At 61.0% G+C, this 56,561-nt stretch carries 55 protein-coding genes, 1 tRNA gene and 2 pseudogenes (2 of these 58 running past the window's edge); 32 read left to right on the top strand and 26 right to left on the bottom strand.

The window, feature by feature from the left end; genetic code table 11:
• Together AC1DW9_RS02875 and AC1DW9_RS02880 are read left to right on the top strand one after the other, a co-directional pair.
• On the top strand, window positions 1–726 hold the 3' portion of the coding sequence (locus AC1DW9_RS02875) for an NfeD family protein (RefSeq protein WP_476855030.1). The gene continues 675 nt to the left of window position 1, outside the view; 726 of the gene's 1,401 nt are visible here — the last part of the coding sequence; its start codon lies beyond the left edge, outside the window; its stop codon occupies window positions 724–726.
• On the top strand, window positions 723–1,487 hold the full coding sequence (locus AC1DW9_RS02880; protein WP_441504461.1) for a slipin family protein: 765 nt from the start codon (window positions 723–725) through the stop codon (window positions 1,485–1,487). Before AC1DW9_RS02875 ends, AC1DW9_RS02880 begins: the two co-directional genes overlap by 4 nt.
• Before the next feature lie 772 nt (window positions 1,488–2,259).
• On the opposite strand, the gene AC1DW9_RS02885 is transcribed toward AC1DW9_RS02880, so the two are convergent.
• The 6 genes from AC1DW9_RS02885 to AC1DW9_RS02910 form a co-directional block, all read right to left on the bottom strand.
• Window positions 2,260–3,072 (bottom strand): acid phosphatase, encoded by an 813-nt coding sequence (locus tag AC1DW9_RS02885; RefSeq protein ID WP_441504460.1) that lies wholly within the window; start codon window positions 3,070–3,072, stop codon window positions 2,260–2,262.
• A gap of 112 nt (window positions 3,073–3,184) precedes the next feature.
• Window positions 3,185–3,532, bottom strand: a complete 348-nt coding sequence (locus AC1DW9_RS02890) for an HdeA/HdeB family chaperone (protein ID WP_441504459.1) — start codon at window positions 3,530–3,532, stop codon at window positions 3,185–3,187.
• A 139-nt stretch (window positions 3,533–3,671) separates the two neighbouring features.
• Window positions 3,672–6,056, bottom strand: a complete 2,385-nt coding sequence (locus AC1DW9_RS02895; protein ID WP_476775626.1) for an arylsulfatase — start codon at window positions 6,054–6,056, stop codon at window positions 3,672–3,674.
• A gap of 530 nt (window positions 6,057–6,586) precedes the next feature.
• Window positions 6,587–6,964, bottom strand: coding sequence for a pyridoxal-phosphate dependent enzyme (locus AC1DW9_RS02900; RefSeq protein WP_476770725.1), 378 nt, complete (start codon window positions 6,962–6,964; stop codon window positions 6,587–6,589).
• Between the two features lie 367 nt (window positions 6,965–7,331).
• Window positions 7,332–8,354, bottom strand: a complete 1,023-nt coding sequence (locus tag AC1DW9_RS02905) for a helix-turn-helix domain-containing protein (protein WP_441504457.1) — start codon at window positions 8,352–8,354, stop codon at window positions 7,332–7,334.
• Between the two features lie 1,133 nt (window positions 8,355–9,487).
• Window positions 9,488–10,345, bottom strand: a complete 858-nt coding sequence (locus tag AC1DW9_RS02910; protein ID WP_476775625.1) for a hypothetical protein — start codon at window positions 10,343–10,345, stop codon at window positions 9,488–9,490.
• Window positions 10,346–10,567: 222 nt separating this feature from the next.
• Here AC1DW9_RS02910 and AC1DW9_RS02915 point away from each other — a divergent pair, with 222 nt between their 5' ends.
• From AC1DW9_RS02915 to AC1DW9_RS02930, 4 genes are all read left to right on the top strand, one after another.
• Window positions 10,568–10,756: a hypothetical protein gene (locus tag AC1DW9_RS02915; RefSeq protein WP_476775624.1), complete on the top strand. Its 189-nt coding sequence runs from the start codon at window positions 10,568–10,570 to the stop codon at window positions 10,754–10,756.
• Window positions 10,753–11,256 (top strand): hypothetical protein, encoded by a 504-nt coding sequence (locus tag AC1DW9_RS02920; protein WP_476775623.1) that lies wholly within the window; start codon window positions 10,753–10,755, stop codon window positions 11,254–11,256. Before AC1DW9_RS02915 ends, AC1DW9_RS02920 begins: the two co-directional genes overlap by 4 nt.
• 129 nt (window positions 11,257–11,385) lie before the next feature.
• On the top strand, window positions 11,386–11,700 hold the full coding sequence (locus AC1DW9_RS02925) for a hypothetical protein (RefSeq protein WP_476775622.1): 315 nt from the start codon (window positions 11,386–11,388) through the stop codon (window positions 11,698–11,700).
• 244 nt (window positions 11,701–11,944) lie between these two features.
• Window positions 11,945–12,421, top strand: coding sequence for a hypothetical protein (locus AC1DW9_RS02930; protein ID WP_476775621.1), 477 nt, complete (start codon window positions 11,945–11,947; stop codon window positions 12,419–12,421).
• 199 nt (window positions 12,422–12,620) lie between these two features.
• Here AC1DW9_RS02930 and AC1DW9_RS02935 read toward each other — a convergent pair whose 3' ends face one another.
• A complete protein-coding gene (locus AC1DW9_RS02935) occupies window positions 12,621–13,358 on the bottom strand; it encodes a hypothetical protein (RefSeq protein ID WP_476775620.1) in 738 nt (245 codons plus the stop codon).
• Window positions 13,359–13,645: 287 nt separating this feature from the next.
• On the opposite strand from AC1DW9_RS02935, the gene AC1DW9_RS02940 reads away from it, so the two are divergent.
• A complete protein-coding gene (locus AC1DW9_RS02940; protein ID WP_476775619.1) occupies window positions 13,646–14,320 on the top strand; it encodes a recombinase family protein in 675 nt (224 codons plus the stop codon).
• A gap of 452 nt (window positions 14,321–14,772) precedes the next feature.
• Here AC1DW9_RS02940 and AC1DW9_RS02945 read toward each other — a convergent pair whose 3' ends face one another.
• Window positions 14,773–15,255, bottom strand: coding sequence for a hypothetical protein (locus tag AC1DW9_RS02945; protein ID WP_476775618.1), 483 nt, complete (start codon window positions 15,253–15,255; stop codon window positions 14,773–14,775).
• Window positions 15,256–15,505: 250 nt separating this feature from the next.
• On the opposite strand from AC1DW9_RS02945, the gene AC1DW9_RS02950 reads away from it, so the two are divergent.
• Window positions 15,506–16,534, top strand: coding sequence for an AraC family transcriptional regulator (locus tag AC1DW9_RS02950; protein WP_476775617.1), 1,029 nt, complete (start codon window positions 15,506–15,508; stop codon window positions 16,532–16,534).
• Between the two features lie 73 nt (window positions 16,535–16,607).
• Here AC1DW9_RS02950 and AC1DW9_RS02955 read toward each other — a convergent pair whose 3' ends face one another.
• The 3 genes and pseudogenes from AC1DW9_RS02955 to AC1DW9_RS02965 form a co-directional block, all read right to left on the bottom strand.
• Complete coding sequence (locus AC1DW9_RS02955) at window positions 16,608–17,252, bottom strand: KTSC domain-containing protein (protein WP_476855022.1); 645 nt, start codon at window positions 17,250–17,252, stop codon at window positions 16,608–16,610.
• Between the two features lie 1,051 nt (window positions 17,253–18,303).
• Window positions 18,304–18,498 (bottom strand): annotated as a pseudogene (locus AC1DW9_RS02960) (transposase); the annotation flags it as partial.
• Complete coding sequence (locus AC1DW9_RS02965; protein WP_476775647.1) at window positions 18,446–18,706, bottom strand: hypothetical protein; 261 nt, start codon at window positions 18,704–18,706, stop codon at window positions 18,446–18,448. The pseudogene AC1DW9_RS02960 and the gene AC1DW9_RS02965, both read right to left, overlap by 53 nt.
• A 128-nt stretch (window positions 18,707–18,834) precedes the next feature.
• Here AC1DW9_RS02965 and AC1DW9_RS02970 point away from each other — a divergent pair, with 128 nt between their 5' ends.
• The 4 genes from AC1DW9_RS02970 to AC1DW9_RS02985 all read left to right on the top strand — a co-directional run bounded on the left by AC1DW9_RS02970 (window position 18,835) and on the right by AC1DW9_RS02985 (window position 22,492).
• The gene (locus AC1DW9_RS02970; RefSeq protein ID WP_476775645.1) at window positions 18,835–19,308 is read left to right on the top strand and encodes a helix-turn-helix domain-containing protein; all 474 of its coding nucleotides are present in this window, start codon (window positions 18,835–18,837) and stop codon (window positions 19,306–19,308) included.
• 163 nt (window positions 19,309–19,471) lie between these two features.
• Entirely contained in the window at window positions 19,472–20,653 is a 1,182-nt protein-coding gene (gene dcm / locus AC1DW9_RS02975; RefSeq protein WP_476855031.1) for a DNA (cytosine-5-)-methyltransferase, read from the top strand.
• Window positions 20,640–21,101, top strand: a complete 462-nt coding sequence (locus AC1DW9_RS02980) for a very short patch repair endonuclease (protein WP_476775614.1) — start codon at window positions 20,640–20,642, stop codon at window positions 21,099–21,101. Before dcm ends, AC1DW9_RS02980 begins: the two co-directional genes overlap by 14 nt.
• Complete coding sequence (locus AC1DW9_RS02985) at window positions 21,101–22,492, top strand: type II restriction endonuclease (protein WP_476775613.1); 1,392 nt, start codon at window positions 21,101–21,103, stop codon at window positions 22,490–22,492. The genes AC1DW9_RS02980 and AC1DW9_RS02985 overlap by 1 nt, the downstream gene beginning before the upstream one ends.
• Here AC1DW9_RS02985 and AC1DW9_RS02990 read toward each other — a convergent pair.
• Window positions 22,461–23,492, bottom strand: coding sequence for an HNH endonuclease (locus AC1DW9_RS02990; RefSeq protein WP_476775612.1), 1,032 nt, complete (start codon window positions 23,490–23,492; stop codon window positions 22,461–22,463). The two genes, AC1DW9_RS02985 and AC1DW9_RS02990, sit on opposite strands and share 32 nt — an antisense overlap.
• Before the next feature lie 110 nt (window positions 23,493–23,602).
• Here AC1DW9_RS02990 and AC1DW9_RS02995 point away from each other — a divergent pair, with 110 nt between their 5' ends.
• From AC1DW9_RS02995 to AC1DW9_RS03040, 10 genes and pseudogenes are all read left to right on the top strand, one after another.
• The gene (locus AC1DW9_RS02995) at window positions 23,603–23,830 is read left to right on the top strand and encodes a hypothetical protein (protein ID WP_476775611.1); all 228 of its coding nucleotides are present in this window, start codon (window positions 23,603–23,605) and stop codon (window positions 23,828–23,830) included.
• A complete protein-coding gene (locus AC1DW9_RS03000; protein ID WP_476775610.1) occupies window positions 23,830–25,644 on the top strand; it encodes a hypothetical protein in 1,815 nt (604 codons plus the stop codon). Before AC1DW9_RS02995 ends, AC1DW9_RS03000 begins: the two co-directional genes overlap by 1 nt.
• Window positions 25,644–26,417 (top strand): hypothetical protein, encoded by a 774-nt coding sequence (locus AC1DW9_RS03005; RefSeq protein ID WP_476775609.1) that lies wholly within the window; start codon window positions 25,644–25,646, stop codon window positions 26,415–26,417. The genes AC1DW9_RS03000 and AC1DW9_RS03005 overlap by 1 nt, the downstream gene beginning before the upstream one ends.
• Window positions 26,410–27,192: a hypothetical protein gene (locus AC1DW9_RS03010; RefSeq protein WP_476775608.1), complete on the top strand. Its 783-nt coding sequence runs from the start codon at window positions 26,410–26,412 to the stop codon at window positions 27,190–27,192. Before AC1DW9_RS03005 ends, AC1DW9_RS03010 begins: the two co-directional genes overlap by 8 nt.
• Window positions 27,193–27,421: 229 nt before the next feature.
• Window positions 27,422–28,591, top strand: a complete 1,170-nt coding sequence (locus AC1DW9_RS03015; RefSeq protein ID WP_476775607.1) for a hypothetical protein — start codon at window positions 27,422–27,424, stop codon at window positions 28,589–28,591.
• Between the two features lie 98 nt (window positions 28,592–28,689).
• Window positions 28,690–28,896: pseudogene (locus AC1DW9_RS03020) on the top strand (helix-turn-helix domain-containing protein); the annotation flags it as partial.
• A gap of 311 nt (window positions 28,897–29,207) precedes the next feature.
• Window positions 29,208–31,526: an NACHT domain-containing protein gene (locus AC1DW9_RS03025; protein WP_476855023.1), complete on the top strand. Its 2,319-nt coding sequence runs from the start codon at window positions 29,208–29,210 to the stop codon at window positions 31,524–31,526.
• 499 nt (window positions 31,527–32,025) lie between these two features.
• On the top strand, window positions 32,026–32,874 hold the full coding sequence (locus AC1DW9_RS03030; RefSeq protein ID WP_476775605.1) for an HNH endonuclease: 849 nt from the start codon (window positions 32,026–32,028) through the stop codon (window positions 32,872–32,874).
• Between the two features lie 79 nt (window positions 32,875–32,953).
• Window positions 32,954–33,397, top strand: coding sequence for a hypothetical protein (locus AC1DW9_RS03035; protein ID WP_476775604.1), 444 nt, complete (start codon window positions 32,954–32,956; stop codon window positions 33,395–33,397).
• Between the two features lie 31 nt (window positions 33,398–33,428).
• Window positions 33,429–33,626, top strand: a complete 198-nt coding sequence (locus AC1DW9_RS03040) for a hypothetical protein (protein WP_476775603.1) — start codon at window positions 33,429–33,431, stop codon at window positions 33,624–33,626.
• Window positions 33,627–34,124: 498 nt separating this feature from the next.
• Here AC1DW9_RS03040 and AC1DW9_RS03045 read toward each other — a convergent pair whose 3' ends face one another.
• The 3 genes from AC1DW9_RS03045 to AC1DW9_RS03055 form a co-directional block, all read right to left on the bottom strand.
• Window positions 34,125–35,939 carry a DUF6538 domain-containing protein gene (locus AC1DW9_RS03045; protein WP_476775602.1) on the bottom strand — a complete coding sequence of 605 codons (1,815 nt, stop codon included), beginning with the start codon at window positions 35,937–35,939 and terminating at the stop codon, window positions 34,125–34,127.
• Window positions 35,940–36,023: 84 nt separating this feature from the next.
• A tRNA-Glu gene (locus tag AC1DW9_RS03050) sits at window positions 36,024–36,099 on the bottom strand.
• 135 nt (window positions 36,100–36,234) lie between these two features.
• Window positions 36,235–37,344, bottom strand: a complete 1,110-nt coding sequence (locus AC1DW9_RS03055) for an alkene reductase (RefSeq protein WP_441504456.1) — start codon at window positions 37,342–37,344, stop codon at window positions 36,235–36,237.
• A 290-nt stretch (window positions 37,345–37,634) separates the two neighbouring features.
• Here AC1DW9_RS03055 and AC1DW9_RS03060 point away from each other — a divergent pair, with 290 nt between their 5' ends.
• The 5 genes from AC1DW9_RS03060 to AC1DW9_RS03080 all read left to right on the top strand — a co-directional run bounded on the left by AC1DW9_RS03060 (window position 37,635) and on the right by AC1DW9_RS03080 (window position 41,175).
• The gene (locus AC1DW9_RS03060) at window positions 37,635–38,348 is read left to right on the top strand and encodes a ComF family protein (RefSeq protein WP_441504455.1); all 714 of its coding nucleotides are present in this window, start codon (window positions 37,635–37,637) and stop codon (window positions 38,346–38,348) included.
• A gap of 44 nt (window positions 38,349–38,392) precedes the next feature.
• Window positions 38,393–38,650 (top strand): glutaredoxin 3, encoded by a 258-nt coding sequence (gene grxC / locus AC1DW9_RS03065; RefSeq protein ID WP_476775644.1) that lies wholly within the window; start codon window positions 38,393–38,395, stop codon window positions 38,648–38,650.
• Between the two features lie 101 nt (window positions 38,651–38,751).
• Window positions 38,752–39,231 (top strand): DUF1178 family protein, encoded by a 480-nt coding sequence (locus AC1DW9_RS03070; protein ID WP_441488067.1) that lies wholly within the window; start codon window positions 38,752–38,754, stop codon window positions 39,229–39,231.
• Window positions 39,232–39,459: 228 nt separating this feature from the next.
• Entirely contained in the window at window positions 39,460–39,810 is a 351-nt protein-coding gene (locus tag AC1DW9_RS03075; protein ID WP_441504454.1) for a MarR family winged helix-turn-helix transcriptional regulator, read from the top strand.
• A gap of 45 nt (window positions 39,811–39,855) precedes the next feature.
• Window positions 39,856–41,175, top strand: coding sequence for an MFS transporter (locus AC1DW9_RS03080; RefSeq protein ID WP_441504453.1), 1,320 nt, complete (start codon window positions 39,856–39,858; stop codon window positions 41,173–41,175).
• 191 nt (window positions 41,176–41,366) lie between these two features.
• Here AC1DW9_RS03080 and AC1DW9_RS03085 read toward each other — a convergent pair whose 3' ends face one another.
• Together AC1DW9_RS03085 and AC1DW9_RS03090 are read right to left on the bottom strand one after the other, a co-directional pair.
• Window positions 41,367–42,080, bottom strand: coding sequence for an RraA family protein (locus AC1DW9_RS03085; protein ID WP_476775601.1), 714 nt, complete (start codon window positions 42,078–42,080; stop codon window positions 41,367–41,369).
• A gap of 120 nt (window positions 42,081–42,200) precedes the next feature.
• Window positions 42,201–43,445 (bottom strand): aminotransferase-like domain-containing protein, encoded by a 1,245-nt coding sequence (locus AC1DW9_RS03090; protein ID WP_476775600.1) that lies wholly within the window; start codon window positions 43,443–43,445, stop codon window positions 42,201–42,203.
• A 153-nt stretch (window positions 43,446–43,598) separates the two neighbouring features.
• Here AC1DW9_RS03090 and AC1DW9_RS03095 point away from each other — a divergent pair, with 153 nt between their 5' ends.
• Both AC1DW9_RS03095 and AC1DW9_RS03100 read left to right on the top strand, forming a co-directional pair.
• Window positions 43,599–44,123 (top strand): Lrp/AsnC family transcriptional regulator, encoded by a 525-nt coding sequence (locus AC1DW9_RS03095; RefSeq protein ID WP_441504450.1) that lies wholly within the window; start codon window positions 43,599–43,601, stop codon window positions 44,121–44,123.
• Between the two features lie 113 nt (window positions 44,124–44,236).
• Entirely contained in the window at window positions 44,237–46,228 is a 1,992-nt protein-coding gene (locus AC1DW9_RS03100) for a methylmalonyl-CoA mutase family protein (RefSeq protein WP_441504449.1), read from the top strand.
• A gap of 111 nt (window positions 46,229–46,339) precedes the next feature.
• Here the strand turns inward: AC1DW9_RS03100 and AC1DW9_RS03105 are convergent, their stop codons facing one another.
• Both AC1DW9_RS03105 and AC1DW9_RS03110 read right to left on the bottom strand, forming a co-directional pair.
• Window positions 46,340–46,960: a DnaJ domain-containing protein gene (locus AC1DW9_RS03105; protein ID WP_113512968.1), complete on the bottom strand. Its 621-nt coding sequence runs from the start codon at window positions 46,958–46,960 to the stop codon at window positions 46,340–46,342.
• A 176-nt stretch (window positions 46,961–47,136) separates the two neighbouring features.
• Window positions 47,137–48,774, bottom strand: coding sequence for a M14 family metallopeptidase (locus tag AC1DW9_RS03110; RefSeq protein WP_476775599.1), 1,638 nt, complete (start codon window positions 48,772–48,774; stop codon window positions 47,137–47,139).
• A 116-nt stretch (window positions 48,775–48,890) separates the two neighbouring features.
• Between AC1DW9_RS03110 and AC1DW9_RS03115 the strand changes: the two genes are divergently transcribed.
• Window positions 48,891–49,163, top strand: a complete 273-nt coding sequence (locus tag AC1DW9_RS03115; protein ID WP_441488059.1) for a BolA family protein — start codon at window positions 48,891–48,893, stop codon at window positions 49,161–49,163.
• Between the two features lie 20 nt (window positions 49,164–49,183).
• On the opposite strand, the gene AC1DW9_RS03120 is transcribed toward AC1DW9_RS03115, so the two are convergent.
• The 7 genes from AC1DW9_RS03120 to AC1DW9_RS03150 all read right to left on the bottom strand — a co-directional run bounded on the left by AC1DW9_RS03120 (window position 49,184) and on the right by AC1DW9_RS03150 (window position 54,474).
• On the bottom strand, window positions 49,184–50,380 hold the full coding sequence (locus AC1DW9_RS03120) for an MFS transporter (RefSeq protein ID WP_441488058.1): 1,197 nt from the start codon (window positions 50,378–50,380) through the stop codon (window positions 49,184–49,186).
• 9 nt (window positions 50,381–50,389) lie between these two features.
• Window positions 50,390–51,559, bottom strand: a complete 1,170-nt coding sequence (locus AC1DW9_RS03125; RefSeq protein WP_441488057.1) for an acetyl-CoA acetyltransferase — start codon at window positions 51,557–51,559, stop codon at window positions 50,390–50,392.
• 275 nt (window positions 51,560–51,834) lie between these two features.
• Window positions 51,835–52,350, bottom strand: a complete 516-nt coding sequence (locus AC1DW9_RS03130; RefSeq protein ID WP_441488056.1) for a DUF1801 domain-containing protein — start codon at window positions 52,348–52,350, stop codon at window positions 51,835–51,837.
• Between the two features lie 5 nt (window positions 52,351–52,355).
• On the bottom strand, window positions 52,356–52,586 hold the full coding sequence (locus AC1DW9_RS03135; protein WP_441488055.1) for a hypothetical protein: 231 nt from the start codon (window positions 52,584–52,586) through the stop codon (window positions 52,356–52,358).
• Window positions 52,587–52,634: 48 nt separating this feature from the next.
• Window positions 52,635–53,045, bottom strand: a complete 411-nt coding sequence (locus tag AC1DW9_RS03140; RefSeq protein WP_441488054.1) for an SRPBCC family protein — start codon at window positions 53,043–53,045, stop codon at window positions 52,635–52,637.
• Window positions 53,042–53,365 carry an ArsR/SmtB family transcription factor gene (locus AC1DW9_RS03145; protein WP_441488053.1) on the bottom strand — a complete coding sequence of 108 codons (324 nt, stop codon included), beginning with the start codon at window positions 53,363–53,365 and terminating at the stop codon, window positions 53,042–53,044. The genes AC1DW9_RS03140 and AC1DW9_RS03145 overlap by 4 nt, the downstream gene beginning before the upstream one ends.
• Before the next feature lie 206 nt (window positions 53,366–53,571).
• A complete protein-coding gene (locus tag AC1DW9_RS03150) occupies window positions 53,572–54,474 on the bottom strand; it encodes an EamA family transporter (RefSeq protein ID WP_441488052.1) in 903 nt (300 codons plus the stop codon).
• Window positions 54,475–54,664: 190 nt separating this feature from the next.
• Between AC1DW9_RS03150 and AC1DW9_RS03155 the strand changes: the two genes are divergently transcribed.
• Complete coding sequence (locus AC1DW9_RS03155) at window positions 54,665–56,248, top strand: D-alanyl-D-alanine carboxypeptidase family protein (RefSeq protein ID WP_476775598.1); 1,584 nt, start codon at window positions 54,665–54,667, stop codon at window positions 56,246–56,248.
• Window positions 56,249–56,258: 10 nt separating this feature from the next.
• Window positions 56,259–56,561, top strand: the start of a protein-coding gene (locus tag AC1DW9_RS03160) for a DMT family transporter (RefSeq protein ID WP_476775597.1). It continues 615 nt past the right edge of the window; 303 of the gene's 918 nt are visible here — the first part of the coding sequence; its start codon is at window positions 56,259–56,261; its stop codon lies beyond the right edge, outside the window.

Here is a 56,561-nt window from a genome sequence, read left to right on the forward strand (position 1 = left end):
CAAATCGATGGTCGCGTCGTGGAAATTGCGGGTGGCGAAACCCGGAATCTGGCGACGAAGGATGCAACGATCGGGGCGCTCGATCCCGGATGGATCTCGCAATTTCTGTCGGTCATCACCGACCCCAACGTCGCCTTCATTCTTCTGCTGGTCGGCGTCTACGGTCTGATTTTCGAATTCGCGTCTCCCGGCGCCATCGCGCCCGGGGTGGTCGGCACGATTTGTCTGCTGCTGGGTCTCTATGCCCTCAACATGCTGCCGATCAACTATGCCGGCCTCGCGCTGATGCTGCTGGGGATCGCACTCTTCACGATCGAGGCCTTCACTCCGACTGCGATCGTCGGCATCGGTGGGATCATCGCTTTCGTGCTCGGAGCGATGATGCTCTTCAAAGTCGAAGCACCGGGATATCGCTTGTCATGGTGGGTCATTGGCATCGCGGCGGCGATGTTCATTGGCCTGATTGTCGTCATATTCAGTTCGCTCAGGCGAGCCCGCAAAGGTCCTGCACGTGTCGGTGCACAAGCCATGCGCGGCCTGTCCGCCGAGGTCCTCGACTGGGCTGACAGAGAAGGCCACGTCTTCACACAGGGTGAGCGCTGGCAAGCACGCAGCGCGGAAGCCTTCAGACCAGGAGAGATGGTCGAGGTGGCTAGCATCATGGATCTGACGCTGATGGTGCGTCGGCGGCCGGGACTGACCGCCGGCGAAGGAGGTGCGCGGTGATGCTCGATTGTTTGATCTATGCACTGCTCGCGATCGCCGTGATCGTATTCTTCTCTTCGGCCATTCGCATCCTGCGGGAATACGAGCGCGGTATCATCTTCACGCTCGGACGCTTCTCCGGCGTGAAAGGCCCGGGCCTCATCATTCTGATTCCGTTCGTCCAGCAGATGGTGAAAGTCGATCTCAGGGTGATGGTTCAGGACGTGCCGCCACAGGACGTGATTTCCCGCGATAACGTCTCCGTCAAGGTAAACGCCGTTCTATACTTCCGCATCATCGATCCCGAGCGCGCAATCATCAAAGTCGGAAATTTTATGATAGCGACCAGCCAGCTGGCACAGACCACACTGCGCTCGGTGCTTGGAAAACATGAACTGGACGAGATGCTCGCGGAGCGGGACAGACTCAACGCCGACATCCAGGAGATTCTCGATCAGCAAACCGACGCCTGGGGCATCAAGGTCACCAACATTGAGATCAAGGATATCGATCTCAATGAAAACATGGTGCGCGCCATCGCCAAGCAGGCCGAGGCGGAACGACTTCGGCGCGCGAAGGTGATCAACGCGCTGGGCGAGCAGCAAGCCGCCGAGAAGCTGGTCGAGGCAGGTCGGATACTTGCCCAGGAACCGCAGGCGATGCAGTTACGCTATTTCGCGGCGCTTCACGACATCGCGGGAGAGCGATCCTCGACCGTGGTCTTTCCTGTACCAATGGATCTGCTCGACCATCTGAAGCCGCAGCGGAGCGGAACAACGTGACCTTGGTCATCGCGTTGGAGAATGGCGCGCCAATCCAGGTGGTTTCTCAATGGCAAGGACATCGCCAACCGCAGCGTAGACTTTGTCGAGGGCTGCCGTCTGGACGAACCGCTGCAGCATCGTGATGTGCGGGCGGTGCGTTGCATCCAATGCGTAGCCCTTTGGGAAAACCTCGCGTAGGCGGGCATTGGCAGCCTACGCGTGTTTGACCATTGTTGCGTCCGGTTCCAGCGCGATGCCGATGGCCGTGACGGGATTTTCCTGCGCCGCCCCTGGGCCGGCCGGCAATCCTAAGCCTGTTACTAACGGGCCATGAAGTTCAGATATTTATGCATTTTACTTCTTCCGCTTCAGACCGATGTGCTCGAGCGCGGCACGACCTAACGGATCACAATCGGCCGTCGATCAATGACGACGGGGCGCGGGCGAACGATCGTGCGAGGAGCGACCACAACGGGCGGGGGAGCAACGACGACCGGGCGAGGAGCGACAACCACGGGGCGCGGCGCAACGACGACGCCCCCCCCAGCCCGAACGCAGCCGCCGAGCGGCCCGCGATAGAAGCCGACAGCGCATCCGCCCGCGACCTTTGTGACGCCGTATGCCTTCGCTTGCGAGAGAGCGGATGACATCGGCATCGCCTGCGCCCCCAACGATGTCAGGACGAGGAAAGTAACGCTGATGGAGGTCAGGACAATTTTTGCGAGCATTTGATTCGGTTCCAATCTATTTCGAAATATGGCCGCGCAGCATCGAGCCGGTGCTTGGGGTCTTATTGCGCAGAGAACGCTGCGGCTTCCGCATCGCAGCCGCTAGCGGGCTTATTGGCTTGACGCATCTTTAAAACCTCTTCGCGCGCAGCCTTCATGTCGGCCACAAACGAGCCATCAGCGTGCAGTCGGGCGAAGGTCGCTGCGGCCATGGTCCGGCCCGCCTCAATATCGCTTTGCCAATGCGCGTTGCAGATGACCCGGCTCCGTCCAAATGCCAGGCCACGGGCCAGGAGTTCGTTCGAACGTTCCGGATTGATTTCCGCCAATGCAAGTGCCCAACCCCACCCGACTGCCGAATGGCCTGACGGATAGGATCCATCGGTCCGCAGAACACTTTCGTCGGCAGGCGTGCACGTGGTTTCGGAATGGGCCACGAAAGGACGAGTGCGGTGAAATTTGTTCTTCATGCCGTAGGTGGAGAGCCCCACATCCAGGAACATCCTCCGCATCAACGTATAGAGTTGGGGCGTGTTTTCCGCGTTGATCGAAAACCCCATGGCGCAAGAAAAATTCTTGGCCGGCTGCGGAAAGTTCAGATCGGCATCACGTTTGGCCAGGTCCCAACGCGCCGTCCCTCGCAAGGGAACCGTTGCCCGCCTGGCGTCCTCATCCCGCGCAAGCGAGGCTGATCCTTCGGCCGGCGGCGGCGGAAGCAGCTTCAGGCTGTCGGGCAAATCGTTTGTCTTCAAATAGGCGGGCAGGAGATCCAGGTGAAGATCGGGTGCCTGCAAGGAAGGGACATCCGGTGTTGTCTGTGCCAGAGCCGCGCCCGCAGCCAAAAGTGCCAGGCACGACGCCGCAGCAAAACGCATCATCCTATTCATTCGAAATTCCGTGAAAGAGACCAATTTTGATGCGCGACCGCTCGCGCGGCTGTTCACGAAGACGGTCCCTGCCCGGGCCGGCCAGGTAGGGACCGCCACGTCATTGGGCGCGGCGCGCTTTTTCAGCCTTCAAAAGTACATCGATGGCATTGATGATCGTCGATCCTTGGTTCGCCTTGCAATAGACGATCAGCTCATGGATCCCTTCTTTGACCCTGGGCAAATTGACGGACGATTTCTTTCCGAGGCCGTTATACCAGCCGCTGTACCAGACCCCGAGAAAGTTCGCATCTTCCTGGAACGTCCCGGCGAGTTGCCCGCAGGTCAGTTTCTGGACATTGACGTACCCATTCTTGTCGGCATAGGCGCTCAATTCCGTCTGGGCCTGGGCCGGGACCAGCGCCGCCGAAAGCGTAACGGCAAGAACAAAGGCGAGTGGTTTCATCATCGAATTTCCCGTTCGTGAGTCAGCAGCGGCTTCGGCCAGAATGTGCCTCCGCCCGGCTCTGAAGAGTGGAGTTTCCGCGTCATCGAAATTTGACGGGAGGCGGCGAAAATCGTGCTCGCCGCCTCCGGCTGGTCGGCGCTCAGTCGAGATAGTCGACCTTCAGATGCCGGATCTTGCCGTTGAAGGCGAAGGGCTTGCGGTCGAAATACGCGAGCGAGACGGGGGAATAGCTGTCCCGGCCGACGTCGAAGGCGTCATTGGCCGTGAAGGTCAACGCTGCCGAGCGTGGAACACGCCCCTTGCTGACCTCCTTGCCGTCCACCCGGATGATGATGTCGAGAGGCGCGGGGCGGACGCCGCTGGCCTTGCGTGTTTCGACTTCGATCTTGACCTTTCCGGTCGGGAGCGGGGCGGACGTTTCCAGCTGCGTCCGCTCGATCTCGAACAGATTGTACTCGTAGTTGAGCTTCCCGTTCTCGACCCACAGGGCGACACCACCCGAGATGGCGCCGAGCGCGTAGAGCACGCCCTTCGAGTCGGGCTGCAGATCCGCATCGATGGTGACGAGGTTGCCGCGTGATCCGAGCCGCGGCGCCGTGAACTCGGGAACGCCGACGACCTCCTGCGTGTAGTTGAAGGTCTTGGCGGGATTGGACGGTGCGTCTTCCGGGTGGAAGATCGCCGACCATAGCCCGCCGCCGACCGGATCGACCTTGTTGTCTTTCGCGCTTACCTCGAAAGCCTTTTTCAGCTCCTCGAGCTTGCCGGGATTGGCGGCGGCGACGTCCTTCGCCTGCGAGAAATCCTTCTTGAGATCGTAGAGCTCCCAGACATCGTCCTTCGGCGACCATGTCATGATCGAAGGATCGACGCCTGTCTGCCAGGGCACTCTGGGTCCGAAGGCCGAAGCGATCCATCCGTCCTTGTAGTAGGAGCGGCTGCCCATGACCTCGAAATACTGCTCCTTCTTGCGGTCCGGCGCCGTCGGGGACGCGAAGGAATAGGTCATGCTGGTGCCGTCGAGCTGGTCCTGGCTGATGCCGTCGACGAGCTTCGGCGGCGTGATCTGCAGGATGTCGTAGATCGTCGGCACGATATCGTTGACGTGATGGAACTGCGGACGCGGCGCCTTGTCCGCCTTGATCCGGCTCGGCCAGGACACCGCGAGCGGCGTGCGCGTTCCGCCAAAATGTGCGGCGATCAGCTTTGTCGACCGGTGCGGCGTGGAGCCGGCCCAGGCCCAGCCGGCATGGTACATGTTGTCGACCTTGGGCGACCCGAGCACATCCAGGCCGCCGAGCTCGTTCATGGTGCGGATATGGTCCTTGATCTCGGAAGGAATGCCATTCTGCGCCAGGAGTTCGCTGATCGTGCCGTTCTGGCCTTCCGCACTAGAACCGTTGTCGCCCCAGATGTAGAAGACCAGCGTGTTGTCGCGGATGCCGAGCTCGTCCAGGGCATCGATCAACCGGCCAGCCTGTGCATCGGCGTGTTCGGTGTATCCGGCGAACACCTCCATCAGCCGACGCTGGAATGGCTTTTCGTCCTCGGGAATATCGGCCCATGCGGCAAGGGTCTTCGGCCGCGGCGTCAGCTCGGTGTCTTTCGGGATCCAGCCGAGTTCTTTCTGGCGGGCGAAGACGCGCTCGCGCATGACGTCCCAGCCTTCGTCGAACTTGCCCTTATATTTGTCCGCCCATTCCTTGAAGATGTGATGCGGACCGTGGGAGGCGCCGGGGGCCCAATACATGAAGAACGGTCGATCCGGCGTCAGCGCGTGGACCTGCTTCATCCATGAGACAGCCTTATCGGTCATGTCTTCGGTGAAGTGATATTCCTTCTTCCCTTCGGATGGAACCACCCGGACCGTGTTTTCGACGACCGCAGGCTCCCATTGCGAGGATTCTCCGGCAAGGAACCCGTAGAAGTAGTCGAAGCCGATCCCCTGCCCCGCCGGCCAGTTCGTATAGGGGCCGACGGCCGTGGTCTCGTTGGCGGGCGTATTGTGCCATTTTCCGAAGGCACTCGTCGCGTAGCCATAATAGCCAAGGACCTTCGCTGCGGTCGCAGATGTGCGCGGGATCCGGCCTGAATAGCCATCCCAGTCATTCGCCAGTTCGGCGATCTGGCCGTAGCCGACGCGATGGTGGTTGCGCCCGGTCAGCAGCGCCGCTCGGGTGGGTGAGCACATCGCGGCATTGTGGAAGCGGTTATAGGTGATCCCGTCTCCGGAAACCCGGCTCAACGTGCGTGTATCGATCACGCCGCCGAAGGTGCTCGGAAGCGCCGGGCCGACGTCGTCGAGCATGATCACGACGATGTTCGGCGCATTGGCAGGGAGATGCGACTTCACCGGTAGGGGGCTGTAGGTCGACTCCGCGATCGTCGGTCCGGCTTTGCTCCCGGAGGGCGTTGGCGGAAACGGCAGCGTGTCCTGGGCTGCCACGGGCGATCCCAACATCAGGAGCGTCGTGCTTACGCCCAACCAGCGCGCTCTGAATTGGTGACTAAGAGGCCGTTTCATTCAATTCTCCGTTCCGAACGACACATCTGAACCCGACATGGCTTGTCGACATATCGATCGCCTCGGCAGCGCAATCTGGCATCGCGCTTGCCCGCGTCGCGTTCACTGCATTCACCTCCGCTTTCGCGGCCTTGCGATCGGCGAGGAAGGCCGGATCGGTCTGCGATCAGCAGGCGAATTCCGTTGCGAGCATTTCGGGCATGGGCAGCCTGCCCGTCTTGCCATTTCGCGCCAGTCGCAACCGGCAATGGTCCGTCATCGCCGATCACGAATCCCCTCGGGATTCGGCCTTGCAAAAAGCAACGATTCGGTGATCGCCGGCGCTTGTTCCGTGGGAAACGGCTCCAAGATCGCTGGAAACGAACTCAGCGCTGAATCAAGTCGGAGCGACCGTCATGCCTCGGAAATCATGCTGATGAATTGCTCCTTATCCAAATTCCGACCACTGACGACTGCAATTGAAGTGCGGCCTTGCAGCAGAATTGGTTCGGCAAGCAAGGCAGCTACCGATAGCGCTCCGCCGGGCTCAGTCACCAAGCCGAACTCCGCATACAATGCGGATACTGCGGCGCGGGCGTGATTGTCTGCGACACGGCCACTTTGGTTCCCGATCGCATATGAATGTCGAAGGGCAACGCGCCTGTCATAGGGGCAAGCAGAGCATCGCATATCGATGTCGCGTGGCTCTCTATGGCCACCCGACGTCCAGCAGAAAGGCTTCGCGCGAGGTCGTCAAAGCCGAATGGTTCGACCGCAAGCATGGTGGAACCGCTACCAGCGATCGCGAGCGCACAGCCCGCCGATAGGCCTCCGCCCGATGCGGTAGCGATAAACAAGTCGGGAACCGCGCCGAGAACAGATGCCTGCTCCATCGCTTCTGTTGCAACGGTCGCGGCTCCAGCGATGATTCACCGCCTGGGGTCCCTTCGGACTCGGCGCAGGCGGAACAAGCAAGACCGCCGCGGCAAGTCATCTGGAGAACGTAATTGGCCTGGCCAAGTCTGTAATGGCCGTGCACCGCGCCGAACGCCAGCGCGACCTGGAGCCCATCAAGGAAGTCGATCCCCTCGACATGCCGCCGCTGCGCTTCGGCTCTGGGACTTGGACCGCTGCGTCGCGCTCCTACGCCGTCATTCTATCGACGATCGGGCCGGCACGCACCTGCGCTGAATTCGCGCGCCGCGATCCGCTGGAAGGAATCGGCTTCGCGTGGCAGCGATCCGATGCGCTTTCCGCCCCAGCCGGCGATCGGTGGTTCGGGGATGCAGAGGACGGTCACGCCATTTTTTCCAGAATGTCGCGAAGACCGTTTATTCTCTGCCTTGGCAAACCCTGCGGGTTAGGACTGCTCATTGAATGCATAAATTGGGTGGCTCGAACCTCTGACGGGCTCATCCCGAACTCCTTTTTGAACGCTCGAGTGAAACCTGAGGGGTCTGCAAACCCCATTTCCTCGCCAATAGCTGCGATCGGGCGGAGATTGGTGCCCCTTGATAGCTCGGAATAACATTTCTTGAGACGCCGCCGCTGGATATAGTTCTTTACCCCGCCTTCGGCTTCCAACAGGCGATAAAGCTGAGAACGCGACATACCTGCTTCTCGGCACAGGAAGTCAGGACCAAAAGCGAGCCTATGTAGATTTTGATCGATTATTTTTCGAACGCCATCCTTACGCACAACTGCGATCGGGGTGGCCGCCTGGGCAGCACTGTCTTTTGACGGAGCAATACAGGCAAGCACCATCCCCCGGACTGCGGATTGTAGAGCCGGCGCATTCGCTCCGGAACAAGCCGGTGCATTCCTCGCCAACAACACCAGGAAGTCCCCTAGTAGTTGGCCCATCGCTCCTGGAATCGCTCTTCCATCCATCCCGTCCAGGACGGCCGCGAGCTCCGGAAAGCTATCTCGTGGGAGATAAAGCTGAACCCGCTCATCATCGTCTCTGGCGCTCGTGAGCGTCCGCCCCAGCGAGGAAACGTAAGGTACTCCGGCAGGAACATCGATAGCACGATGACCGCCCACCTCTCCCGCTGTTCGCTTTCTGCCGACCGCGATGTTCCAATGGTCGATCGGATTTTGGCGAATAAGGCCGGCGCTTCTAATGGCTTGCAACCTGGGAGCTTGAACCCGGCTTAAGCCAAACCCGCCGAAGTTCCAGGTTTCACAGGTAGCCACAAATCCTGCTTCGGGCTCGTCAATGACCGCATTGAAAACAGTTCCGAACCATCCGCGCCAAGCGTCGAACTGCTTATTCGGAGAAAGTTCTTCCGTAGAGAATGATGCATGGACAACATTCATCCAATTTCCGTCCATCATTAACAAATTATTCTAGGAAATAACTATCAGACCTTCCTGTACCCTTACGTTAATAACGCCAGTAAAGCAACGCTCTGATCGAATTTATAGGATACTAACGCCTTGGGATAGAAGAGATTTTCAGCAGACAGCTCTCCGAGGAAGGATGCCGAATTGCGCACCACCGTAAAGTGAGTTCCCGGTCACCCGCAAACGCGACCGCGTGATCGTCGAGCGCGGCGGGTGGAAGATGATCGTCCGTGACAACGGCAGCAAGATCACCAGCGATGCCAAACGATGCTGATCGTCACGCTGCATCAGGCTTCACGCGCACGCGCCGCGCTACGAATCTTACTTGGGAACGATCCAGAAACGAGATCCGTTGCGGCTGCGTAGTTCAGCGAAGATGATCTCACCACTGTCCAGGCGCGCAATGTCGACGTCACAGATGGGTACAGCGCTCAGCGTTCTTAGTCCACGAATGTCCGGTGAAAACCCACAGTCGCACCCCACGGATTGCGCAAGGCCATCTCCGCACGGCTGGCAGAAAGCCGGGCCACTGCCCACGAACTCATGTCCATTACGGGGCATCGGACGCTTGAGGAGGCGGAGCGATACACCCGCGAAGCACGCAAGCCGCAGATGGCGGATTCAGCGATGAAGAAGCTTCTGGCTGACTCGACAATCGTCCCACCGAGACCGGAAGTGGGACAAATGAAGGAAATAAGCCCTATAAAACAGGCTCATTTGGCCGCAATGGCGCTCCCTAGGGGAAGGGGCGTTTCGCCACGAAACTACCGAAAAATACGGCCTTCTGAGCAGGTGGTCACGGTACGATGTATGACACTTTGTATGCCAATCCGTCACGCGGTTTTTTTGCAAGACCGAACCTCAAAGCGCTCGAAATGGGGCGACCTTTCGGAAAAGCCTGCATCTGTAGAGATGCAAACGCTGCATCTGTGGAGATGCAAAGCTTGCATCTGTAGCGACGCCCCCAAGTCCTAAAGAACCAAGACCTAAAGAACCAAGTCATACCGGCCGGCTGACGCCGACCGGGCTGCCGTTCTGGTGAAAAGTTGGATATCCGGAGCCCAACCGATTTCCATCGCGGCTACCAAAGACCGACCCAGCCGGGATCAAAAATCCGCCTCCTGAAAAAATCCGATCCGGTTCGGCCGAAAATCTGAACTACGCTCCGGCGGATTTGGCTGAGTTGCGGACCCCCTGCGTACTGGCGGCCTCGATCCGTCGCCTTGGTCGTTAGAGATGGCCGCCGCAGTTTGAGCGGCCTGCCTAGTCGCCTGATCTTTGTCAGAAAGCTCATCAAACAGACGAGCGCACTTCTCCCCCAAGACCTTCTGGAAGGAAATCCATTCCCATCCGGTCAACTCGTCGCCTGCATTTGCTCCAACGTACTTAGAACGCGCGGCCTTCAAAAAAGTGTCCAGCATCTGCCAAGTATCGAATGGAGCGTAGATATGCGAATTCCCGTAAAGATGGTGACGGTCGCTCTCGAAACGAAAATGCCCTACCTTAACAACTAGATTTCTTATGGTCTTATCTAAATTCCTACGACCATTTACGTTCACAGGCTGCAATATAGGGAGATCATTTTTCCCATATTGTAGGCTTCCATTCTCGTTCCGAATTCCATCGATGAAATGTCGTTCAGGAATTTTCTCAAACAACTTACCAAATTTGAGCGTACGCGCGTGAATCGCGATCCAGACCTTGAACTCATATTTCGTCAGACAATCCACAGCATCCGGAATTTTTGCGTACCAAAGATCGGAGACCGCCAAAAAGCCAACCTTGCACGCTTCCGCCAACCTGAAATGGTCACCGATGAATTTGTCCATCTGCGGGAACTCTGTGCCGCTGCGCGGACATAGAGAGTTCAAGAACTCGACATCCGGGCGAGTAATCCATGCCGCCCTGCGGCTGGGTTCCGCCGGCGCGGATGCCGCGCTTGCTCCCTGATATACCCGGTCCATAGCAAAGCCTCCGCCACATCGCCGCTCGTGTTATCAGAACACTTAACAAAAGCAACGTGAAGCCAAATCGATCTAGCGTCGTAGCTGACAAAGAGAAGTGTATGAGCTTAAATCTGTAGATGCGGTAGATTTAATTTTTGAAACCGGGTGCAAAATATTTCCCAAAGCGAGAGATTGACTTATATAAAATCCGTGTTCTTCTCATACATAAGGAGAGCAATCATGGACAAGGCGCACATTTCGTTCCGCATACCGGAGACTGATCTCCAAGCCGTCGATAGGATCGTGTTCCAGAGGCGCATCAGCAAGGCGCCCGGTCGGTCCGCAACGCGCGCCGCCGTCATCATCGATCTCATCAAACACGGCTTGGCGAAGAGCGCCGCTACCGAACAGAAAGAACCGAACCAGTGATCCCGTATGGCGATATCCGGAAGAGCGCCCCGGCCTCCGACACCCCGCACGACCGCGCCTCGCGCCGCCGCGCCGCTGCCACCATCGACCTGTTCGGAGGGCCAGCGTCCACGCATGGCCAGGGGCTTGATTTCAACACCAAGGCAGCTCCGGCCGCCCCGTCGTCCGGAATGGGCGTCAGCTTCGCCGATGCTTATGCGCCGTCGTGGAAGGCCGAGACGGCCCAGCGGGACGAGCGCGCCGCTCGCCTCGACAAGCTCCCGCTGGCTGTGCAGCGCCTAGCGACGGAACAGGGTGTGACGTGCCTCCCGACGATGGAGGCCGTCGCGATCATCTCCCGTGCCTGCAAGACGATGGGCGGGCAGGCGCAGTGCTTTTCCAGAGACATCGGCCGCGCCATCGGCGTTTCGACGCAGCGGGCCGACGAAATCCTCCGCGAGGCCGTCCAGCGCGGCTTCATCGAGCCCCGCGCCAACAGTTACTGGCGCTGCAAGCTCTGACCAGATCGGCGGGGTATCCCCCTCTGCTGCCCCGCCGCTAGCCCGGCCTGACGGTCCGGGCACCCCTAGGGGGCCGAGTTGCTTCACGGGCTCGGCCCTCGTTCTTTCTTGCCGATAGGAGCCTCTGCCATGGCTATCTGTGACCCTGACCCCGAAGCCCGCACGAAGATCATCCGCGCCGCCCTCGTCCCCATCGCCGACAAGCTGCGCCAAGCCGGCGCCTCCGTCGCATTCATGGAACATCCCGGCCCCATCACGCACAGCGTCACCATGACGGTCACCACGCGAGGCCGGTTCTACAAGGCTGTCACGGCCGAGCTGGAACAGCTCGCAGCGCGCAACGGCGGCAAGGTCTACAGCGCAGACCCGGCCGACATTCTCGATGATGACGGGGAATGCCTCGCGATCCTCTCGCACACCATCGTCCGGCGCCGCGCTGCCTGATCCCATGTGTATCGTGTGCAGGTCGCCGCAACGGCTCGCCGTGGAAGCCTACCTACGGGCCGGAACCAAGTCCCTCCGCGCCATAGAGGCCGACTTCCCGGCTCTCAATAGGAACTCCCTGAGCCGGCACCATCGCATGCACATGACGGGCGCACCGGCCGGGACACCTTTTGCAAGGGGTTGCAACGGGGAGGACCAAGCTGCGCCCCAGAGCACCACTACCGTCCGCCGCCGCACGCGCCCCGTGACAGATGAAGAGGGACGTCTTCGCGCTGTCACGCTCATGCGGGCTCGCGGCTGCACTCATGCCGAGATTGCCCGCGCCCTCGGGGGCATCCATCCAAGTACCGTTCGAGAAGTCATCAGCCGCGCCAATCGCAACGCACTGGAGCAGGTTCGATCCGACACGGTGGAAGAGCTGGTCGCGCAGCATCGGGCCGAACGTCATGCCCGCGTGCAAGAGCTGACGGCGATCATCGAGGACGCCAAACAGCGGAACGATGTCAGCACTCGCCTGTCCGCACTCCGCGAGCTGCGCCATGAGGCCAAGGAAGATCGCGAATGGATGGAGAGGCTGGGCGCCTTCGATCACTACCGTCTCCACACTGCCGACCATCGGGATAAGATGCCCGGCCAGGAAGGCCTAGACGTGATGCATGAGGCGTTCCGCGAGATAGCGGACGCCATCGGCTCGCTCGATAATGATAGTAGAACGCACTGAGCGGCGACCCGGCTCCCGGCCTGCTAGTGTTCCGCCTCTTGCTGCCGGCTCAGCCGCAACGTTGCATGACGCGCTCTCGCCACGTGCAGTGACAGTGCCAACTGATGACGCCCAAGGCCGTATTTGACACCGGCGCTAAACACGAATTTTCGCTCCAGGAGAGCAAACCTTGATGAGCGCGAACTCAATCGCATTTAGACTACCATCGGGGCTCGGGTTCGTAGGCTAGCTTCACAAGCGCCTTGCTGGCATCGCCTCGTGACCCATAAGTGCCAATGCGGGCGCCCGCGTCTTCAACCGCTTGGATGCGGAAGAGATCCCAACGTTTGTCCTTGGTCGGCGATAGCCGATAGGCGCGGCCATTCTTGCGCATGAACAAGTCCTTCGAGGCGCCAAGAGCCGTCCACTTGCAGTCGGCTCCAGCAAGAAAGCGTTGCTCTAGCGCCTCCCGTTCCTCTTTCCGTCGTTGACGCCAGGTTGCCTCGAAATCGAGACGAAGCCGCTCAGTCTCGGCCTCAATAAACTCCTGCAATGCTCCGATGATCGCGGGCAGTTCCGTGCCATCAGCTAACTCACGAGCATACAGGGCGAGACATCCCTCCCGAAGCGCTTCGTCCGGATAAGAATTGTACCGCTCCTCGTGGATCGCCCTTAGCCGCTGAGCGACGTCCGTCGAAGTGAGCTTCGGTCCGGGCAGGCCGTTGAGAAAGCCGCGAAGGTCCTCCAATGGCAACCAGCACAACGCCGCGCCCCTCAGTACCTCCTCTCGTTGCCCTTCCCATTTGCGCCAGACAGATGGCTCGCGGTCGACTGCCTGAACGATCTGCTCCGCGAGACGGTCGACTGAGTTCGGATCGCGGAGATGACGAAGTGAAGGGCTGCGAACGTAATCGAAAATGAGCCTTCGCACGGCTTGGGAGCGTTCGGGACCAAACATGCGGCGGACCTCCTGAGACGTTGGCCGATCTCCCTCAGGCATTCAGCTAGGTACTGGTCCTTCACACCTCAATCGTGTTTGACCCCCGTTTCAAAGTTCCAGGCCCCGATCATTCTGGCTCGACGAGATCCGGCTCCGCCGGCCTGACTGATAAAGGCCCTGGACATGACCGTTGATCCGCAGCGCGGCTCGTTTCCATTCTCTGAATACCGATTGACTGCGGATTACCGAGACTGTTACGTTTGTAACAACGAACGTTGTTACAAACGTAACCCGGCGCGGAACATATGGCTGAAGGCAAATTTGTTTCGTACTTGCGGGTTTCGACCGCCAAGCAGGGCGCATCCGGCCTTGGACTCGAGGCTCAGCGCAAGGCTGTTGCGGACTTCCTGAATGGTGGCCGCTGGTCGCTGATTGCAGAGGTTGTCGAGATTGAGTCTGGCAAGCGCGACGACCGCCCCAAGCTTGAGGGAGCGCGGGCGCTCTGCCGTCTTCACAATGCTACGCTTGTCATCGCGAAACTCGATCGACTTTCTCGTGATGCTCACTTCCTTCTTGGCCTGCAAAAATCAGGCGTTCGCTTCGTCGCAGCGGATATGCCGGAGGCGAACGAAATGGTGGTCGGCATCATGGCCGTGGTTGCCCAGGCTGAAAGAAAAATGATCGGTACCCGCACCAAGGCGGCTCTTGCTGCGGCGAAGGCCAGAGGGACGCGCTTGGGAGGGGATCGCGGCAACTTATCCGCAGTATCCCACGAAGGACGGTCAGCGAGCCTCGCAGTGCGTCAGGACAGGGCCAAGCGGCGCACTGCTGATTTGGCTCCCATTATTGCAGAGATCCGGGCGAGCGGAGCTTCCTCGTTGCGCGAGATAGCGGCTCAACTCAATGCGAGCGGAGTTCCAACTGCGCGAGGCTGCTCGTGGTCCGCAGCGCAGGTTCTTCGGATCGTCCGCGGGGGCTGAAGTGACCCCGGGAGAATAGTCAGCGCGGTCGCCCTCTTGGGTTGGAGCGCCTGCCGCTTGACGGAGCGCTCTCGCTAGCCGGCGAGGGTGGCTCCACCGCTTCGAACGGCAGAGTGGGCTCACGATCAAATAATCTCGGCGCATCTGGTGGTGCCGTTAGGGCCTTTCGGTTGAACAAATCAGCCCAGACGACCGCTCCTCCCCACAGCGCCTGCAAGTCAAGCCCGACCGCGATAAGCGAGCATACTCGCGTCGCTGGGGCGTAGCGCATTAGCGAAAAAGGCACTGACGAGCGTCCCAGTCGGTTGTCCTCAGGCAGGTATGATACGGGCTGAAAAAGATAACCGCCGCGGTGCATATGATCGCAGTGCCAGCGATAATCAGGGCGACCTTGACGATATCGCTCATCTGACACTCCCTTGTTTTAGGATGGCTGCGGCGATGTTCATGGCTCAGAGCTCGATGTCGGAGGGCTTGGGCTTGGACGACGTCGTCTCGCTATTGGCCCCCTCGTCCCAAGTGAGGCCCCACTCCTTTGAGATGCTGTCTTTCATCATGACGAGATACTGGTCTCGCTGCATCCGATAGCAGAGCTGGAGGTCATGGGCGGGATTGAAGCGACAGTAGACGTGAAGGTTCGGGCGGCCGTCCAGGTTCTGGAAATAGCTGAGTTGCAGCGACCCGCCGCCGGTGAGGCTTATGACGACCTTGTCGACGCAATATTTGTCCTTGGTGTAGCAGCTGCGGCTCGTCTTACCGTCGCGCTCGAGCATCCACTGCCAGATCTCATTGGCGCGCTGCGCCGCGGTTTTGTTGGCAGCGACCTCGCGCGGCAGGTTGACGCCGTCACCGACGCGACGCCCGCGAGGAGCATCATCAGCCATGGCGGGAACCGCCAGCAACACGCCGGCGAGCAGGGTGATAACCGCCTTCATGGGTCTACTCCGTGAATAACAGGGTGGGTAGGCGTAGATCAGATGCCGTCGCCGTCGATGAACTGGTCGCGGGACCGACGGGGTTTCGTCGAGTATGTCGGGCGCCTGGTGGTCCAGCGCGCGCACGCGGATCGGACCTCCCCGAAATAGGTTGCCGGTGGGTCCCCCGCTTGTTATTTTCTGCCATAGTTTTGGTCGCCCCTGCCGACGTGTTGGGCCGGCACGGACATGAGCAGGGAGTTCAGCCGCCTTGCCACGTGACCTGAACTCTCTGCCGACAACCCGAGCGGGCATCGCGCGACTTGCAATCGCGCGCCTTGCGGAGGCGGGCGTGCCGATTGCGCCTCTGCTGAAGGATGTCGGCCTGGCCGAGGAAATGCTCGCCGATCGCTATCCAAGAGTACCTGTTCAGGGGCAGGTCGCCCTGCTGGACCGAGCAGCGACTGCGCTGAGAGATGACTATCTGGGCTTCACCCTGGCGCAGGACTTCGAGCCCCGTACGCTCGGACTGCTCTTCTACGTGATGGCGTCGTCGCAAACGCTTGGCGACGCACTGCAACGAATTGCGCGATACAGTTCGATCACCAATGAGGCCTTGGTTTTCAGTGTTGGCACGGCGCGCGAACTCCGCATCGGTTTAACCTACGCAGGCCTTCCGCGGTATTCCGACAGGCATCAGCTCGAGTTCTGCATTTTTGGAACCATCCGCCTCTGCCGCATCCTGACAGGGACGAGGCTTGTGCCGCAGCGCGTCTTGATCGCGCATCATCGGTCGGGGGATACCTCGGCAATGTCGCGGTTTGCCGGGACGACGGTCGAGTTCGGCGCGGATTTCGACGCAATTATTTTGTCCGCGGACACGCGGACGCGCCCCCTCGTGAACGCCGATCCTTACCTCAACGATCTCATGCTCGACGATTGCGAGGCGGCGCTGGCGCCACGCGCAACCAATGCGAGCCCACTTCGGGTCAACGTTGAGAACGCCATCGCTCCGCTGCTGCCTCACGGCAAGGTGCGTGCGGACGTCATCGCTCGTCAGCTTGGAATGAGCGAAAGGACGTTTATGCGACGGCTCGCCGATGAGGGTTTGAGCTTCTCGGAGATCCTCCAGCAAATGCGGCGCGACCTAGCGGTGCGTTATCTCAGCCATGGCGACCTCCATGTCTCCAAGATTGCCTGGCTATTAGGGTTTCAGGACGTCAGCGCGTTCTCGCACGCATTCAAGCATTGGACCGGACTGGCGCCGAGCCAGATGCGTTTGGCTGGTGCCTCAGCCTGATCGAGCACAGCCCCGACGCCGCCGGGCCGGCGTTCGAGGGGCAAGGTCAAATTACACCCACTTCGAGACTGCGCTAGAATTGCGGTACCGGATTGTCGCGGCAGTCGAAGGGCCCGCGCTGCGCGCCACGGCTACGGATGTTCGCGTTATAGAACTGGCCCATTGAGCCTGCCTCTACCAGGGCATTTACAGTTCGCGTACCGATTGAGCAGTAGTGATAGTATGAGGCGTCTAGGTTTATCACCATGTATTTGTGCTCCGACAGGTAACATACCCTCCGGATAAAGCTGCTACGAGTAATTTCTCTGCATTCAAACCGGCTCAGATCGACAGCTCCGCCATACCGAACATTTACAGTTTCAGCGCGCAATGGCCCAACTGCACAAATTGCGACAACAATCGATAGAATTATTCTTGTCATGCAAGCTTCACTCATCGGTCGGGTGAATTGCCTCGCATTCTTAAAGATGCGAGGCGACGCCGCTAGTTTAATGTCAGTACCTAGGAATTGACCGGCCGTAGCCGTTTCCGTACCCATTGTTGTGGTAATTGTAGTTCCCATAAGATCCGTAATTGTTGGATCTGCTGCTGTCTGGGTTGGTCCGATAGTGCCCGCCTGTGTAGCTCCCATTGCTGTTAAAATGCGGCCTAACATAGTGGCTGCTGCTACTCGATCCGGTTCCGTACGAGAAGCCGCGGTAACCTTGTGCGTATACATTTGACGCAGCAAGACACATGGTTGCAGCCAAGATAGCAATCTTCTTCATTTCCGCCTTCCATATCAGTACATCGGTCGGGATGCACTCTTTGCTGAGATTTACGCAGTCGGGTCAGAGCATCTCAGTCATGCACGCCCTAAACGGGCCAGATATACCGTTGAAGGGGTAGGCTTCTTGTTTTTTGCTGCCAAAGATTTGGCCTTTCTTGCCCAGACCATACGCGTCGAACATGTTGGTCGGGCATCTTCACCCGCGCGAACACGAGTTGCAGTGCCGGCGACATCGTCTGTTGCCGGGGAGGAGTGAGGTCGCGATCGTCGCTCATCGCGGTCTCCGGGGCAGTGGTGAAGGGTGACAACCGGACCGAGTTTGACAAGGCGCTGGCTCGCTGCCGGGTGATGGGCGCCAAGCTTGTTGTCGCAAATGACTCTCGCCTCGCCATGTCCACCCGATAATCCATTTTCGACCACCCCAAACGTGCGGAGATTGACGCGGCTCTGGCTAACAGCACGCCCCTGCGGGCCATTGCGCTTCAATATGAGGTGAGCAAGACCTCGCTGATCCGCTACCGGGACAAGGAAGCCCAGCCGGGCGCCCCAACCGTTGTTCGTGTTCGCTACCGGTCACAGCCCGTTGAGCCCCAGCCCATTCCGCCCGGCGCTCCTGACGATGCAAACGAAGGGGCCGCCTCATGTCCCCAGAGGTCACCGATGGCGAATGCAGCCTAGTCGATCCGACAGTTTCCAAGCTTCGTACCGTCGCCAACCTGATATCCTAGGGGCTGAGCCGTGCGGATATCGCTGCTCGTTTCAAGGCCCCGACACCGTGACGGAGTGGCATCGCCTTCGGATCCGCATGGCGTCGGGCATGCGGTCGAGCCGGCGCTGCAGGTCCTCGATCACCGCCTCATGCTCCCAGTGCTTTATGCGCGCTGTTTGCCGGTGGTGCATTTGTCCTTGACGCGGCAAGCTCCGCAGCCGTCGGCCCAGCAGGTGTGGAGCATCATAACCTTCTCGACCGACGAGAAGCGCCATGTGAGCGTCTCGCCGGCAGAAGGGTAGCGGGATGGTATCCAGGCCGCCCCGTCGCAGCCGGGCCGGCAAAGCCCATCGCTTCCAGATCGAGTTCGTCGATGAAGACATCTACCACCCGGACCGGGGGGTTATCTTCGCTAACGTAATCCTCAAGACAGTCAGGCAGGAGCTGTGTCTGCTGCCGGCTCTCGCCTTCGATGTAGCGCGCCATGCAAGCCCTCGGATCGCTCCAGAAAGCCTACCAGATCAGCCCGTTTCCACGTAGACAGGCCGTGTTCGACGCCTTCGATTTCGTCCGTGTCGAACGGGACCTTGGCGAGATCAGCAATCAGAACTTCCGCCATACGCGTAAAGTCGGGCTTGGGCGCGGCTTCCGAAGGTAGGTTGAAATTGCCGAACACGCCGAGGGTGTGGGCCATGCCGAAAACGTGCTGATCCTCTCGGCGCAGGCTGTCGCGAGCAGCGACGGCGACACGCAGTTGGCCGCTATTCTCAGCCGTCGTTGCAAGCCGCGGTCGTCTACATCGGCAGCAAAGCACCTCTGGGCGTGGAATTTCGAATTCCGCGAAAGCTATTCAACGAAATCGAGGCATCGCCAAGGGCGAAGACCGAAGGCGTCTACAAGGGCCGGAAGCCTTCCATCGACACAATGCAGGTTCGAGGGCTTGCCGCCGAAGGCGTCGGCGCGACCGAGATTGCCCGCCGCCTCGGCATTGGCCGCGCCTCTGTCTACCGTGTTCTGGGACCTGACCTAGGGCACTCTTCTTTGCACCCGGTTGCAAACCGTCCCTGCCTGCAGCGGGTCGGGGCCAACCGAGCCCCAATAGCATATGAATGGCCAGAGAACCTCTTCCCCTCCGGCCTGAGGGAAGCGACGCGGATAACTCTGCCGCAAAACGATCCAGTCTTTCGAGTCCGGATCATGCGCTGCAGCGCTTCTCGTTCGGAGCATCGCGAACGGGTCTGTCGGCGGGGGTTCGTCCTTCGCATTCGATTTGCCATTTCGAAACCAAGCATCTGAATCATATGTGGATTCTTTTTGCATTGTTTATTTGTTCTTTATTTGTTCCGATGTCATTGTGTCATAAATATTCCCAGCGATTCGGCGCGGAAAGATTCACATGAGCCCCTTTTCCCAACTCAGGCAGCAGGCAGGCCTCTCGATCTTGGAAACCGCCGAAAGGATGGGTTTTGACGAACGTACGGTCTATCGCTGGGAGAACGGCGACACCTCGCCCCGGAAGCCGGTCATCGAGCTGCTCCAGTCGCTGGCTGACACCCGCGGCGCTAGCGCTGCTCCGGGCAGCTTTACATTCATCGACCTCTTCGCCGGCATCGGAGGCCTGCGCCGTGGCTTCGAGCCGATCGGCGGCCGCTGTGCCTTCACGTCCGAATGGGACCGGTTCAGCCAGGAAACCTATCGGGCGAACTATGTCTGCGACCATGAACTCGCCGGCGACATCACGAAGATCGACGCTGCCGATATCCCGGCCCACGACGTGCTGCTGGCCGGCTTCCCATGCCAGCCATTCTCGCTCGCCGGCGTTTCAAAGAAGAACTCCCTGAACAGGCCACACGGCTTCCAGTGCGACGTCCAAGGAACGCTTTTCTTCGATGTGGCCCGGATCATCAAGCATCATCGTCCGAAGGCCTTCTTGCTCGAAAACGTCAAGAACCTGAAGAGCCACGACAAGGGGCGCACCTTTGACATCATCATGAAGACGCTGGAGGAAGACCTCGGCTATATCGTGAAGACGCGCATCATCGATTCACGATCGTGGGTGCCGCAGCACCGCGAGCGGATCTTCATCGTCGGGTTCAGAGAAGAAAACGGCTTCACCTTCGACGATTTGGTCCTCCCGCCCGAAAGCGAAAATCCAACGATGCGGCAGATCCTCCATCCGGAGGACGGATCGGAAGATTTCGATCCGAAATTTATCGATGATTGCGGCCGCGTGCTCAGCCGCTACACGCTCTCGGATCATCTGTGGGGTTATCTGCAGAACTACGCCGAGAAACATCGCCTGAAAGGCAACGGCTTCGGCTTCGGGCTTGTCGGTCAGGGCGATGTCGCACGCACGCTGTCCGCCCGCTACCACAAGGACGGCTCGGAGATTCTTGTGCGCCAGAAACGCGAGAACCCGCGCCGCCTCACACCGCGCGAATGCGCGCGACTGATGGGCTTCGAGAAGCCGGGCGAGAATGAATTCAAGATCCGCGTTTCGGATACGCAGGCCTATCGCCAGTTCGGCAACGCGGTCGTCGTTCCGGTCGTGGAAGCCGTCGCCCGACACATGGCGCCATGGCTGGCCATGGAAGATACGAGCGAGGAGCCCAAAAAGAAGAAAGTCCGTGCCATTGCCTGATGTTGTAGACCAGATCACGCGCAGCCGGATGATGTCCGGCATCAGGGGCAAGGACACCAAGCCCGAGCTCGCTGTGCGTCGGGGCCTGCATGCGAAGGGCTTCCGGTATCGCCTTCACGCGAATGACCTGCCGGGCAAGCCGGATCTCGTCCTTCCCCGTTACCATGCCGCCATCTTTGTGAATGGCTGCTTCTGGCACAGGCACGATTGCCACTTGTTCAAAATGCCGTCGACAAGGCAGGAGTTCTGGGCCGGGAAGATCGCACGAAATATCGAGCGCGATGCCATCGCGCGGCAGAAACTGCGCGACGCAGGTTGGCGCTTTCTCGTCGTCTGGGAATGCGCACTCAAGGGACGCACGCGCCTCGGGATCGAGGAGGTGATCGAGCGCATCGCGTCCTGGCTTACTGGAAGCGAGCCGTCCCTTGAAATCGGAGGCGCCCCGTAATGTCGCAAGGCGCATTCACTTTCGTTGAAACCAGCGCGGATGCAGATTTTCTGAAGCGGCTGTTCGAGCGCGCAGATCGCATCCTGCTCAAGAAGCTTTCGAACAATGATCGCCTCTGGGCGCGTCAAAAGCGGGACAGCGATGGTAATCCAACCGGCGAGATGATGAACAAGCAGGCTGGTCCCTATATCCCGCACGAACAACGCGACAGCGGCTTCTTTCCCTCTCTTGAGCTCAAGGAACGGAAGGACGGAAAGACAGACGAGATTTGGGAACGTTTCTTGGAGACGCGCTGGCCTCAGGTCCGTCAGATCTATCGCTCGCGACTGGTGAACTATCGCAGCAAGGGTCAGGAAACGCACCTCACCCGGCTGCCGAAGGAACTGTTCGCCGACCTTCTGCCCGCGTCGTTCCTCGTCATGGGGCTCATCACGCAGGGCGGCGAGACACACTATGAATGCCTGACGATCGACTCCGGGAGCGACGAGGCGACCCTCCTCGCGGAGATATTCGGGATCGACGTCGACTTTATCGTCGGGATCTTTGAACCGGCTACGCTGCGGGCGGAGGAACGCGAGAAGGTCCTCGACTTTGCCGAGCAGGTCATCGCAGCATGGATGGGAGGCGTGATCGCGCGTTTTGCGGCCGACAATGCCGCCATGCCACCGACCGTCGAACTCGCAAGACGCGCGCAGGCTTCCTTCCTGAAAAAGTATGGCCTTGCGAAAATCGATCCATTCGCACTCGACGCACCGGGAGACGCGCTGCGCGAAATCAGCCGGTCAATCGAGTGGGATCTTTTCCGCGACTATCAGCGCCGCGAGCGTTCGGTCGAGCTCGTCCGCCTGGTGCTCGGTGATAGCCCACGTAAGTTCACGCCTTCCGGGATCATTCGTCAGCTGATCGACGAATTGCCGGCGATCGATGCCCTGATGTTGTCAGCCGCGCAGCAGCGGAAATCCCGTGCCGGCTACTCCTACGAGCATCACATCGAGGCGATGCTTCTCGGCGGCTCCATCCCGTTCCAGAAGCAGGTCATCCTAGAATCGAAAAAGCGCCCTGACTTCATCCTGCCGTCGCTTGCCTACGTCGACAGCGGCACGCCTTCCGCGCAGACGGGCCTGATCCTCAGCGCGAAGACGACCCTTCGCGAACGATGGAAGCAGGTCGAACGCGAGATGAGCGGTCGCCGCCTCTTCCTGACAACAGTGGACGAAAACATCGCCGGCAGCGCCATCGAGGACATGGCATCGATCGGCGTGCACCTTGTCATTCCCGAAAGCCTGCTGAAGGCGAAGGAAACGGAATACGCCGGCCACAAAAATGTGCTGAGCTTCGTAGACTTCTCGAAAACCCACGTCAGACCGCATCTGGCAGACTGGGCACGCTGACAGCGCCTTCTGATCGCGCTCGGTCCAGAAAGGCCCTCCAGCGCAGTTGCAGCGCCTCCTGCGATGGACGCCGGGAATCGGTCGCAAGCGGACGCCCGTCGAACACTTCGTAGTCCGTGCCCGAAAGTGCGCGCGAAATGCGGACAATGCACTCGCTTGCTGGCTCGATGCCGAGAAGATCGAGATCATAAAGCGTGTGAATGTCTGCCCGCAGAAGCAGGCCGTTTGACGGGGCATTATCCTCGCTGCCCCGATACGGCCAGATATGCGCGGCCTCGATGACGTCCATGACAGTGCAGCCACTCACAAGGCACCTCTCGCCATACCGGCGAACGAGATCATTCCTGAACTTCGCCTGCCCGCGGCGCTCGCTGATTGAGCGGAGAATACGCTTGCGCCTGTCGTCAGATGATGGCCGGTAGTCAGTGTCGCTCTCATCGATCTCGAAAATCCTTGGCGGCCACGACTGGAAGAAGCGCTCGAAGAGCGAACGCGCATCGGATCTCGACGGAACCAGCAGCCGTGCAAGCGCGGCTGCGTCTATCTCCTCGATCGAGTTCTGCGTGCTTGGCCGCATGGCAGTCGCGCGGGCGCTGGCGGCGTCAGGAGACCCGTCGAGGATGATCTGGCCCTGCGTATAGTCCGCCGCGTAGGTCGTAACCTCGATCGTCTCCTCTTCCGGCGCTGCAAAGGTATGGCCGTCCCGGCATCGCCACACGGGAGTGAAGTTCTGACGTTGCTTAATAACGGTCGTTCTACAGACCGGGCACCGGAAGCGGGTTTTTGAGCCGGTTCCCTTCGTGATCTCGTCAACGAGCCCGAGAGCCAGCAGGCCCTTGCGATCTCTCACGGCAACTAGGTCGCCGCGTGAAACATTCGCGCTGTTTCCGACGCTGCTGTCGTAGCGATACACGCCTGCGGGATCGTCTAGATAACCCTCGTTTCCTCCGTGCTGACGGCGTCCTGTAACCGAAAGCATCAACCATGCCCTGCCACTCATTCTCTCTCCTTGGCCAAAAATGTTCTCACATTTCGCGTACATTTCTGAAATATGCTGACATTCTGGCTGAACATGTGCTACACATTTCTGAAATGTAGGACAGATGCGATATGCGTGACAAAAGGAAAAAGTTCATCGAGCTGGCGGAGGCGCGGGTTAACCGGGCAATCAAGGACATTCGCCTGATCGGAAATCTGGCGAACAAGAGCGCCTACGAATACGGCGACGAGGACGCCCGGAAGATCTTCCGGGCACTGCAAAAGGAGTCCGACGCTGCAAAGGCGCGGTTCCTCGGTGACGCCGGAGGGAAGGATACGGAATTCAAGCTGGGGGAATAATGGGACACTGGGAATTCAACGTCGCTGATCCTTCCGACGTGCGCGTCGAGGTTACCCAGCGAGATCAGTTTAATAACGACGAGGTCGGGCTTGGCGAGGCGCTGGTGCGCGAGGTCATCCAGAACTCGTCCGATGCCCGTTCCGGGGAGGGACCTGTCAAGGTCCGGTTCGCCATCAGGGAAAGCAGCGGCACCGAGGCGGAATATTTCTCGGACCTGCTCGCGCCTCTTGAGACGCACATGATTGCGACGAAGACGGAGTGCTCGTGCCTGCTTGCTGACACCTGCAGGGTGCTGGTCATCGAGGACTTCAACACAAAGGGGCTGACCGGAAACTTCAACGCCATCGACGGCGAGAATTTTGACAATTTCTGGCGGGCGATCGGCAAGTCGGAGAAGAAGGGGCAGTCCGGCGGACGCTGGGGTCTTGGCAAGCTCGTCTATTCCTCCTCCTCCCAGGTGAAGGTCTTTTTCGGGCTGACGCTACGTGCCGGAGATGCCGGGCCAGCGCTTATGGGGCAGGCCGTCCTCTCCAGTCACGTACTTGAAGGCAACTACCACCCTCCTCACGGCTTCTGGTTTGAAAGCCGTTGCGAACGTTTCCAGCAGCCGGTCACAGACGCCGAGGAAATCTCCAGGTTCGCCGCGATGACGGGGATATCGCGCACAACTCAGACCGGTCTGTCGATCGTCATCCCTTACCTCCTCCCGGGCATTACGGAGAAGACGCTGATCGAAGGTGTGATCAGCAACTACTATTTCCCGATTCTTGCCGGCAGACTTGAAGTCGAGGTTGGTGACGAGCTGATCAACCGACACACCTTCGACGAAGTCGTGTCACGCTTCGATATCGCTGCAAGCAGCTCGATCCCCTTTTCCTTTGTCCGGCAGATCAGCGATTCCGTGGCTGGCACGCCAACGATCGAGGCCATTGTAGCGATCGGCCGGAAGCATCTAAACGATGACATTCTGTCTGCCGAAGAAATTTCAGCCCTTAAGGAGTCATACGCCCGCGGCAATCTGGTACACCTTCGCCTGCCGGTTAGGCTGGAGGAGCGTTCGGGTGTTGTCAGGAATAGTCATGTCGACCTGTTTCTGAAGTCCATTCCTGAAACGGAGAAGCCATTCTCGCTGTTCGCGCGCGGCCCCATCATCCTGCCGGGCGAACGCAAGTATTTCGGCGGTGCTATGGCGATGGGGGCACTGGTTGCAAACGATGACGGCGTCGCGGCCCTGCTGGGAGATGCAGAGAACCCCGCGCACACAGCCTGGAATGCACATGCCGAAAAGCTTTCCGCGCGATGGCAGAATGGTGCGTCGGTGCTGTCAACAATCAGGCACGCACTGAAGCAGCTGTACGTGCTGATCGCCGAACAGCAGGAGCATGAACAAAAGGATGCGCTGATCGATTTCTTTTCCATCGCCGATCAGGCGCAGGCCTCATCGGGAAAGCGCACGAAATCGCCAAAGCCAAAGCCGGATGTCCAGCCGCGCGAAAAGGCGATCAGCATCCGCGGAAGAAAGGGCGGTTTCGAGATTGTCGCAGGACCGGGCGCTGCGGCATGGAATTTTCCTCGCAACATTCGCGTGCGCATGGCCTACGACATAATCGGTGCTGACCCGTTCAAGCGACACAGCAAGTTTGACTTTGACCTCGAGAACGGCAGCGAGATCGAATTCGACACGGTCTCCTCGGATGTCGCAGCGCTTGAGCCCAACATCATGGAAATTACCGTGACGTCTCCGGATTTCAGGATCGAGGCTACCGGCTTTGACGAGCGACGCGACCTTGTTGTTGATGCGAGGGCAATCTGATGAGCTCGGCAAAAAGACGGATCAATTCGACTGGCAGAAAGCGCATCAGCCGCGAGAGCATTGATATCCGGATGCTTGAGGCAGTTCCGGGCCAGCCTCTTCAGGCAAAGGCATCGCTCGATATCGCCGGGCTCGGATTTCCGGGAAGCGCCTCGGTTGCTATCGAGGCCTATCACAGATCATCAGGAATGCGCTTTGATTGCGGCACCGTGGAATCGCTGTCAATCCCTCCGCTGATTCTCAATGAGGTTGATCAGGGCGGAAACATTCTCTTCCGCGTCAAGGTCGTCGACAACGATAACGCACCTGGAAAACTTCTGGGATCAGCAGAACACATACAGCCCAGAAGCGATGATGATGACGAGGGGCGACGGTCGATCTTTCCGGTCCGGTATCGTGATCTCGGTCATCAGGTGTGGAAGGTAGAAATTGTTCACGGTGCCGGACCGGCCCTGATTATCAACAACCGGATGACAGGGTTTTCCCACCGCTTGCAGGATAATCCCCTGATACAGGGCCTTCTCCTACCGGCAGCCCTCCGCATTGTCCTTGAGCGCCTCGTCCGGGGCGGCGATGGCGGTGATGAAGACGATGAGGAGACGGGATGGATGAGTGACTGGCTGCAGTACTGCAAGTCGGAATTTGGTTCTGACGATCCCGAGAGCCTTGATGAGGATGCAAGACATGAATGGATCGAGGAGATTGTAAGAAACTTCTGCGAAGAAAAGGCTTTCATAAAGCGCATCGCAAAGATGGATAATAATAATGGATGATCGACTGAGAAAATTAAATGAAGAGGGAATGCGCCGGTTCGCCGAATATATCTCTGGCAATGCTATCGGTACGGCTCCACTTCACTTGCTAACTGACCCAGACACATCTGACCCGGTGAAAGAATCTATCATTCTCGGATCCGTATCTTTCACGAACCGCTACGACTTCGGTACCTATCTCTTCACCCTGCTCAAGGAGCTCGACAGCGCGCAGATCTCGAATGATAAGGGATTGTGGAGTGCCCTCGGGCTGTATTGGTTTGATCGCCTTTGTCCGCCGGACGCCTCCGGTCATCGTAAGGTCGACAAGGGTTACCGCTATATCCTCAGCGATGACTACCGGCACTATTACCGCCATCTCATCCGCACACCTTGGAAGCTGGTGCAGGATCACGGCGAGAATGCTCGCTTCCTACTGATCTCTCCGCGCGACCAGGCCAATCCGCTGAGCGTACACGGCGAAATTCTGGAACAGTTCGGTGGTCGTCAGCAGGTGCTGGCCAGCAAGCCGATTATCGCTGCTGCAAGCATGATGTTTCTGGATCAGAAGACCGGAAAGCCACGGACGGGCGTTGCCGGCAGCGGCCGCGGCAGCGCAAGGCGATTTGGTATGGTGTTGCGCCAGTTGGATCTTACCTACGATCCGGAAAGCATGGCCGATGGAGCTTTGATTTCCGTTTTGCCCACCGAGTTTGATCGCTGGAAGCCAGCATCAGAACCGTCAGCAAGGGCTGCCGTTGACACCAAGGGAGATGCAGCGCCTCTTCACCCGTGAATTCAGGCTCGTGCAAGATGGATGGCATGTTGCGTGATCCGGGTATCAGGTCACATCAAACCGCAGAAAGAGACCTGGCGCCCCACTGAGGGAACCATTACGCAGCGGCAGCCTCCGTTAGGATTTGCTGCGCAAAATGGCGGTAAAAGTCACTTTGCATGTTGCTCAGGCACGTATGAGTTTAGTTCCGCTCGGCCTGGGCGCGGTTGCTACGCAATAGGACCCAAAATTGAGCTATCATGTGCATGTTGACTACGGCCCTCCCCGTTCCTGGGAGCAATTCGAAGAGTTATGTGCCGATATTTTTCAGTCGGCTTGGCGTGATCCCGGGCTCGTTCGTCATGGGCGAGCGGGGCAGCGGCAGTATGGGGTGGATATCGTCGCGCAAAACGGTGGCCTCTACCCTGTTGGCTTACAGTGCAAGAAGCGCTCAAAATGGCCGGTAAGTAAGCTGACCGCCGCCCAGATCGACGGAGAAGTTAGTGAGGCACTCAATTTCAGGCCGGCGCTCAAAGCCTTCTATATTCTCACCACCGCGCCCGAAGATGCAGCGCTTCTCGCACACGTCCGAAAGATTAATGAGCAGCACAAGAAGAAAAAGTGGTTCCAAGTTGTGCTGCTTGGCTGGGGTGAAATCGTGCGGCGCGCCACGCTCGACCCTCATGTTGCGGATAAACATTTCAGCCCTTCAGGAGGCGGTGCTCCGCGCTCACCGCTACTTGCAACCTGGATGCTGTCAGGGGGTAAGTTGGAGAAGACGGCTGTCGAGCTTGAGCTTAGTGTAACGGAGCTATCGCAGGACCTTCGCAGTTGGCCAACAGGACATATCGTTATCCGCCAACGAGAAACCGACAATCTACTTGAGGCTCTCCGCAAGTTCGAAGGCATTAACATGTCCGAAAAGAAGCGCAGAGAACGCATAGAGCTACGCGATCGGCTCCGCGCCTTGACAGATGTTGAGCGCGACGCGCAGCGCGGCGTCATGTTCATGCTCACTGACGCGGACGCATCGGTGTGGTTCACAACAATCTGGAAGGAGGACACACCAGCGGCAATCGAAGCCTATATTAATGGCTTGGGGCACTCATTCGATGGCTCTTCTTCTGGCAGTCAATTGCGCATGTCGCCGCCCGGCAATCCCAAAGTAAGATGTGCGGCTTCGCTTTCGGCCAAAGACGGCGCCTCGATCATGAGCAAGATGCAAGAACATCAAGATCGCTACTCAAAACCAATGAGTGAAATGGTAAGCGAGTTGCCATCAGAAGTACGGTCGAGAATTGCGATCCCTCGGATTGTGAATGGAATTTTCGAATTCCTTAGTGAGGACCGTCTGACGTGGGAGCAAATTCGCCAAATGAGTGCGCTCGACATCGGGCTCTGGAGATTCTCTTTAGCATAACATCCGTCCCTCGCCTTTAGAAGCCGCTATTCTTGCCGGTCTGATGGCTTCACTGCTAACATTGGCCGGACAAATTGGCTGTATAGGAGACCGCAGCCATCCGCAAAGAGCGTCAGATGGAAGGCATCGCCAAGGCGAAAGCCGAAGGCGTCTACGAGGGCCGGAGACCTTCCATCGATACAGTGCAGGCTCGGGCGCTAGCCGCAGAAGGCGTCGGTGCGACCGATATCGCTCGGCGCCTAGGCATTGGCCGCGCATCCGTCTATCGCGGGCTTGAAGCGGCATCTGACAGCGCGGCCGTTTGAACCCGGTTGCAATTACGCCTCCCAGAAATGGGCGCCAAAGGCGCGGCATGCCGTCGGTTCATTTTGATTGGTATGCGTGGCCCCCGCGCAATTTAAACCCGCAGAGCAAACTGCGCGATCCAGCGGCGCGCTGGTCTACGGAAAATGCCCAAAACGAGACCAGCGGACTGCCATACCTCTCAGCAACTTTGCGCTCAAATGGCGGCAACCTTTCAACTCCCAGTGGAAATCCACCACGAAGCCATTGTGTCTCTCTTATATAACCGGAAATGTCGCTGATCCTGCATGTCCACGATCTCCGAGAGCGACTGATGCGTTTGACTTTGTCCGATGGCCCCGGCTTTGAGCGGGAAGTTCGCAACATTGCGCGCGAACTGTGGAGCGGCAGCAGTTATGCGGGGCCAGCAACAATCGGAGGGTTCGAGAGGGACGGGATATTTGTAACTGAAGAAAATATCCACATCGTAGAAGCAACGATCAGCCGGAAGGCCGACAAAGCAGAACACGACCTCGCGAAAATATCAAGTTTGATTGAAAAATTTAGAGCTCAGTATCCCGACAAGGCGGTTAAAGGTTGGTTTGTGACTGCGCAAGAGCCGACGGGAGAACAAGGAACAAAAATCCTCGGCTATAGTGGCAGGGTATMACACCAGACTTATCATACTTTTTATGCAAAATTGGTTGATAGCAAGAAATACTTAAGACTCAGGTCAAAATATCCGTTCGGAAGTGCTAGGAACGTAGAAAACGACGGCTTTGAGATTTCAAATGATGAATATGTCCCTGTCGAATTGATAGATAAGGATGGCACCGAAAGAATTTCAAATTCTGTCTTTTGGCGTAAATTCTCGACAGAACCGACTAGATCTATTCTTATGGGAGAATTCGGCGTCGGCAAAAGCATGTTTTTGAGGGATCTATTTTTTAGACTTGGATCTAATCACGAAAATGGATCAGACACCGCGTTTCCTGTATATTTAAACTTGAGAGACCATATAGAGCAGTTTGACCCCATGGAGGCGCTTACGAGGCATGCGCGGATGATTGGCATGCCCGATCCGGCTCATTTAGTTCGGGCGTGGCGCGCCGGGTATATCTACCTGCTTCTGGATGGTTTTGACGAACTAACGCCGCGAGTATCGACAAGAGACACAAAGAGGGTTCGAGACATTCGTCAATCGGCACTTGAACTAGTAAGAAGATTGGTAGATGAAACTCCTTCCAGATCAAGTTTAATTCTGGCAGGTCGATCAAATTTCTTTGATGACGAGAAAGATTTACAAGAATGTCTTAGGACACGCATCCCAACCAAAAGTTACTACTTGAGCGATTTTGACGAGCGTCAGATCGGCTACTATTTGGATAAGAAGGGCTTCGCTGGACAATCGCTTCCCGCTTGGCTGCCCAGGCGCCCGCTCCTTGTCGGCTATCTACTGTCCAGACAGTTGCTCAGCGACCAAGGGAAATCGGATGCGTTTGATCCAGATGCAGCCAAAGGATGGAGCTTTTTGATCGATCGGATCTGCTCGCGCGAGGTAGATCAGGTATATATAGCACTGCACCCAAATGAACTTCGTAAGATATATGGCAGAATATCTACTCAGTGCCGAAAGAAAAACAACCGACTTGGTCCGGTGACGTTCGACGATTGTAAGCAATCTTTCTTCGATGTAACGCAAGTTGAACCTGAAGGTCGTACACTCACGGCATTGCTTCGTCTCCCAGGGCTGGTCGGTAATACTGGAGGCGATTATAAGACGGACATTATCTCTGCCGGCGCCCGCTGGTTCGTTGACAACAATTTCGCAGACGCTCTGTCCGGTTTAGATTTTTCTGATGCCATCCGCTCTCCTGCCCCGGAAAACGTTGCCCACTTCAAGGGGGCAATACACGCCCCTTCCGAACTGACAATCGAGATAGCGGTTGATGGGCTCGGTTCAGACGCGCCCGCTTCCGGGTACATTTTTGGGGCGATGGAACGTATTTCGAGTTCTGACCCTACGAACTCCATCCTGCTCGATTTGCTTCAGGCCGCCAATGATATCGGCGCCAGCTTATCGCGCCTTGTTATCGCGTCCGATCAGATGGGCGACCGCTTACGCTTTGACGAAGATGAAGCAGATTTAAATAACTTCTCTCTTCAAAGCTGTTATTTTGAAGAATTGTCGATTTCCGTTTCCGATCTAAATCGAATTCCTGCTTTCCATAAATGCGCAATTGATACCGTAAGGACACATTTTCCGGAGGACGTTTTGAGGTCAGCTTTGTCTCAAAACGTTATTGAAAGAGTTTTGCCTCCATATGATACTCTTAGGGAGGCAGCCGAAGCTTCTGATAACGATGCAGTGCAATCTCTCGTATTTATGCTGGACAAATTATTCGTTCAATCGAGGAGTGGTAGGCGATTGAATGCTCTAAAGCGGGGGGTCAATTACAGCCAGTTGAGATATGTTGACACTATAATTGACATACTAAAAAGATATAAATTTGTGCATTTCAAGGATCGCGCTTTTCGGGGGATTGCATTTCCCACGAAGGCAGCAACGGCCGAGGCAATTTCTATTCTCCGAGATCCCGAAAACTCAAAGCATCCCCTGGTCAATGAGGTTCGCCAGCTCCAAGGATCATAGCTCAGTAGCCACTTCGAGTTGCACTCCGCACCGAGCCCGCAAGTGCGGAATCGACTCATCAGCCGCGCGGACTTGCGCAGGATCGAGACGTAGGGTTGGCGCGCAAGCTGCCTCGCGGATAGCGTGCATGCTTGCCGAAGGCGCCAACGGCCGTATGGCTGCGCGACTACGACTAGTCGCAGGCATCACAGGGACTTCAACTAAGATGACTTGAGCGCGGGTTTTGCCGTGTGTCCGTCATGGGACGAACCTGCGGGCCACACCAAACCTAAAGGTGTCGATAGGCGAAGGTCGAGACCAAGCGTTCGAGATCCTCCGGCACATAGGCCACGGCAAAATGGGCAGCCTCCATTCAGGATTGCGATCCCTTCATCGCTCAGACATCAGTCGGGCGGCAGTTTGTGACATCTCCGAAAAAGGCTTTCACCGCGTGCCCGCATTTTGGTTGACCTATAAGCCGCTCAGCCCAGCTTCTCCACGAGGATGGCCCCCAGAGCAAATGGATGAACTTATCCGCAGCTTTGAAACTGATCCGGCGACTGCCACACCGCTGTGGCGGGTCGCATCCTCCAAAGCGGCTTCGATCGGCGACCGCGTCTACCTGTTCAAGCAAGGCGCCGGACAGCGAGGCATCTTCGGTATCGGTGAGCTGATCGAAGCTCCCCGCCAACAGTTTGATCCGACTGATAAAGACGCCGGTTTGACCGATCGAGCGCGGGTCAGGTTCAGCCACCTGGTAAATCCTAAGCAGGCTTTCCTGCTGGATCACGACGCGCTCGCCGATTTGGTGCCGATACAGCTCATTGAAGCACAGCGGAGCGGCAACGGCGTGCCTGAGGATGTCGCGCGAGAACTGGAAAATCGGTTGGCGTTGGCAATTCGCCCGCTATCGCCGATCAGGCATTCCGATCCTGACGACATTGGTTTTGATCCCGACAGTGTTGGTGACGAGCGAGAGCGCGCTGTCCGCGCAATTCGTATGCGACGTGGGCAAGCTGCATTTCGAGCAGTACTTATGGCCGCCTATGGCCGGCGTTGCGCGATAAGTGGATGTGCTGTGGAAGCTGTGTTGGAAGCAGCACACATTTATCCCTACTCGGGCAGATTAACCAACCACGTTTCCAATGGATTATTGTTGAGATCTGATATCCATACTCTGTTTGACTGTGGTCTGATCGGTATCGAGCCAGCATCTCGAACAGTTACCGTGGCTGACGCACTGAATGGATCGATGTACGCTAAGCTGGCCGGGAGAAAACTGCGGCCAACCGAGGACCCATCGATCGGCGCATCCAAGCGAAGCCTTGAAAAGCGCTTTGCTGACTTTCGGGCCAAACATTCTCCTTGATGGATGTCAGAGCCGGCTCGGTTTATCTGAGCGGTTTCCAAGCTGTCGCTAAGTGAGTTGTCGCGAAAGGTAACTCCGCATGTTCCAGGCGCAGGTAGCAGTCGCGGCCGCGATTGGATTATTCACGTGGTCCAGCGCTTTTTCCGCGCCAAAGGATATTCTGGTATGCCGGATCGAGCGCTCGTCGAAGTGCGAGGCCGGTAACTGCCAGGCGGGCGCTCCCGGCTATCCTCTGGTAATCATCGACCGGGCGCACCGATATTTCCTGAGGTGCGAGGCAGACGGGTTCTGCATGGGGGCGCTAAACGCGGCGCTCTCGGAAGCGAGCGACTTGGACGTGATTATCGTAAAGGGCGACGATCTTGAGGCACGTGTCGAGAAGCCGCCGCAGCTCCCTCAAAATGCGCCGATTGAAGCGCTGCTTGCATCAAAACGAAAAAGGCTCGCCTACACGGAAAACGTCAAGTACGGCCCCATCACAGTCGTAAACGCCGGCTCGTGCATCGCACGCGACTTGCCCTGAACCCGAACTGGAGTTGAAGGCGAAGCAGCACATGGCGGTTTGCGCTGGGGAGACAAACAAGGCCTCACTCGGCGCTGCGCCGGTCTTCTACAACACCAATCTCGCTGGAAACCTTATGACCGACCAAGTCGTTGGCCAGCAGCGCAAGAAGGCGGTCAGCGTCTACGTCGGCTGCATGGCCGAGCGTGGCTACCTGCCGGGCGACAAGCCGGCCACCGTCATGCCCTGACCTTGCAACCAAGTGTACGGCAGCGTGATTGTCGGTTCGTGTCGGGCACCTAGCGCGAATCGGCCCTAATCACGCAGGGGGCCTACCAGCCGTCCCGAATTGCCCATGGGTCTGTCCCCGGTGTTCAAATGCGCCGCGTAACGCGGCTTCCTAAAGTGGTAGTCGGGGACAGCATATGAATTCGTGCCGCTTGTCACCTCTTCGGTGGATGTCGAGAACTCTGAACTTGCCGCCCAAGGATCCGTCACGGCCACGAGCCTACAGAAGAGATGGCGGAGGAGGAACTCCACCGCCATGACCAACACGAGGCGGCGGCAGCGGCGGCGCGCCGGCGACGTGAGATGTGGGAAGCGGCCCGCACCGCCGAAACGCCTGAGCCCCCGAACAAGGGCCGGAGCCCATTTCGGTAACGGCCTTTTTTTGGCCGGCGGCCACGTGAAATGTTCGTGTATAACCCCCCGAGCGAATCGGTCGCTTTACAAAGCCCATGACTAGCGCTTAACGCGGCACCCATTCGGGCGGCGCCGTGGGGACCTTCGTCGTATGGAGATGCAAGAGGTCTACCGGCGCCTTCACCTTGCTGATCCCGGCGTACAAGCGCGCCACTGAATGACCTGCGCCATAGCTGCGCCCGACACTTTTCCCGGCAGCGTGCCCCGTCAGGGCGTCATGCACGTCCTCTGAGAGACCGGCGTCACGGCACATGTCCTTGAAGAGGTGCCGAAACGAATGAAAGACCTTGCGAGGGTCCGTGATACTAACGGGCGTCCGGCGCAAGTAGTTGCCGAACCACTGGCTAAATGCAGCCGTCCGCGCGCGTCCCTCCGCAGACTTCAACAGCGGCCATAGCGTCGCCTCAGCGCCAGCGGCCGCTTTCACGCGCTCAACATGGGCGAGGAAGCCCATCAGCCTCAGCTCTGGGTGGAGAGGCACCTTCCTGACACTGGTCCGGGTCTTCACCGTGCGCCCGCCGGATGTTCCGATGTCTAGGTACGCCACGCCGCCATCATCGAAGCGGACATCACAAGCCCGGAGCTGGCCCAGCTCAGAGAGGCGCGCACCCGTGAACACAGCGAGCAGCGGCAGCCAGAACTGAGCATCCCCTTGCCCGCCTTCCTGACGCTTGCCCTGCCCATGGATAGGCCCATCAACGAAGATGCACTTGAGATTGTCAGCACTGAACGGCTCGCGATCCCGCTCCTCGTTGTCGTCCTCTTCGATCCGGGCAGAGGGGAAGTGGTTCGGCCACGCGGCTGCCTTTTCAAGATGGCTGCGCTTCCGGGCATCCTCGACAATGGCGGAGAGGAGCTGAAACGCCTTGTTGATCGTGCCCGGCGCCCTTGGCGGAAACTCGTTCAAGTCCTCGCGGAGCAGGTCGGGCAGGGCGAGCTTCGCCAGCTTTTTCGGCAGCCGCGCGGGCAGTGCCGAGATGGCGGCGGCGAACTCCTGGACCCGCTTCTTAGTGATCTCCGCAATGCGGATATCACCGTGCAGCTCTGCGAACCGCTGAACGGCGCTTGCAGCCTCCATGGCGGTCAGCTCACGCGGCTTGCGGCTACCGCGGACGCCGCTGCCCTCCTTCCATGCGGAAAGCGCTTCGGAGAGGAGCGGCCCCAGCTTGTCGTTGGCCTCAACAAGGTCGAACCCGGTTGCAAAAAGCGGGTCAGCCGGCGTGAACCGCGCACCCTTCAACTCAGCCAAGGCGAGACGGCTGCCCTCGACGCTGGCCCGGCGCACGAGTTTCATCAGATCGCTGTATTGCTTCGCCGCTCGGTCCACATCAACGGTAGGCAAGTGCCGCGCGATGGTGCCAACGGTGGTATAGGTCTGCGGCCAACCGGCCTTGGACAAGATGTGGTCGGCGGTGCGCTGAACGCGCTCGTTGCCCTCTTCGTCGTGGCGGTCGCTTACCCGGGCGAGCGTGTCACTCCATTCGCCGACAAGCTCGGCTCGGTCCTCGTGGTCGAATGGAGGGTTGATAGCAGCAGGCTCAATCACTTCGCGGTAATAGCCGGTCACCAGCCGCTCCAGCTCCGCCCGGCTCAGCTTGGCGAGATCGTGCCGAGCGACTTTCGCTGCAAGAACTGTTTCGGCGTTGCCGGTGCGGCGCAGCTCGTCAAACCGATCCATGTAGTGATCGAGATGTTTGCCCATGAGGCGGAGTGCCTTCGCGCGCTCCTTGGTGCGCAGGCTGAACCGGACGGCCTTGGAGCCGAAGGCAGCGGCCACGTCCACAGGCACGCGCATGTCGAAATAGAACCTGCCGTTGCGGACGATCAGATACGAGGCTTTGGGCACAATTTCGCTGCTCATGTATGCCACAATGTATGACAGCCTGAGCTAAGGAAACCTTTGATTTCTCGGGAGTTTAAGCCTTTCAAAGGCTTAGCTGGCCGATGGCGCTCCCTAGGGGACTCGAACCCCTGTTTTCGCCGTGAGAGGGCGACGTCCTAGACCGCTAGACGAAGGGAGCAGCGCGGCACGGGCGGTGTTTAGTCGGGCTTCCGCGCCGCTGCAACTGTTTTCGTGCATAAGCCTTGGGATAAATCGAATGAAGGCGGACGGTGCGCTCGCCCGCCCTCATGGTTCCATGCGTCGCGGCGGCCGATCAGGCGGCCTTTTCCGCCAGTGAAGGGTAGTCCGTATAGCCCGTGGCATCGCCGCCATAGAAGGTCGCGACATCCGGCGCGTTCAGCGGTGCATCCTGCTGCAGCCGCTCGACCAGATCGGGATTGGCGATGAACAGCCGGCCAAAGGCGATGAGATCGGCCCGGTCCTCGGCCAGCGTCTCGATCGCAAGTTCGCGGGTGAAGCCGTTATTGGCGATATAGGCGCCCTTGAAGGCCTTGCGCAGCGCCAGATAATCGAACGGCAGATAGTCGCGGGCCTCGCGCGTCGCGCCTTCGACGACATGGATGAAGGCGATACCGGTTTCGTTGAGCCGCTCGACCAGATAGCCGAACAGCGCCTGCGGATCGCTGTCGCGCGCATCATTGGCCGGGCTCACCGGCGAGATGCGGATGCCGATGCGGCCTCTCGGAAATACCGTTGCGACGGCCTCGATCACCTCGAGAACGAGCCGCACGCGATTTTCCAACGAACCACCATAGGCGTCGCTGCGCCTGTTGGATCCGTCGCGCAGGAACTGGTCGAGCAGATAGCCATGCGCACCATGAAGCTCGATGCCGTCGAAGCCGGCCGCCCTGGCGTTCTCCGCCGCCCGAACATAATCGGCGATGATGCCTGGGATTTCGTCGGCAGCGAGCTCGCGCGGCTCGGAGACCGCTGTAAAGCCGCTTTCGATATAGGTCTTGGTATTGGCCGGGATGGCGGAGGGCGCGACCGGCGCCTGCTGGCCGGGCTGCAGCGAGACATGGCTGACGCGCCCCACATGCCAGAGCTGCGTGATGATCTTGCCACCGGCCGCATGGACCGCGTCGGTCACCTGCCTCCAGCCGGCGATCTGCTGGTCGTTATAGATGCCAGGCGTCCAGACATAGCCCTGGCCCTGCTGCGAGATCTGCGTGCCTTCGGTGACGATAAGCCCGGCGCTGGCGCGCTGGCGGTAGTACTCGACATTCAAGGCATTCGGGGCATCGCTGCCCCGCGTCGCGCGGTTGCGCGTCAGCGGCGCCATGACGATGCGGTTCCTGAGTTCGATCTCGCCGAGACTGAACGGAGTGAACAGGGAGGCAGCGTGATCACCGGACTGGCTCATTGGATGGTTCCTCTTGGCTCGCGGCCCTTGCCATGAAGCGCTTGAAAACCGCATGGCAAGACAAGTCACCTCGCCTTGCCATGCGTTGGACGCAAGAGGAGATAAGACTTGCATGCGGAATTGGCAGGGCCGCAAATGCTGGCATGGGATGAAAGCAATGCAGCCACTCATTCCGGGCCGGGATCGACACAGGTATGGTCGCGCGGGGAACCGACGATAGAAAATCCTTCTCCCTGGCCGGCACCGGCTCTCGCTGGCTGAACGTTGTCGGGACCGCCTCCCGGCTTGGGATGCGCAGTGCGATAAGCCTCGTCTATCCACCGTCCTGCGTTGCCTGCAAGGGAGCGACCGCCGAGGCTCAGGGCCTTTGCCCGGCATGCTGGAGCGGAATTGGCTTCATCGAGCGCCCGTATTGCGAGTGCCTCGGCACGCCCTTCGCCATCGATCTCGGCGATGGCATCGTCTCGCCTGCGGCGATCGCCGAGCCGCCGGCCTTTGCCCGCGCCCGTGCCGTCTGCCGTTTCGACGGGACGGCGCGCGAGCTGGTTCATCGCCTGAAATATGGCGACCGCCTCGAGCTCGCGATCACGCTCGGCCGGATGATGACGCAGGCTGGCCGCGAAATCCTCGTCGAGGCCGATTGTGTCGTTCCAGTGCCGCTGCATCGCACACGCCTCTGGCGCCGCCGCTTCAACCAGGCTGCGGCACTTGCAAGGGTCGTCGCGCGCCAGAGCGGCGTCGCCCTCGCTCCAGAGGCGCTGACGCGCGTCAAGCGGACGAAACAGCAGATCGGCCTGACGCGTCCCCAACGTATCGAGAACCTGCAGGGCGCCTTCAAGGTCCTGCCGGCGATGAGAGCCACGATCGCGGGCCGCCGCATCCTGCTTATCGACGATGTCCTCACCACCGGCTCGACCGTCAATGCGGCCGCACGGGCCCTGCTGCGTGCCGGCGCCAGCCATGTCGATGTCCTCACCTTCGCGCGGGTGGTGACGGATGCCTGATGGCACACTACATGATGTGTCAGAACAGTATCGCCGGAACCGTCATGCCGCAGATCACGCTCTACACCACCAGCTGGTGCCCCTATTGCACCGCCGCCAAGTCGCTCCTGAAGAAGAAGGGCGCGGCCTTTGAAGAGATCGATGTCGACGGCAAGCCGGAGCTGCGCCGCGCCATGAGCGAGAGGGCCGACGGCCGCAGCTCCGTCCCGCAGATCTTCATCGGCAACCGTCATGTCGGCGGCTCCGACGACCTGCATGCGCTCGATGCCCGCGGCGAACTCGACACGCTGCTCGCGGCATGAGGCCGCATCATGAGGAATGACAGAATTGCCGGGCGTCCGCGCCAGGTGGCGCGGCGACGGTCCGGGTGTATCACGGCGACCAGCCGCCTCATGAGTCAACGATGATCCGCTATTCCCTTCTTTGCGACAGCGCCCATGAGTTCGAAAGCTGGTTCGCGAGCTCCACCAGCTTCGAGGAGCAGTCGCGCCGCGGCCTCGTCTCCTGCCCGGTCTGCAACAGCAGCAAGGTCGAGCGCGCCATCATGTCGCCGAGCGTGACGCGGACAGATCGCGGACCGCGCGCCGAGGCGCCTGGTTCGGAGGCTCTCCCTGCCCCGGCAACGCCTGCACCAGCCCCCGTCGCTCTGATGGGCGAGAAGGAAATCGCCTTCCGCGAAATGCTGACGGCTCTGCATAAGCACGTCACCGAGACCGCCGAACATGTCGGTCCCCGCTTTGCCGAGGAAGCTCTCAAGATCCATCACGGCGAAGCCGATGACCGCGCCATCTATGGCGAAGCGACGCCAGACGATGCCCGCCTGCTGCATGAGGAAGGCGTCGAGTTCATGCCGCTGCCGCGGCTGCCGGGCGGTCGAAACTAGTTTTTCCTACCAGTCACCCGGCACGCCCAGGCTATCCACGCGCTTGTCGCCCATTAGTCCAAGACGGGATGCTCCCCCTGTGATGTGAGCATCCCGGAGGGCACCTGAAGGAAGCACCGCAGCGCGTGCCCATTCCAGCACCCCTTGCAAATTCATGATTACGGGCATATACCCGCACCTATGTCCAGCCCTTGCATCTGCACGACCTTGCGTTCGGCCTCTCGCCGCATGGCTGCCTTCTACGACGAGGCCATGGCGCCGGTCGGGGTCAATATCGCGCAGTTCAGCCTGATGCGGACGATCGCGCGCTCCGCCCCCGTCACCTTGACCGAACTCGGGCGGTTGACCGAACTCGACCGCTCGACGATCGGCCGCAATGTCCGCGTGCTCGAGAAAATGAAACTCGTGGCGCTCGGCCGCGGCAAGGACCAGCGCGAGGCCACGGTCTCGCTCTCCGATGCGGGCCGAAAGGTCCTCGAAGACGGCGCTCCGCTCTGGCATGCAGCGCAGAAGGCGCTGGATGACCGGCTCGGCGCCGAGGCCATGCGGAACCTTCGCGCGGCACTCGATTCACTTTGATCTCTCGCACAAATGCGGGCATATACCCGCAACTAGGAGACTCGCATGCCCACTGACGCTCTCGCTCCCGCGGCCCCGACCGGGCTTGCAGCGCTCTTCGCCCGGCGCGGCGTGCATTATGGCTGGGTCGTTGCCGCCGTGACCTTCCTCACCATGCTGGTGACGGCCGGCGCGGTCGGCGCGCCGGGCGTGCTGATCGGACCTCTTCAGAAGGAATTCGGCTGGGCAACCTCGGAGATTTCCTCCGCTCTGGCGATCCGCCTCGCCCTGTTCGGCCTGATGGGCCCGTTCGCCGCCGCGTTCATGAACCGCTTCGGCCTGCGGCCCGTCGTCGGCGTCGCCCTGACCTTCATCGCCGCCAGCGTGCTCGGCTCCTTCGTGATGACGCAGCTTTGGCACCTGATGCTGCTCTGGGGCATCGTCCTCGGTCTCGGCACCGGCATGACAGCGATGGTGCTCGGCGCCACCGTCGCGACGCGCTGGTTTGCGCAACGGCGCGGCCTGGTGGTCGGACTTTTGACGGCAAGCACCGCTACGGGGCAACTCGTCTTCCTGCCCTTGCTCGCGGAACTGACCGAGCGCGTCGGCTGGCGCTCCGCCATGGTCTTCGTGCTGGCCATGATCGTGATCGCGGCCGTGGCCGTGCTCCTGTTGATGCGCGACCGGCCCGCCGATGTTGGTCTCGCCCCCTATGGCGAGACCAGGATCGAGCCAGCGCCTGTGGCTCCGATCAGCCTGCTGACCATGCTGGCCTCTCCGCTCGTTGCGCTCCGCGAAGCGGTGCGCACCCAGACCTTCTGGGTGCTGTTCGGAACCTTCTTCATCTGTGGCGCGAGCACCAACGGCCTGGTGCAAACCCATTTCATCGCGCTCTGCGGGGATTATGGCATGGCGGCGGTCACGGCGGCCGGCGTGCTCGCAGTGATCGGCATCTTCGATTTCGCCGGCACGGTGGGCTCAGGCTGGCTCTCGGATCGCTATGACAGCCGCTGGCTGCTGTTCTGGTATTACGGGCTGCGCGGCCTCTCGCTGCTCTACCTCCCCTTCAGCGACTTCTCGTTCTACGGCCTGTCGCTGTTTGCCGTGTTCTACGGCCTGGATTGGGTCGCGACCGTACCGCCGACCGTGAAGATCGCGGCGGACCGTTTCGGCGACAAGACCAACCTGGTCTTCGGCTGGATCTTCGCCGGGCACCAGCTCGGCGCAGCCTTCGCCGCCTATGGCGCCGGCTTCAGCCGGACTGTCTACGAGAGCTATCTCCCGGCCTTCTTCATCGCCGGAGCCTTGTGCCTGTTCGCGGCTGCCTTTGCGATCACGCTCCGCGGGACCAATGCCCCGCTGGCGAGCGCCAGGGCTACTGCCTGAGAGATCAGGGCCAGCAGCAGTGCGATCCTCACAATTGCCGGTTGGGAAAGGCCGGCTGCGGCTCGGCGGGGGTTGGCACCGCGGCGTGGAGCTTAGATCATCGGATCGGATATCGTGTCCGGCCCGATGATCTCGGCTTCTGTGGGTGCTTCGGCGTTCCCGAAAACCGCGGCCCACATTTCGGGCAGGCTTCAGAGTGGCTCGATTGCGGGGACCCTGAAGACCTCGACCGTCGACTTGCCGCCCGCCAGGACCCTCTCCCATTCCACCTCGGCGCGGACGCGTGCAAGGCAGGGCTCCAGCTTCGCCTCGGCCAGCGCATGCGGCACGAAAACGAGCCCGTCATCATCGCCGATGACGAGATCGTTCGGCTGCACCGCGACACCGCCGAACACGATCGGGCCGTTGACGATGCCCCGTTCCATCGAGGAGGGGCCGCGTGGCATCACCCAGCGCGAGAACATGATGAAGTCGGGCCATTGCGAGACCGGCCCGACATCCCGCACCGCCCCGTCGACGACGACGCCGGCAATGCCCTTGAGGCGCGCGGCACCGCCGAGCAGATCGCCGATCATCGCCGCATCTCGCCGCCCGCCTGCCGCGACCACGACGACATCGCCGGGACCGGCAATCGCGATCGCATGATGCACCGGCCCGTAATCGGCCGGCTCGCACCAGGCCGTCACGGCCGAGCCGGTCAGCCGCGTGCCCGGCGCAAAAGGCCGGATCGGCCGGATGCGCGAATCGGCATGGCCGACACCGCCGAGCTGGTCGGCAATGACCGAGCTCGGGACCGCGCGCCAGGCGTCGATCAGGCCATCGGGAAGGCGGGAATTGCGCGGATTGTCGAGGCGGGTCGGCATGGTGATGGCCTTTTCTGGTAGCGGTTCAGAAACTCGGTTCACGCCCCGCCCTCCCGGGCGACCGGAGGAAGGCTTGATGCTGGACCAGGCAGGAGGGGTTGAAGGCAGAGAACCCGGATCGTCGCTTTGCTCTGTCCGGGCGGGCATTCAATGAGCGCGAGCTCAGGCCGCCCGTCCCGAACGCCTGCCAAGATAGCGCTGAACAGCCCGCTCCAGCCGGCGCACGCCCTCGGCAAGAACCTCTGGCGAGGAGCGCGTGAAGTTGACCCGCATCGCGCTGTTGAGCGCCCCATCGGGATCGAACACGCTGCTCGGCACGAAGGCGACCTTTTCCTCGAGCGCGCAGTTGTAGAGTTCGTTGGTGTCGATCTCGCTGGACTTCGCCCGCATCCAGACGAACATGCCGCCAGGCGGGATATCCCACTCGAACCATTCGCCGAGATGGCGCGAAGCGGCGGCACAAAGAGCATCGCGCCGCTCGCGATAGGCTGCGACGATGCGCGGAATATGGGTGGCCTCAAAGCCGCTTTCGAGCAGTTCGAGCGCAACCGCCTGGGTGAACATGCTGCTGCTGATGTCGGTCGACTGCTTGGCGAGCGCCAATGTCGCGATCATCCCGGCTTCGGCCACGATCCAGCCGACGCGCAGGCCGGGCACGAGGCTTTTGGACAGCGTTCCCAGATAGATCACCGGGCCATCATAGGCCCCATCCGGATAGCGCGCGGCATGGGCGGCGAGAATGCTGGGCCCGGCCTCGCCATCGAGCTGCAGCGGCAGATAGGGATCGTCCTCGACCAGCCAGGTGCCGGCCTCGAGAACCTTGTCGAGCAAGGCCGCACGCTCGGCCTGGCTGACGAGCACCCCAGTCGGGTTGGAATAGTTCGGCACGGTATAGACGAACTTGGCCTGGCGCAGTGCCAGGTCGAAGCCGGGCCGTTGCAGGCTCCAGTCCAGCCCCTCATAGCGCGGGTGGCGCGGTCGCCAGGCATCGAGCGCGCCGAGATAGGTCGGGAATTGATTGACGATCAGGTCGCCCGGATCGATCAGCGCCTTGCCGATCAGGTCGAGCCCCTGCATCGCCCCTGTCGTCAGCAGCACATTCTCCGGTCCGAACCGCCTTCCCGTGCTGGCCGTGACGCGCTCGGCGATGGCCTGGCGCAACGCCGGCAACCCCTCGACCGAGCCGTATTCGAGCGCGACGGCGCCCCAGCGTTTCAGCGCCCGCTCGCTTGCGGCAGCGATCGCATCCACCGGGTAGAGCTCGGCCGCTGGCAGTCCGCCGGCAAGGCTGATGATATCGGCCCGCCCGCCGATCGCCATGAACTGCTGGGTGATGCTATTGCCGGATTTGAACCACTGCGAGAGCGCAGGACGTGCTGCCGGCAGCTGGGCATTCGATATCGCCATGACGCTTGAACCACCTTCGTTTCAGCCGGGCACGATGTCCTTTGAGCGACTATAACAGTCGCGAAGTGAGAGAATCCGTGCGATGTTCCGGCCTGCTGCGTTTCCTTTGCCGATAATCGCCATTAACCCGCAATTCCGGAGTGAAAATCACTCATGATCGAATTGGACCGGATCGACCGAAGGATCCTGGCCGCACTTCAGGATAACGGTCGGATTTCAACTCTCGAACTCGCCGAGAGAGTCGGCCTTTCGCCGACGCCATGCAGCCGCCGGATCAAGCGGCTCGAAGACGCCGGCGTCATCGAGGGGTACTCGGCGCAGATCAGTCCGACTGCGCTCGGTTTCGGCATCTGCGTGATGGTGAGCGTGAAACTGGCCAAGCAAAGCCCGGATGCGGCAAGCCAGTTCATGACCGCGATCCAGGGCCAGCCCGAGATTACGGAATGCCTGCTGGTCACCGGCAATGTCGACTATCTCTTGCGCGTCTGGGTCAGGGATATCGAGGCGCTCCGCACCTTCATCAGCGCTGCATTGCAGGCGATTCCCTGCGTCGCGGAGACCTCGACCATGGTGATCCTCGACACGCAGAAATCCAACCAGCTCCTGGAGGTAGCCAGCCACGCACCAGGCAGGAAACCACGGTTCAGCCAGCCCAGGCATGCGCCCGGCAGCGTGTAGCGCCGACTCATCCGAAGGTCGGAGACGACTTGCGCGGCCCTCTGGCGTTATCTTCGCCGCAGTGCAACATTGAGATTGCATTGGGTCCAGGGTGGAACGGCAAGGGAGCGGCGATGAACGCGATCGGCCCAATCGGCGACAAGCCGGCGCAGCGTGAGAAACCCTGGATTTTCCGCACCTATGCGGGCCATTCGGACGCGGCCGAGTCGAACAAGCTCTATCGCACCAATCTCGCCAAGGGACAGACCGGCCTGTCCGTCGCTTTCGATCTGCCGACCCAGACCGGCTACGATCCCGACCATGTGCTGTCGCGCGGCGAGGTCGGCAAGGTCGGTGTGCCGATCAGCCATCTCGGCGACATGCGGGCTCTGTTCGACCAGATCCCGCTGGCGCAGATGAACACCTCGATGACGATCAACGCGACCGCCGCCTGGCTGCTCTCGCTTTACGTCGCGGTTGCCGATGAGCAGGGCGCGCCGCGCGCGACGCTGCAAGGCACGACCCAGAACGATCTCGTCAAGGAATACCTGTCGCGCGGCACCTATGTGTTCCCCCCGCGCCCCTCGATGCAGCTGACCACCGATATCGTCGTGTTCACGGCGCGTGAGCTGCCGAAATGGAACCCGACGAACGTCTGCTCCTATCATTTGCAGGAAGCGGGCGCCTCGCCGGTGCAGGAACTCTCCTATGCGCTCGCGACCGCGATCGCGCTGCTCGACTCGATTCGGGCCCAGCCGGAGGTCAGCGAAGCGGAATTTCCGGGAATCGTCGGGCGCATTTCGTTCTTCGTCAACGCCGGCATGCGCTTCATCACCGAACTCTGCAAGATGCGGGCTTTCGTCGATCTCTGGGACGAGATCACGCTGAAGCGCTATGGCGTGCAGGAGGAGGCGATGCGCCGCTTCCGCTACGGCGTGCAGGTCAATTCTCTTGGCCTGACCGAGCCGCAGGCCGAGAACAATGTCTACCGCATCCTGATCGAGATGCTGGCAGTGACGCTCTCGAAGAAGGCACGCGCGCGGGCCGTTCAGCTTCCGGCCTGGAACGAGGCCCTGGGGCTGCCCCGCCCCTTCGACCAGCAATGGTCCCTGCGCATGCAACAGGTCCTGGCCTACGAGACCGACCTGCTCGAATTCGGCGACATCTTCGACGGTTCGGCGGCAATCGACGCCAAGGTCGAGGAGTTGAAGGCCGCAGCCCTCGACGAACTCGCGAAGATCGATGCCATGGGCGGCGCGCTGGCCGCAGTCGAGTCCGGCTACATGAAACAGGCGCTGGTCGAGAACGGCGCACGCCGCATCGAGGCGATCGAGCGCGGTGAGCAGATCGTCGTCGGCGTCAACAAGTTCACCACCAGCGAGCCCTCACCGCTCTCGGCCGGAGAGGGCAATGTCGTCACCGTGCCGGATTCCGTCGAGATGGAAGCCATCGGCCGGCTCAAGGCCTGGCGTTCGGCCCGCGACGACAAGGCAGCACAGGCTGCGCTCGCGGAGCTCTCGGCAGCCGCCAAGGAAGTCCGAAACGTCATGCCGGCCTCGATCGCCTGCGCCAAGGCCGGCGTCACTACCGGCGAATGGGCCCAGGCCCTGCGCGAGATCTTTGGCGAGTATCGCGCCCCGACCGGCGTCGACACCGGCAAGCGGGGCGACGATCCCGGCCTTGCGACCGTCAAGGCCGCGGTCGCGCGCGCGACCGAAAAACTCGGACGCCCACCGCGCTTCCTCGTCGGCAAGCCTGGCCTCGACGGTCACTCCAACGGCGCCGAGCAGATCGCCGTCCGCGCCCGCGATGCCGGCATGGCGGTGAACTATGGCGGCATTCGCCAGACCCCTGAGGAGATCGTCACGCAGGCGCAGGAGACCAAGGCCGACATCATCGGCCTCTCGATCCTTTCCGGTTCGCATCTGCCATTGGTGCGCGATGTCACGGCCCGGCTGCGCGTCGCCGGCATGACGATCCCGGTCGTGGTCGGCGGCATCATCCCGCCCGATGACGAGAATGCCCTGCGCAACATGGGCGTGGCCGCGGTCTATACGCCGAAGGATTTCGCCTTGGACGGGATCATCGCGGATGTCGCCGGGCTCGCGGCGAAAACGCAGAAATAGGGCACTCGGCGCGCCATCGGCAAACCCGCCGGGGGTAGATGGGCGAGCCGGCGCACCGGCAGCGCAGCAGGTTACGTCACATGATCATCCCGGAGGGCCCGATAGGTCGTCTCAGACCAGCCCCGTGGTCTTCAGCTGCTGATACGCCTTGAGGATCTCCTGCAGCGTGCCTTCGCGCGAGCGGTCGCCGCCATTGGCGTCGGGGTGGAAGCGCTTCACCAGTTCCTTGTAGCGCGCCTTGATCGCGACGGAATCGGCCGTGTCGTCCAGCCCAAGCGCATCGAGCGCCTTGCGCGCCACGGCGCCGACGCGGGGCTCCGGCTTTGCAGCCTGCTGCTCCCTGCGCGTGCCAAAGATGTTGAAACCGTCCTGCACCTCGGGCCCGGCATCGCCGGCAGCCGCCGCGCGTCCGCGCTGCGACATGCGTGCCGCCTTGGAATTGACGCCGAGTTTCCAGGTTGGCCGGTGGCCGATCTCTTCCTGCTTCTGATAGGCGGCGAGCGCCTCGTCATTCATGCCGGAGAAGTAGTTATAGGTCGCGTTATAGGCCTTCACATGTTCGAGGCAGAACTGGAAGAACTGGCCTTCCCGCCCCCTGCCCTTCGGCGCGCGGAACTCACCGGCGCGCTGGCACCCGGAATGGTCGCAGCGCACAGCCACAGTCTCGACCACCTCTTCCGCCTCGGAAGGGCCGATCCTGATCCGGTCGAAAAGGCGAGAATTGAAATTCATGGTCTCTCGGTTATGCGGGCGGAAAGCCAAACGGACAAGCTCTGCACGACAGGCGCTGTCAGGCGCCTGCGGCGGACACATTCGAAACGCTGCAGAGATCGGCCCCCATCGCGTCAGAATCCCAGCAATCCGGGTGGCCGTCAATGCGTCCTAGATAATGACGCGCTGCGCCAGTCTCAACGGCTGCATGCGGGATCACCGCCCGAAGCCAATATCGGCCTGGCCCCACGCGGCACGCGGTAGATCGGAGCCTCGCCCGAATCCGCCGCGACCTCGACCAAGCCGACGCCGACATGAGAGCCCGGAGAATCCGGCTCGAATGAGGCGGCGATGACATTCGCCCCCGATTGCGTCATCGGCACGAAGACTGCGGTCGCCGGAACGTCCAGCCGGCGCGGCCTGAGCTCGACCTTCACCGCCTGGTCCGGATTGATGTTCTCGCGATCGGCCTTCTTCACCGTCCCCTTCTGCTCGACGACGAAGGCCTCGACATCGAGCGAAGCCGGCCCGCCCAATGCGCAGACGGCGATGCCCTTCAGCTTCAGGGCTTCAACCGCAGGCTGGCCCGAGGCCAGCACGATATAGCCTTCCGGCCGCACCCGGCGCCCGGTGATCGTCACCTGGCGCGAGTCGCGGAAATCGACTTCCGTCGGCATGTCGGAAGCGGTGTCGGGATTGACCAGCGGGATCGCCATCTTGACGGTGGCAATGCGGTGGCCGACGACCAGCTCGCCTTCGTTCTTCGCCAGTTCGCCGCGCGCAGCCGCGACCGCCTGCAGCACCGCCTTGTCATTGGCGGCGACCGTATCGAGAACCGACCGGGAAATGACGTAATGCGTCGCGATGCGCCGCTCCAGGTTCTCGAGTTTGAGGCCGACGCCGCGCGTCTCGATCAGAAAGGAGACCGCGCCCGAAAGTCCGAACAGGTTGCGCGCGATGCCGGGCGCATTGCCGCCCATCGAGACGACCTTGTCGTCCTTGTTGTAGCCCGTCGTGAAATACCAGAAGGAGGAGAGCCCGTTCTCGGCCATTGCCTTGTCCATCGCAGGCTTGACCAGCTCGGACGCGAGCTTCGTCGTCTGCTGTGGCACGGCCGGATTGGTCGCGTAGAGGATCATAGCATCGGCGGCATTGAGCCCGCCGAACTTCTCGAGCCAGCGATTGGCGACTGAGAACTCATGCACGTCGACGATGACGTCGGGCGGCAGCTCGGCGAGCTTGGCATGCAGCGCCTTCGTCTCCGGCAAGGTCAGCAGCAGGTGATCACGGTTGAGATCAAAGCCGTTGGCACCGGTGCGCTTGTCGGCCGCTGCCCCGTCAGGGTTGGTGCGCGGCACGATCACCACCACCAGCTTGTCGAGCACGGCCTTGAGGTCGGTCGTGGCCAGATCATTGGCGAGTGCGAGCATCGCTTCACCACCGGCCGGCTCGTTGCCGTGCTGCTGGCCGACGAACCAGACGATGGGCCGCCCCAACGCCCTGAGCGCCGCCGCATCCTTGGCGCCTTCCTTGGAGAAGATCAGATAGGGCAGATCACGTCCCTGCTGCGACGTGCCAAGCGAGCCGAGCACGACCTGGGCCGGCGCCTTGGCGGCGAGATCGGCAACGAAGGCGTCGAGCTCGGCCTGCGTGGTCAGCCCGGGCGTGCCGCGTGTCAGCGACGGCGTCGCCAGCGGGATCGGCACGGATTTGTAGCGGGCAAGCACGGCCTCGCTCTGCTTGTAGTCGGCGACCTTGCCCTCCTCCTGCGCCAGAGCGGGAGCGGCTCCGAGCAGCGTCAACAGCCCAAGAGCGAACGCCGTTCTCGTCTTCATCCCAACCTCCAGCGAAATGCCGCATTCACCTGACACCAGGCGGCGACTATGAAACGGCGACGGAGACCGGACAAGCAATCCGCGATTGCTGACGGCCCAGCGGAACGAGGCGACAGATGACCAGCATGGCGGAACGCATCACCAGCAAGCTCGATTCGGCACTGGCGCCGGAGCATCTGCGTGTCATCGATGAATCGCATCAGCACCAGGGCCATGGTGGCTGGCGCGAGGGCGGCGAGACGCATTTTCGCGTCGAGCTCGTTTCCTCCGCCTTTGCCGGCAAGAGCCGGCTGGAGCGTCATCGCCTCGTCAACGCGGCGTTGGCCCAGGAACTGGCCGACCGGGTGCATGCGCTGGCGATTGTCGCCAAGGCACCGGGAGAGGCCTGAGCCGATCAGCTCTTGGCCGATCAGCTCTTGCCCGGCCGCTCCGGCATGAAGGCGTAGATCGCGCTCGGGACGAGCAGCAGCGCCGCAAAGCCCCAATGGAGATGGGCAAAGGTGGTCGCGGCGTCGAGTCCGGCCTGGCGCTGCTCGGCGATGAACCAGCCCGAGCCGGACTGGATCGCCGCTGCGCCTGCAATGAACAGGAAATTGATGCAGGTCATGCCACGCCCGATCAGGTGCTCGGGAAAGAACAGCCGTGCATGCGCCATCAACACCGCATAGGTGAACCCCGTCGCGCCGATGAGCGCGAACAGGCCGATGGCCAGCGCCGAATGCGCATCCCCCCAGAGTGCCAGGGCGATGAAACAGAACGCGGTCAGCACCGTCCCCCACAGGACCAGCGGCTTGCTGCGGCCGAGCCGCTGTTCGAGCCCACCATAGAGGAAGGCGCCCGCGATCATGGTCATCGCCATCGCCGTTGCGACATGGCCGCTGGCGATCGCATCGAAACCGTGCACGCCGCTCATGAAGGGCGCAATCCAGAGACCGCGGATCGTCGCGATGATCGCGTAGCCGGTGAGGGTGATCGGCGCGAGCAGCCAGAGCGGACGGAGCGCGAGAATGCTCCGCAGCCCCTTGAGCAGGCCTTCGTCACCGCCTGAGGCCGCCTTGGCCCTGGGCGGATCACGAACCAGCGCGGCGGCGACCACGGTCGCGGCCAGGAAGCAGGCGGCCACGACCAGCATCGACGGCCGCCAGCCGAAGCGGGCAGCCGCGACCGCCAGCGGGCCCGCGCCGACGAGATTGCCGATCGAGCCGAGGCCGATAAAGGCCGAGGTCAGGAAACCGAAGCGCTTGGGATCTTGCGTGCGTGCGAACAGGAACAGCGCAGACATGAAGATCGGCGAGCAGCCAAGCCCGAGCATCGCCATGCCGAGCGTGCCGGTGACAGCGTGGGTCGCCGTCGCGAAGAGGAAGGCGCCGGCCGAGCCGATTGCCATCGTCACGGCGACGGTCCGGCGCGGCCCCAGCCGGTCGAGCGCCCAGCCGACCGGGAACTGCGCCAGGGCGAAGGTTATGAACCAGGCCGCGCCCAGAAATCCCAGCTCGCGCGGCCCGATCCCCAGATCCGTCATCACCGGGCTGGCGATGACGCTCAGGAAGGATCGGTAGAAGATCGAGAGGATATAGGCCGGCAGCAGCGCCAGGAAGATCGTCACGTCAGACGGTCACTTGATCCGCTCGAGCACCGAGACATAGTTGGCCACCGCAGCCCCACCCATGTTGAAGATACCGCCCAGGCGTGCGTCCTGGACCTGCATGCCTTCGGGCGCCTCGCCAGTGAGCTGCATAGCGCTGAGCACATGCATCGAGACGCCGGTCGCGCCGATCGGATGGCCCTTGGCCTTCAGGCCGCCGGAGACATTGACCGGCAGCTTGCCGCCCTTCTGCGTCCAGCCTTCCTTGATGGCGCGGGCGCCCTCGCCTTCTTTCGTCAGGCCCATCGCCTCGTATTCGATCAGCTCGGCGACGGTGAAGCAGTCATGCGTCTCGACGAAGGAGAGATCATCCAGCGTGACGCCGGCATCGGCGAGCGCCTTCTTCCAGGCTTCGGCACAGCCGTCGAATTTGAGGATGTCGCGCTTCGACATCGGCAGGAAGTCCTGGACATGGGCCATGCCACGGAAGCCGACGGCCCGGCGCATTTCCATCGCCGTCGCCTGATCGGCCAGTACCAGCGCGGCAGCGCCGTCCGAGACCAGCGAACAATCGGTGCGCTTCAGCGGCCCGGCGACATAGGGGTTCTTCTCGCTCTCCTCGCGGCAGAAGGCGAAGCCGAGATCCTTGCGCATCTGCGCATAGGGGTTCTCGACGCCATTCTTGTGGTTCTTGGCCGCGATCATGGCGAGTGCATCCGACTGATCGCCATGGCGCTGGAAATAGGCGGCGGCAATCTTGCCGAACACACCGGCGAAGCCACCGGGGGTCTCGCCATCTTCCGGCAGATAGGAGGCCTTGAGCAGGAATTTGCCGATATCGGCCGAAGGTGTCTTGGTCATCTGCTCGACGCCGACGACGAGCACGATCTTGGCATCGCCGGCCTTGATGGCGCGCACGCCCTGGTGCACGGCGGCCGAGCCGGTCGCACAGGCATTTTCGACCCGCGTCGTCGGCTTGAAGCGCAGCGCCGGGTCCGCCTGCAGCACGAGCGAGGCCGTGAAATCCTGGGCGGAGAAGCCTGCATTGTAGTGGCCGAGAACGATCTCATCGACCTGTTCGGCGGTAATGCCGGCATCGACCAACGCGTCCGTCGCCACGCGGACGATCAGGCTCTCGATGGTTTCGGCATCCTGCTTGCCGAACGGCGTGTGGGCCCAGCCGACGATTGCAGCGCTCATGACGACCTCTCAGAGTAATGTGCAGTTACACTTATCTGCGCCCGACCACGGTATCGTTCAAGCCGGAAACAGCGCAATCCGGCCGTGCGCAGAAAGGGGGACTGCCCGCGAAGCCCCGCTCGTAACGATATAGCGCGTTGCCGCCCATGAGGGGAGAGGATGAGCCTGTTCGCGCATTCTGCGCCGGCTCTCTGCATGACGCTGGAGACTGTGCTGGGCTTGCCTGGTCGAGCTTTCCGCGTCCACCTGTGCCCGCGGCACGTCCAACTGACGGCCTACATTTTCTCGCCGGGCAGCTGACTGGCTTGTTTCACCCAAGCGGCGAACTGCGCCTCGTCGAGTTCGCCCTCATGGATATCGAGATAGCGCACGTCCTTCTGCTTGGACGCACCGGGCGGAACAGGGCTCAGCGATGCGCCGCGGAAGAACGCAACTTTCACGTATGTCGTGAGGCAATGAAAGCCGAGGAACCAGCCTTGGTCCTGACCCTCCACTCCGTAGAAGGGCGAATTCCATTTGACCGCCTTGCGCGCCCCGGGAACGGTGCGCTCGATGATGGCATCGAGGCGGCGTCCGACGTCGCTTTTCCAGCCCGGCATGGCCGCGATATAGGCCTGCACGGGGGCGTCACCATAGCCCTTGGCAATCTGGGGATTGCCACCCGAAAGCAGGACGACTTCGCCCGGCTGCGCCTTCAGCGCCGATTTGCGCGGTCTGGCCCGCTTCTCGAGAACCGGCTCGGCGGCCTCGTTCTCCGTGGCCTGCTCCGGCTTTCTGGACATCCCAGTCATCATCTTCACTGCTGTCTCGCGGTGCGTCGGCCGCCGCCCGATTTGGCGGCATAGGGCAGCGCGAACATGTAGAGACCGGTGGGCAGAAGCACGAAGAGCGGGAACAGCGGCAGGAAATACACCCACTCGGCAGGCTGCTTCCCAAGGCCCAAGGCGATGAAGATCGCGATGACGACCACCGTAAAGATAATCGACATCCAGCGGTGGATCTGCCGAATCCAGTCGTTCCAGTTCATTGGGACCTCCTCTGAGGGCAAGGTGCAGCGGATCGGGCGACGCAGACGTCAATCCGTCCGCGCCATGACCTCTTCCAGATTTCCAAAGAACCGCGGCCAGCCAGCCATTGCTCCCCGGTAATAGGGCTGCTGGTCCGGCCTGAACCCCGTCTGCTCCATGCGCAGAAAGGTCCCGGTGCTCGTAGGGATGAGCGTCCAGGTGACGACGCTCTCGAGATCCTTGGTGTTCCACGTGTAGGTCAGCGTCTTGTGCGGCTCGATCGCCTGAATTTGACACTCGACGACGCCCCAGTCCGCGCTGAGATTGAACCGGTGGCCCAGATCTGGCTTGAAGTTGTTCTTCATCAGCCACTCCTCGATGAGATGCGGTTGCGTGAGAGCGCGCCAGAGCTTTTCCGGCGGATGGGCTATCTCACGCTCGACAACGACCGAGAGCGTTTCGGTCGACGTTTCGTTCATTGGTCCATCCTCTTCAGCAGGTCTTCGAGGTCGTCGAATTTACTGTGCCAGAACCCGGCCATTTGGTTCGTCCAGTCGATCAGCGGGCCCAGGGCGCCGATTTGCGCGCTATAATGCGTCTGACGCCCTTCATGGCGATCCCGCACCAGCCCGGCCTGCTTCAGAATGCCGAGATGCTTTGAAACGGCCGGCTGCGAGATCCCGGCTTGGGCTGTGAGTGCCCCGACCGTCTGCTCACCTTCGCGACACAGCCGTTCGAAAATGCCCCGCCGCGTCGGATCGGCGAGCGTCCTGAAGAGCGCGTCGTGAGCGTTCAGCATCGGAACCCATAACTCATTGGCTATTGATTTGACTCATAACCGCCGAGATATGCGTAGGTCAAGCGCGGTGCTATCGCAGCACCATGATCGGTCACAGGAACCACCGGACATGTCGTATATCGGCGCTGGGTCGAACCTGTCAGGCACCCAAGATCGGCCGTGTCCGCAAGATAGTCGCCCAAGCGGTTCCGTGGAGCGGCGGCCGGCTAAATCGCCAGCATCAGGAGCAGGCCGACACCGAAGACGATCATTGCCATGCCCAGCAGTTCGCGCCGCGTCGTACCTTCCGAGAACATCTTGCGCGAGGCGATCTGCGCCAGTGGCACTTCGATCAAAGCCAGGGTCCGGACATTGGCCGCCGTCGTCAGCGAGAAGCCGATGAACCAGAACTGCGAAGCCGCCGCGCCAAGGAAACCCGCCGTCAGCGAACGGCGCCAGTTCTTCAGGCTCAGGACCAGCGCCTTGCGGTTGGCGATCAGCATGTAGAGCGTCAGGATCAGTGTCTGCAGGCCCAGCCCCAGAGCAAGGGTCGTCGTCGCCCGGATCAGGAAGTCGCCATCCGGCAGAGACTGGATCGCGCCGCGATAGCCGATGGCCGACAGCGCGAAGCAGGCGCCTGAGCCGATGCCGAGCAGCGCGGGACGCAGGCCCGCCCGGCTCAGCTTTTCGCCCGGCTTCCAGGAAACCAGGACGACACCGGCCGTTGCGATCACGATCGCTGCGAATTTCGCCGGGCTCAGCGCATCCCCCAGCAGCAGCGCTCCGAAGACCGCCACCTGGACTGGCTCCGTCTTGGTATAGGCGGTGGTCACGGCGAAGGAGCGCTCTCTCATCGCCGCCAGCATCAGGGCCGTCGCCGCGATCTGGGTCAGCGCGCCCCAGCTCGTGATGCCGAGCGTCGCAAGGCTGATCTGCGGCGGCAGGCGCCCCAGGCCAAGGCAGACGAGGAGCAGGAACAGCAGCGCGAAGGGCAGACCGAACAGGAAGCGCACCTGCGTCGCGCCGACGACGCCGATCACCTCCGTCAGCGAGCGCTGGGTGAGGTTGCGCGCCGTCTGCAGCAGCGAGGCGACGATCGTTGCCGGGATCCAGAAGAGGGTAAAGCTCACGCGGGCATCCGGGGCTGGAACTGTGACCAAGGCTTTACGGCCGCCCGACATGACTAGGCAAATCGCTCCGCTGGGGGTAGGTATGCGTCCATGGGCGGGCCGATCGGTCGCGCCGTCTCGAAAATGCCGCACGCGTCGCGTTGAACCCTGCGCCTTCAACCCTCGTCCAGACAGGCTCAAGACCCGCCCGATGAACGCTCCCCGTCTCGCTGTCCTCGCCCTTGCCCTGTCCGTCAGCGCTCCGGCCCTCGCCGGCACGAGTCTGGTGGTCGATGCGTCCAGTGGCGCCGTTCTCTCCAGCGAGAATGCCAGCCAGGCCTGGCACCCGGCCTCGACCACGAAGATGATGACGGCCTATCTGGCGCTCAAGGCAGTGCGGGCCGGCAAGCTCGCGCTTGAAACGGCGATCCCCGCCTCGAAGCGGGCCGCGAGCCAGCCGCGCGTCAAGGTCTATATCCGCGCCGGGCAGGAGATCACGCTCGACAACGCCCTGCGCATCATGATGGTGAAATCGGCCAACGACATCGCCTATGTCATCGCCGAGGGCGTCGGCGGCGATGTCGAGACCTTCGTCGGGATGATGAATGCCGAAGCCCAGCGCCTCGGCATGAATGACACGGTCTTCACCAATCCGAATGGCTGGCATGATCCGAACCAGCAGGTCAGCGCCCGCGACCTCGCGGTTCTCGCCATGGCGCTGATGCGCGAATTCCCGGACTATTCCGATTACTGGAACACCGGCTCGGTTCAGCTCGGCAAGCAGGTTCTCCAGAACACGAACGGCCTCGTCGGACGCTATTCCGGCATCTCCGGCATGAAGACCGGTTTCGTCTGTGCCTCGGGTTTCAACGTCGTGGCGACGGCGACGCGTGGCGGCCGCACGCTCGTCGCGGTCGTGCTGGGTGCGCTGTCCGCCTCCGAACGCACCGTCAAGGCGGCGCAGTTGCTCGATGACGGCTTCTCGAAATGGGGAGGCTCCGGCTACACCCTCGCCAGCCTGCCCTCCGGCAATGGTGGACGCGCCAACAATATCTGCGACGAGGTTCGCCGCAGAGGCGGCGGCGTGGCTTTGGCCGACGATTCCGACGTGTCCGGCCCCATCGCCGCCAATGCCGCATCCGGCAGCGGCAATGACAACGCCATGAGCGAGCGCTTCGGCGGACCGCAGCCGCAGGCTCGCGCCACAGGCGCCCTGCTGATGCGCACGCCCTCCGGCCGGATCACGCTCGGGCCGCGCGCGCCCATGACACCGGTACAGGTCTCCTTCGGCCGCTCACCGAGCTCTGCTTCGGCCCCGCTCGCCGCCAATGTCACAGCGCGGCCCGACACGCAGTTCGCCCGCGATCGCGCGCCGGTCATTACGCCAGGAGCCCCGGTGTCCGCCGGAGTAGCATCCGGCCCATCGACACGCACCGCCTCGAGCAATGGCGCCATTCCGCGCGGGACGACGGCCTTCGCTCCGAGCAGCGAGGATGTCCAGCCTCCGTCGAATGCCTTCCAGAGCGGCCCCATGAAGCTGCAGGGCGCGATCCGGCCCGGCGCGGCGGCGGCGTCCAGCCTGCGCCCAGGCTCGGCCGCAGGCATCAAACAGGCCGCCCGCCCGCCAGTAAGGCCGGCCCCCGCCAAGCCCGACGCGGCGGCGAAGGCCAAGCCGGAAGCGGCGGCAAAGGCCAAGACCAAGCCGGGGCAGAGCGAACCCAAGCCTCAGCCGGCCCGCACAGGCGCCGTGAAGCCCCCCGTCAAGCCGAAAGCCAAAGTGAACGACGACGCCTGAGTCCTGGAGGGTGCGCGCCGAGACAGCCCGCACCGCCAGTCGACACGGCATCGCCCTGGCGTTTGCCTCGGCTGCCGCCTATGGCAGCAACATCGTCTCGGCCCAGCTCGCGGGCCAGGCCGGCCTGAGCGGGCCGCTGCTGGTTTTCTACCGGGTTTTCATCATGCTCGCGCTGGTGGCCGGAGCCGCCTGGCTTCTGCGGGCAAACTTCAGGGTTCCGCGGCACCAATACCGGGCGCTGCTGGCCTTCGGCCTGACCAGCGCTCTCGTCGGCTCGGCTTACCTGTCCTCGGTCGCCTTCCTGCCCGTGACC

The organism is Allobosea sp. P4_E12 (genome assembly GCF_056401655.1).

Coding starts and splice junctions, on each gene's coding strand:
- AC1DW9_RS03095 (WP_441504450.1), top strand. CDS start 43,599: ATGATCGAATTGGACCGGATCGACCGAAGGATCCTGGCCGCACTTCAG.
- AC1DW9_RS03135 (WP_441488055.1), bottom strand. CDS start 52,586: ATGAACTGGAACGACTGGATTCGGCAGATCCACCGCTGGATGTCGATT.
- AC1DW9_RS03140 (WP_441488054.1), bottom strand. CDS start 53,045: ATGAACGAAACGTCGACCGAAACGCTCTCGGTCGTTGTCGAGCGTGAG.
- AC1DW9_RS03155 (WP_476775598.1), top strand. CDS start 54,665: ATGAACGCTCCCCGTCTCGCTGTCCTCGCCCTTGCCCTGTCCGTCAGC.
- AC1DW9_RS03100 (WP_441504449.1), top strand. CDS start 44,237: ATGAACGCGATCGGCCCAATCGGCGACAAGCCGGCGCAGCGTGAGAAA.
- AC1DW9_RS02910 (WP_476775625.1), bottom strand. CDS start 10,345: ATGGACCGGGTATATCAGGGAGCAAGCGCGGCATCCGCGCCGGCGGAA.
- AC1DW9_RS03010 (WP_476775608.1), top strand. CDS start 26,410: ATGGATGATCGACTGAGAAAATTAAATGAAGAGGGAATGCGCCGGTTC.
- AC1DW9_RS02915 (WP_476775624.1), top strand. CDS start 10,568: ATGGACAAGGCGCACATTTCGTTCCGCATACCGGAGACTGATCTCCAA.
- AC1DW9_RS03000 (WP_476775610.1), top strand. CDS start 23,830: ATGGGACACTGGGAATTCAACGTCGCTGATCCTTCCGACGTGCGCGTC.
- AC1DW9_RS03115 (WP_441488059.1), top strand. CDS start 48,891: ATGACCAGCATGGCGGAACGCATCACCAGCAAGCTCGATTCGGCACTG.
- AC1DW9_RS03045 (WP_476775602.1), bottom strand. CDS start 35,939: ATGAGCAGCGAAATTGTGCCCAAAGCCTCGTATCTGATCGTCCGCAAC.
- AC1DW9_RS03055 (WP_441504456.1), bottom strand. CDS start 37,344: ATGAGCCAGTCCGGTGATCACGCTGCCTCCCTGTTCACTCCGTTCAGT.
- AC1DW9_RS03040 (WP_476775603.1), top strand. CDS start 33,429: ATGGCGGTTTGCGCTGGGGAGACAAACAAGGCCTCACTCGGCGCTGCG.
- AC1DW9_RS03030 (WP_476775605.1), top strand. CDS start 32,026: ATGGATGAACTTATCCGCAGCTTTGAAACTGATCCGGCGACTGCCACA.
- AC1DW9_RS02985 (WP_476775613.1), top strand. CDS start 21,101: ATGTCGCAAGGCGCATTCACTTTCGTTGAAACCAGCGCGGATGCAGAT.
- AC1DW9_RS02905 (WP_441504457.1), bottom strand. CDS start 8,354: ATGAATGTTGTCCATGCATCATTCTCTACGGAAGAACTTTCTCCGAAT.
- AC1DW9_RS02885 (WP_441504460.1), bottom strand. CDS start 3,072: ATGCGTTTTGCTGCGGCGTCGTGCCTGGCACTTTTGGCTGCGGGCGCG.
- AC1DW9_RS03060 (WP_441504455.1), top strand. CDS start 37,635: ATGCGCAGTGCGATAAGCCTCGTCTATCCACCGTCCTGCGTTGCCTGC.
- AC1DW9_RS02925 (WP_476775622.1), top strand. CDS start 11,386: ATGGCTATCTGTGACCCTGACCCCGAAGCCCGCACGAAGATCATCCGC.
- AC1DW9_RS03080 (WP_441504453.1), top strand. CDS start 39,856: ATGCCCACTGACGCTCTCGCTCCCGCGGCCCCGACCGGGCTTGCAGCG.
- AC1DW9_RS03090 (WP_476775600.1), bottom strand. CDS start 43,445: ATGGCGATATCGAATGCCCAGCTGCCGGCAGCACGTCCTGCGCTCTCG.
- AC1DW9_RS03005 (WP_476775609.1), top strand. CDS start 25,644: ATGAGCTCGGCAAAAAGACGGATCAATTCGACTGGCAGAAAGCGCATC.
- AC1DW9_RS03125 (WP_441488057.1), bottom strand. CDS start 51,559: ATGAGCGCTGCAATCGTCGGCTGGGCCCACACGCCGTTCGGCAAGCAG.
- AC1DW9_RS02965 (WP_476775647.1), bottom strand. CDS start 18,706: ATGGCCCACACCCTCGGCGTGTTCGGCAATTTCAACCTACCTTCGGAA.
- AC1DW9_RS02990 (WP_476775612.1), bottom strand. CDS start 23,492: ATGAGTGGCAGGGCATGGTTGATGCTTTCGGTTACAGGACGCCGTCAG.
- AC1DW9_RS03145 (WP_441488053.1), bottom strand. CDS start 53,365: ATGCTGAACGCTCACGACGCGCTCTTCAGGACGCTCGCCGATCCGACG.
- AC1DW9_RS03070 (WP_441488067.1), top strand. CDS start 38,752: ATGATCCGCTATTCCCTTCTTTGCGACAGCGCCCATGAGTTCGAAAGC.
- dcm (WP_476855031.1), top strand. CDS start 19,472: ATGGGTTTTGACGAACGTACGGTCTATCGCTGGGAGAACGGCGACACC.
- AC1DW9_RS03105 (WP_113512968.1), bottom strand. CDS start 46,960: ATGAATTTCAATTCTCGCCTTTTCGACCGGATCAGGATCGGCCCTTCC.
- AC1DW9_RS03035 (WP_476775604.1), top strand. CDS start 32,954: ATGTTCCAGGCGCAGGTAGCAGTCGCGGCCGCGATTGGATTATTCACG.
- AC1DW9_RS02935 (WP_476775620.1), bottom strand. CDS start 13,358: ATGTTTGGTCCCGAACGCTCCCAAGCCGTGCGAAGGCTCATTTTCGAT.
- AC1DW9_RS02955 (WP_476855022.1), bottom strand. CDS start 17,252: ATGTATACGCACAAGGTTACCGCGGCTTCTCGTACGGAACCGGATCGA.
- AC1DW9_RS02890 (WP_441504459.1), bottom strand. CDS start 3,532: ATGATGAAACCACTCGCCTTTGTTCTTGCCGTTACGCTTTCGGCGGCG.
- AC1DW9_RS03130 (WP_441488056.1), bottom strand. CDS start 52,350: ATGACTGGGATGTCCAGAAAGCCGGAGCAGGCCACGGAGAACGAGGCC.
- AC1DW9_RS02945 (WP_476775618.1), bottom strand. CDS start 15,255: ATGAAGGCGGTTATCACCCTGCTCGCCGGCGTGTTGCTGGCGGTTCCC.
- AC1DW9_RS02940 (WP_476775619.1), top strand. CDS start 13,646: ATGGCTGAAGGCAAATTTGTTTCGTACTTGCGGGTTTCGACCGCCAAG.
- AC1DW9_RS03110 (WP_476775599.1), bottom strand. CDS start 48,774: ATGAAGACGAGAACGGCGTTCGCTCTTGGGCTGTTGACGCTGCTCGGA.
- AC1DW9_RS02895 (WP_476775626.1), bottom strand. CDS start 6,056: ATGAAACGGCCTCTTAGTCACCAATTCAGAGCGCGCTGGTTGGGCGTA.
- AC1DW9_RS03075 (WP_441504454.1), top strand. CDS start 39,460: ATGGCTGCCTTCTACGACGAGGCCATGGCGCCGGTCGGGGTCAATATC.
- grxC (WP_476775644.1), top strand. CDS start 38,393: ATGCCGCAGATCACGCTCTACACCACCAGCTGGTGCCCCTATTGCACC.
- AC1DW9_RS02995 (WP_476775611.1), top strand. CDS start 23,603: ATGCGTGACAAAAGGAAAAAGTTCATCGAGCTGGCGGAGGCGCGGGTT.